49 protein-coding genes and 1 pseudogene (1 of these 50 only partly in view) are annotated in these 57,671 nt (G+C 38.5%); 36 read left to right on the top strand and 14 right to left on the bottom strand.

Features of this window, described 5'->3' with window-relative positions; all coding sequences use genetic code 11:
• Positions 1-878, top strand: partial view of an isoleucine--tRNA ligase gene (gene ileS / locus AEA09_RS13895; protein ID WP_053584431.1) — the 3' end only. The gene continues 1,879 nt to the left of window position 1, outside the view; only the last 878 of its 2,757 coding nucleotides appear in the window; its start codon lies off the left edge, out of view; the stop codon is at positions 876-878.
• Between the two features lie 49 nt (positions 879-927).
• Here the strand turns inward: ileS and AEA09_RS13890 are convergent, their stop codons facing one another.
• Positions 928-2,160, bottom strand: coding sequence for a helix-turn-helix transcriptional regulator (locus tag AEA09_RS13890; RefSeq protein ID WP_245622844.1), 1,233 nt, complete (start codon positions 2,158-2,160; stop codon positions 928-930).
• A gap of 372 nt (positions 2,161-2,532) precedes the next feature.
• Between AEA09_RS13890 and AEA09_RS13885 the strand changes: the two genes are divergently transcribed.
• From AEA09_RS13885 to pyrE, 14 genes are all read left to right on the top strand, one after another.
• Positions 2,533-3,669 carry an FIST signal transduction protein gene (locus tag AEA09_RS13885; RefSeq protein WP_053584430.1) on the top strand — a complete coding sequence of 379 codons (1,137 nt, stop codon included), beginning with the start codon at positions 2,533-2,535 and terminating at the stop codon, positions 3,667-3,669.
• Between the two features lie 10 nt (positions 3,670-3,679).
• A complete protein-coding gene (locus AEA09_RS13880) occupies positions 3,680-4,669 on the top strand; it encodes a methyl-accepting chemotaxis protein (RefSeq protein WP_053584429.1) in 990 nt (329 codons plus the stop codon).
• A gap of 206 nt (positions 4,670-4,875) precedes the next feature.
• The gene (gene lspA / locus AEA09_RS13875) at positions 4,876-5,355 is read left to right on the top strand and encodes a signal peptidase II (RefSeq protein ID WP_053584428.1); all 480 of its coding nucleotides are present in this window, start codon (positions 4,876-4,878) and stop codon (positions 5,353-5,355) included.
• Positions 5,352-6,257, top strand: a complete 906-nt coding sequence (locus AEA09_RS13870; RefSeq protein WP_053584427.1) for an RluA family pseudouridine synthase — start codon at positions 5,352-5,354, stop codon at positions 6,255-6,257. The genes lspA and AEA09_RS13870 overlap by 4 nt, the downstream gene beginning before the upstream one ends.
• Positions 6,258-6,502: 245 nt before the next feature.
• Positions 6,503-7,045 carry a bifunctional pyr operon transcriptional regulator/uracil phosphoribosyltransferase PyrR gene (gene pyrR / locus AEA09_RS13865; protein WP_053584426.1) on the top strand — a complete coding sequence of 181 codons (543 nt, stop codon included), beginning with the start codon at positions 6,503-6,505 and terminating at the stop codon, positions 7,043-7,045.
• 20 nt (positions 7,046-7,065) lie between these two features.
• The gene (locus AEA09_RS13860; RefSeq protein ID WP_053584425.1) at positions 7,066-8,355 is read left to right on the top strand and encodes a uracil-xanthine permease family protein; all 1,290 of its coding nucleotides are present in this window, start codon (positions 7,066-7,068) and stop codon (positions 8,353-8,355) included.
• Positions 8,356-8,657: 302 nt separating this feature from the next.
• Positions 8,658-9,536, top strand: a complete 879-nt coding sequence (locus AEA09_RS13855) for an aspartate carbamoyltransferase catalytic subunit (RefSeq protein WP_053584424.1) — start codon at positions 8,658-8,660, stop codon at positions 9,534-9,536.
• A gap of 1 nt (position 9,537) precedes the next feature.
• Positions 9,538-10,815: a dihydroorotase gene (locus AEA09_RS13850; RefSeq protein ID WP_053584423.1), complete on the top strand. Its 1,278-nt coding sequence runs from the start codon at positions 9,538-9,540 to the stop codon at positions 10,813-10,815.
• The gene (gene carA / locus AEA09_RS13845; RefSeq protein WP_053584422.1) at positions 10,815-11,915 is read left to right on the top strand and encodes a glutamine-hydrolyzing carbamoyl-phosphate synthase small subunit; all 1,101 of its coding nucleotides are present in this window, start codon (positions 10,815-10,817) and stop codon (positions 11,913-11,915) included. The genes AEA09_RS13850 and carA overlap by 1 nt, the downstream gene beginning before the upstream one ends.
• Positions 11,908-15,105, top strand: coding sequence for a carbamoyl-phosphate synthase large subunit (gene carB, locus AEA09_RS13840; RefSeq protein WP_053584421.1), 3,198 nt, complete (start codon positions 11,908-11,910; stop codon positions 15,103-15,105). The genes carA and carB overlap by 8 nt, the downstream gene beginning before the upstream one ends.
• A 1-nt stretch (position 15,106) precedes the next feature.
• Complete coding sequence (locus AEA09_RS13835; protein WP_053584420.1) at positions 15,107-15,880, top strand: dihydroorotate dehydrogenase electron transfer subunit; 774 nt, start codon at positions 15,107-15,109, stop codon at positions 15,878-15,880.
• On the top strand, positions 15,877-16,788 hold the full coding sequence (locus AEA09_RS13830) for a dihydroorotate dehydrogenase (RefSeq protein WP_053584419.1): 912 nt from the start codon (positions 15,877-15,879) through the stop codon (positions 16,786-16,788). The genes AEA09_RS13835 and AEA09_RS13830 overlap by 4 nt, the downstream gene beginning before the upstream one ends.
• Positions 16,788-17,492 carry an orotidine-5'-phosphate decarboxylase gene (pyrF, locus tag AEA09_RS13825; RefSeq protein WP_053584418.1) on the top strand — a complete coding sequence of 235 codons (705 nt, stop codon included), beginning with the start codon at positions 16,788-16,790 and terminating at the stop codon, positions 17,490-17,492. Before AEA09_RS13830 ends, pyrF begins: the two co-directional genes overlap by 1 nt.
• A gap of 2 nt (positions 17,493-17,494) precedes the next feature.
• A complete protein-coding gene (gene pyrE / locus AEA09_RS13820) occupies positions 17,495-18,124 on the top strand; it encodes an orotate phosphoribosyltransferase (RefSeq protein ID WP_053584417.1) in 630 nt (209 codons plus the stop codon).
• Between the two features lie 119 nt (positions 18,125-18,243).
• Here pyrE and AEA09_RS13815 read toward each other — a convergent pair whose 3' ends face one another.
• A complete protein-coding gene (locus AEA09_RS13815) occupies positions 18,244-19,596 on the bottom strand; it encodes an IS1182 family transposase (protein ID WP_053584416.1) in 1,353 nt (450 codons plus the stop codon).
• Positions 19,597-20,623: 1,027 nt separating this feature from the next.
• Between AEA09_RS13815 and AEA09_RS13810 the strand changes: the two genes are divergently transcribed.
• From AEA09_RS13810 to opp4C, 5 genes are all read left to right on the top strand, one after another.
• Positions 20,624-21,619: an ABC transporter ATP-binding protein gene (locus tag AEA09_RS13810; protein WP_053584415.1), complete on the top strand. Its 996-nt coding sequence runs from the start codon at positions 20,624-20,626 to the stop codon at positions 21,617-21,619.
• 4 nt (positions 21,620-21,623) lie between these two features.
• Positions 21,624-22,613 (top strand): ABC transporter ATP-binding protein, encoded by a 990-nt coding sequence (locus AEA09_RS13805; RefSeq protein WP_053584414.1) that lies wholly within the window; start codon positions 21,624-21,626, stop codon positions 22,611-22,613.
• Positions 22,614-22,676: 63 nt separating this feature from the next.
• Positions 22,677-24,401: an oligopeptide ABC transporter substrate-binding protein gene (gene opp4A, locus AEA09_RS13800; RefSeq protein ID WP_082332654.1), complete on the top strand. Its 1,725-nt coding sequence runs from the start codon at positions 22,677-22,679 to the stop codon at positions 24,399-24,401.
• Positions 24,402-24,544: 143 nt separating this feature from the next.
• Positions 24,545-25,510, top strand: a complete 966-nt coding sequence (gene opp4B / locus AEA09_RS13795) for an oligopeptide ABC transporter permease (protein ID WP_053584412.1) — start codon at positions 24,545-24,547, stop codon at positions 25,508-25,510.
• 13 nt (positions 25,511-25,523) lie between these two features.
• Positions 25,524-26,423, top strand: a complete 900-nt coding sequence (gene opp4C, locus AEA09_RS13790) for an oligopeptide ABC transporter permease (protein WP_053584411.1) — start codon at positions 25,524-25,526, stop codon at positions 26,421-26,423.
• 296 nt (positions 26,424-26,719) lie between these two features.
• Here the strand turns inward: opp4C and AEA09_RS13785 are convergent, their stop codons facing one another.
• The 11 genes from AEA09_RS13785 to AEA09_RS13735 form a co-directional block, all read right to left on the bottom strand.
• Positions 26,720-27,643 carry an ABC transporter ATP-binding protein gene (locus tag AEA09_RS13785; RefSeq protein ID WP_053584410.1) on the bottom strand — a complete coding sequence of 308 codons (924 nt, stop codon included), beginning with the start codon at positions 27,641-27,643 and terminating at the stop codon, positions 26,720-26,722.
• Entirely contained in the window at positions 27,636-28,691 is a 1,056-nt protein-coding gene (locus tag AEA09_RS13780) for an ABC transporter ATP-binding protein (protein WP_053584409.1), read from the bottom strand. Before AEA09_RS13780 ends, AEA09_RS13785 begins: the two co-directional genes overlap by 8 nt.
• Before the next feature lie 13 nt (positions 28,692-28,704).
• Positions 28,705-29,625 (bottom strand): ABC transporter permease, encoded by a 921-nt coding sequence (locus tag AEA09_RS13775; protein ID WP_053584408.1) that lies wholly within the window; start codon positions 29,623-29,625, stop codon positions 28,705-28,707.
• Positions 29,625-30,554 carry an ABC transporter permease gene (locus AEA09_RS13770; RefSeq protein ID WP_053584407.1) on the bottom strand — a complete coding sequence of 310 codons (930 nt, stop codon included), beginning with the start codon at positions 30,552-30,554 and terminating at the stop codon, positions 29,625-29,627. Before AEA09_RS13770 ends, AEA09_RS13775 begins: the two co-directional genes overlap by 1 nt.
• 149 nt (positions 30,555-30,703) lie before the next feature.
• On the bottom strand, positions 30,704-32,344 hold the full coding sequence (locus AEA09_RS13765; protein WP_053584406.1) for a peptide ABC transporter substrate-binding protein: 1,641 nt from the start codon (positions 32,342-32,344) through the stop codon (positions 30,704-30,706).
• 1,031 nt (positions 32,345-33,375) lie between these two features.
• Positions 33,376-34,299, bottom strand: coding sequence for an ABC transporter ATP-binding protein (locus tag AEA09_RS13760; RefSeq protein ID WP_053584405.1), 924 nt, complete (start codon positions 34,297-34,299; stop codon positions 33,376-33,378).
• Positions 34,292-35,347, bottom strand: coding sequence for an ABC transporter ATP-binding protein (locus tag AEA09_RS13755; RefSeq protein ID WP_053584404.1), 1,056 nt, complete (start codon positions 35,345-35,347; stop codon positions 34,292-34,294). Before AEA09_RS13755 ends, AEA09_RS13760 begins: the two co-directional genes overlap by 8 nt.
• A gap of 14 nt (positions 35,348-35,361) precedes the next feature.
• Positions 35,362-36,282 carry an ABC transporter permease gene (locus AEA09_RS13750; protein WP_053584403.1) on the bottom strand — a complete coding sequence of 307 codons (921 nt, stop codon included), beginning with the start codon at positions 36,280-36,282 and terminating at the stop codon, positions 35,362-35,364.
• On the bottom strand, positions 36,279-37,211 hold the full coding sequence (locus AEA09_RS13745) for an ABC transporter permease (RefSeq protein WP_053584402.1): 933 nt from the start codon (positions 37,209-37,211) through the stop codon (positions 36,279-36,281). The genes AEA09_RS13750 and AEA09_RS13745 overlap by 4 nt, the downstream gene beginning before the upstream one ends.
• A gap of 178 nt (positions 37,212-37,389) precedes the next feature.
• Positions 37,390-39,075: a peptide ABC transporter substrate-binding protein gene (locus tag AEA09_RS13740; protein WP_053584401.1), complete on the bottom strand. Its 1,686-nt coding sequence runs from the start codon at positions 39,073-39,075 to the stop codon at positions 37,390-37,392.
• A gap of 710 nt (positions 39,076-39,785) precedes the next feature.
• On the bottom strand, positions 39,786-41,480 hold the full coding sequence (locus AEA09_RS13735; protein ID WP_053584400.1) for an Rqc2 family fibronectin-binding protein: 1,695 nt from the start codon (positions 41,478-41,480) through the stop codon (positions 39,786-39,788).
• Between the two features lie 206 nt (positions 41,481-41,686).
• On the opposite strand from AEA09_RS13735, the gene AEA09_RS13730 reads away from it, so the two are divergent.
• The 16 genes and pseudogenes from AEA09_RS13730 (at position 41,687) to AEA09_RS13660 (ending at position 57,305) form a co-directional block, all read left to right on the top strand.
• Positions 41,687-42,562, top strand: coding sequence for a YicC/YloC family endoribonuclease (locus AEA09_RS13730; RefSeq protein WP_053584399.1), 876 nt, complete (start codon positions 41,687-41,689; stop codon positions 42,560-42,562).
• A gap of 42 nt (positions 42,563-42,604) precedes the next feature.
• A complete protein-coding gene (gene gmk / locus AEA09_RS13725; RefSeq protein WP_053584398.1) occupies positions 42,605-43,222 on the top strand; it encodes a guanylate kinase in 618 nt (205 codons plus the stop codon).
• A 4-nt stretch (positions 43,223-43,226) separates the two neighbouring features.
• The gene (gene rpoZ / locus AEA09_RS13720; RefSeq protein WP_053584397.1) at positions 43,227-43,454 is read left to right on the top strand and encodes a DNA-directed RNA polymerase subunit omega; all 228 of its coding nucleotides are present in this window, start codon (positions 43,227-43,229) and stop codon (positions 43,452-43,454) included.
• 199 nt (positions 43,455-43,653) lie between these two features.
• Positions 43,654-44,664, top strand: a complete 1,011-nt coding sequence (gene coaBC / locus AEA09_RS13715; protein WP_053584396.1) for a bifunctional phosphopantothenoylcysteine decarboxylase/phosphopantothenate--cysteine ligase CoaBC — start codon at positions 43,654-43,656, stop codon at positions 44,662-44,664.
• The gene (gene priA, locus AEA09_RS13710) at positions 44,664-47,078 is read left to right on the top strand and encodes a primosomal protein N' (RefSeq protein ID WP_053584395.1); all 2,415 of its coding nucleotides are present in this window, start codon (positions 44,664-44,666) and stop codon (positions 47,076-47,078) included. Before coaBC ends, priA begins: the two co-directional genes overlap by 1 nt.
• Positions 47,079-47,214: 136 nt before the next feature.
• Positions 47,215-47,709 (top strand): peptide deformylase, encoded by a 495-nt coding sequence (gene def / locus AEA09_RS13705; protein ID WP_053584394.1) that lies wholly within the window; start codon positions 47,215-47,217, stop codon positions 47,707-47,709.
• A 1-nt stretch (position 47,710) separates the two neighbouring features.
• The gene (gene fmt / locus AEA09_RS13700) at positions 47,711-48,652 is read left to right on the top strand and encodes a methionyl-tRNA formyltransferase (protein ID WP_053584393.1); all 942 of its coding nucleotides are present in this window, start codon (positions 47,711-47,713) and stop codon (positions 48,650-48,652) included.
• Positions 48,649-50,010, top strand: a complete 1,362-nt coding sequence (gene rsmB, locus AEA09_RS13695) for a 16S rRNA (cytosine(967)-C(5))-methyltransferase RsmB (RefSeq protein WP_053584392.1) — start codon at positions 48,649-48,651, stop codon at positions 50,008-50,010. Before fmt ends, rsmB begins: the two co-directional genes overlap by 4 nt.
• The gene (gene rlmN, locus AEA09_RS13690) at positions 50,010-51,152 is read left to right on the top strand and encodes a dual-specificity RNA methyltransferase RlmN (RefSeq protein ID WP_053584391.1); all 1,143 of its coding nucleotides are present in this window, start codon (positions 50,010-50,012) and stop codon (positions 51,150-51,152) included. The genes rsmB and rlmN overlap by 1 nt, the downstream gene beginning before the upstream one ends.
• 6 nt (positions 51,153-51,158) lie before the next feature.
• Positions 51,159-51,908, top strand: a complete 750-nt coding sequence (locus tag AEA09_RS13685; RefSeq protein ID WP_053584390.1) for a Stp1/IreP family PP2C-type Ser/Thr phosphatase — start codon at positions 51,159-51,161, stop codon at positions 51,906-51,908.
• 2 nt (positions 51,909-51,910) lie between these two features.
• Positions 51,911-53,914 (top strand): Stk1 family PASTA domain-containing Ser/Thr kinase, encoded by a 2,004-nt coding sequence (gene pknB / locus AEA09_RS13680; protein WP_053584389.1) that lies wholly within the window; start codon positions 51,911-51,913, stop codon positions 53,912-53,914.
• Positions 53,914-54,798, top strand: a complete 885-nt coding sequence (gene rsgA / locus AEA09_RS13675; protein WP_053584388.1) for a ribosome small subunit-dependent GTPase A — start codon at positions 53,914-53,916, stop codon at positions 54,796-54,798. Before pknB ends, rsgA begins: the two co-directional genes overlap by 1 nt.
• A 2-nt stretch (positions 54,799-54,800) precedes the next feature.
• Positions 54,801-55,469 carry a ribulose-phosphate 3-epimerase gene (gene rpe / locus AEA09_RS13670; protein WP_053584387.1) on the top strand — a complete coding sequence of 223 codons (669 nt, stop codon included), beginning with the start codon at positions 54,801-54,803 and terminating at the stop codon, positions 55,467-55,469.
• Positions 55,466-56,119, top strand: a complete 654-nt coding sequence (locus AEA09_RS13665; protein WP_053584386.1) for a thiamine diphosphokinase — start codon at positions 55,466-55,468, stop codon at positions 56,117-56,119. Before rpe ends, AEA09_RS13665 begins: the two co-directional genes overlap by 4 nt.
• A gap of 15 nt (positions 56,120-56,134) precedes the next feature.
• Positions 56,135-56,245 carry a stage V sporulation protein SpoVM gene (gene spoVM, locus AEA09_RS20665; protein ID WP_425412007.1) on the top strand — a complete coding sequence of 37 codons (111 nt, stop codon included), beginning with the start codon at positions 56,135-56,137 and terminating at the stop codon, positions 56,243-56,245.
• A gap of 124 nt (positions 56,246-56,369) precedes the next feature.
• Positions 56,370-57,305: pseudogene (locus tag AEA09_RS13660) on the top strand (IS30 family transposase).
• 119 nt (positions 57,306-57,424) lie between these two features.
• On the opposite strand, the gene rpmB reads toward AEA09_RS13660, so the two are convergent.
• Positions 57,425-57,613, bottom strand: coding sequence for a 50S ribosomal protein L28 (gene rpmB, locus AEA09_RS13655; RefSeq protein WP_053584385.1), 189 nt, complete (start codon positions 57,611-57,613; stop codon positions 57,425-57,427).
• Positions 57,614-57,671: the final 58 nt, after the last annotated feature.

Raw genomic sequence — 57,671 nt, 5'->3', positions numbered from 1 at the left:
CTGACGTGCGTATCTCAATGGATATGTTAAAACAAGTGTCTGAAGTATACCGTAAAATCCGTAATACATTCCGTTTCTTACACGGAAACGTTTCAGATTTCAACCCAGAGACGGATCGTGTAACGTACGATGATTTACGTGAAATGGACCAATATGTATACATGCGCTTACAAGATGTGCTTAAAACAGTGCGTACTGCATATGATCGTTATGATTTCGCTGCAGTATATCATGCAATCAATAACTTTGTGTCTCTTGAATTATCTTCATTCTACTTAGACATCGCAAAAGATGTTGTGTATATCGAAGGCCATGACAATAAAGACCGTCGTGCAATGCAAACAGTGATGTATGATACATTAATGACATTATTAAAAGTTATGACCCCAATCATCCCACATACAACGGATGAAATGTGGTCTTACTTAGATGTAGAAGAAGCTTCTATTCAGTTAACGGACTTCCCAGAAGTAGTTGAACAGGCAAACTTCGAAAGCCTACGTTCGAAATGGGACAACATCATCGCTGTCCGTAATGATATCTTAAAGGCGCTTGAAGAAGCTCGTAATGCAAAAACAATCGGTAAATCTTTAGAAGCAAAAATTACAGTTTATGCGAAAGAAGATATTGTGGCACTTTTAAGTGATGCAAACATTGACTTTGCACAACTTTCAATCGTGTCTGCATTTGAAGTAGCACCACTTGACGCAGCTCCTGCTGAAGCATTAGCACTTGAGCATGTTTCAATTGTTGTTGAAAAAGCAACAGGTGAGAAATGTGAACGCTGCTGGTCAATTTCTGAAACAGTTGGCTCACATGCAGAACACCCAACGGTTTGTGCGCGTTGTGCTGAAGTAGTAGAGAAATATTACGTTTAATTACTTGAATTGAAATGAGCAGCTGATGATCACATCGGCTGCTCATTTTTTATTTAAATAGAATTTCCTTTGTGTTACGGTACTCACTTGGGGAAATACCAACATGTTTTTTAAAGGTTAAACTGTAATAATTAGATGTGTTAAAGCCAGAACTTGTAGAGATTTTATCAATGGTATAATCGTATTTTCGTAAAAATGGAAGAGTTTTAAGAATGCGTGTAAACGCAACATAATCAACGAAATTACGACCTGTCTCTTTTTTAAACAAGCGGCTAAAATGTGCAGGGCTAAAGTTAATATAGTTTGCTACATCGCATAAAACAAGTTGTTCATCGTAATGCTCTTCGATATAAGCCAATGCTTTTTGTAGGTGCTCATTTTTTGTTAAATCAGCATAATAACGCACGTGAAGATTATCGACTGATGGTTTTTTTCGTGCCTTTCTCGCCTGACTGTAAGAATGATAGACTTGCATAGGTTGTTGGTAAACATCACCGATACCCATAAATAGATGGATGTTGTAATCTCTCTTTAAGACTGCGATGACCTCTAATAAACAAGCTACCCCCTCCGACCAATGCTTAAATGATGTGTAATTAGAAGGAATGCGCATAAGTAGCAATAAGTAACGTTCGAAATTTAAAAATGATATGGATGCTTTATTAGTGAAGTGTTTTCGAAAAATACTTGTAATGGTGCGATTGGCATCAATGACCTTGGGATGATTCTCGTCAATAATCATATAGCCTTGAATTAAAAATACAATATTCGGAATGTGGTCAACCGATAAGAAAGAAGCTGCTTGAATAATTTCTTGTTCATTTTCGATTTCGCCACGAATCAGTCGTCTTAAAAAGGCTTCTCGGAATGGTGATGTATGATCTTGAGGAATCTGTTGAGACAATTCTAACATTGTGAGCTTATGAGCCTGTTTTTCAGTAAGAGATGAATAAAGTTTTTTTACGATACGTAAAAATTTGCTCTTATGTAGTGGCTTAATTAAAAGTGCTTGTAAATTAAGTTCGATCGCAATGCTAGTAGAATAGGTTAAGTGTTCTGCAACAATAGGAACGATAATGTTATTAGGATAATTTTTGCGCAAACGATTTACCTTAACCCAGTCAAATAGGTGATTTATCTCATATACGAAAATTGTAGTTTCATTTATTGGAGTGTTTTCACATTCAACAAAAGTGTTCGGAAGAAACTCCTCTAACCATGCCGTCATACATTGTTTATCAACTGAATTTTCAATTTTCCACGTAATTACTAAAATGATCAACAGCCCCTTCCTTACTTAAATATATGAAAATAACTTATAGAAATATTTTAACTTAAAATAGTGTTATTTTGTACTAATACAGCAATATTTTGTAACTTTATTATTATTTTACATGAAATAGAATAGAAGTATTGAATAATAACAGTGAATTTCAATTAATTATATATATATAACAAAGAGTGGTAGGTGTTTGTCAGTATTCGGTTGTAGGGTATTAGTGCAAGTATTTCAAAGAATAAAAAGCACTTTTGCCATTTTTAGTGTACAAGAAACAATAGAAATCGTTTTTTAGATATTAGGCAAATCGTATTTTATGTTATAATTTGGTAGGATATTAGTAATTCAATTTTGGGAAATGGGTAGGTGAAACTTATGCCACATATTCAATCAGCTTTATCGACGATACGTGATACAACACAGGCATTTCGAGAAGTCAGTGTGCAGCTGCATGCGGATCCTGCGCTTATTCTCTTTTTTGCCAGTACCGTACATTCTTTTGAACAATTGACTATATTATTTCGAGAAACATATCCAAATTGCGAGGTTGTTGGTGTAACCACAACTGGTGAAATTGGACCACAAGGATTTTCGGACCAAAGTTTAAGTGTACAAAGTTTTGCGCAGGAATTTGGACAAATCGAAGCTTTACTTATTGATAATATCGAAAAATATCCTATATTTGACCGAAATAAGCTGATGCACAGTGCGGGGAAATTAGGAATCCGTGTAGAGAGCGAACAGATCAACAAGGAAGGGCTAGCGCTTATTTTTCCAACAGGCCTAGTAGCTGGTGAGGAAAAGATGCTATCCATTGTAAATTCAATTTTCCATCACGATGGTTTTCCTATTTTTGGTGGAACTGCAGGTGATGATGCTAAATTTGTGCAAACAACCGTAAGTTTAAATGGCTGGCAATCTTCTAAGGGTGGTGTAGTCGTTTTCATTAAGCCTAATCTAGATTTTTACATACAAAAAGAAAATATTTTTACAAGTACTGGAATAACACTGAAAATTACAAAGGCAGACGCTGAAAAAAGAATTGTTTATGAAATAAATCATGAGCCTGCTACGAAAGCGTATGCAAGAGCATTGGGTATAAGTGAGCAACAATTGCCACAATATTTTATGACAAACCCACTAGGACGACGCTTTAATGAAGAGTTATTAATTGCGTCCCCATTCCAAGTCGAAGCAAACGGAGCACTAGCATTCTATTGCCAAGTATTTCAGGATGCAGTAGTTGAGCTGTTAGAGCCTAAGGACCCTGTCCAAACCTTGCAAAACACACTTGTTGAATTCACATCGAAATTTGACAAACTAGAGGGCGTACTCGCGTGTAATTGTATTTTACGGAAATTGCAGTTTCAGGAGCAACGTTTATTCCCAGCGTTAAATAATCAGCTAAGCCAATTGCCGAATCTAGCTGGATTTAGTAGCTACGGAGAACAGTTAAACAAATCTTTAATTAACCAAACCTTATTATTAATTGGCTTTGGCAAACGAGGATAGGAGAACGAGCATGCTTAAACAATTATTTATGCGTACGAAAGATGAACAGAGTGAAGAGATACTAAGACAAGAAATTGAAGCCTTAACTTCTGAAGAACAGGGCATGATTTTAACGGGTATGTTTGATTTAATTACGCTGTTAACGACTGCAAATGAAAAAAATGCGAAGGGCGACAGTTTTTTTATCGAACGTATTACAGATATTAAGGAATCGCTTGCATTACAGCACCAGGATTTATATCACTCCAATGAAGGTGCGATGAGAATTGTGAGTGAAGCAGAACGTGTTCATGAAATAACCAATGCTGTAGAAGTACAGAGTAAAGATAATATCCGCTTAGTCGTTGAGGGCAATGACAATATGAACAAACTGTTTGCTCAAATGGAGAAAGTGATGGATGTGTTCAAAGGCTTTGAACATTCGATGCAGGAAGTACAAACGGAAACGAGTAATATTATGGCATTTACTAAAATGATTAGTGATATTGCCGACCAAACGAATCTTCTAGCGCTGAATGCTTCAATTGAAGCGGCACGTGCTGGTGAGCACGGTAAGGGCTTTGCTGTAGTAGCAAACGAGGTACGTAAACTAGCAGAACAAAGTAAAGATGCGCTCGTTCATATTCGCTCTAAAGTAACGGAAATTGTTGACCGAATGGAACAATTATCGACAACGATGAAGCAAGAAGCGCTGATTGTAGGCGAAACACAGGATATGACGACATATACGAAGGCCTTCTTCGAGAAAATTGAGCAATCCGAACAAGCACTTTTTTCGAATATGGCAGCTATTCAACAAGCAACGGATCAAACGATGACAGAAGTGGTTTCCTTCCATCAGCAACTTACAGCAATTATTGAAACAACAAAAGTGTCTATCGAAGGGATAAATGAGTTATACACTTTTTCTCAAGATAAGTTTTATAATGCTAATGATATTACATCGTATATTTCGCAACTGTACTATTTAGCAGAAGCACTACGTCAACAGCGCCTATAACTTCATTCAGTATTTTTTATACCAATAGCAGTGCGTTAAATTCGCAGAGGGAAATATGATTCAAGTAGGACGCCTTCAACGTCAAGTTATAGACGATGAAGGCGTCCTATTAGCGTTTTCATCATATTTTCATGTACTATTAGTTATTCTCGTATGCACTCTTATGGTAGAATAGATAAGATATCGTGCAAACGGAGGAATGGCTTGTGTATAAATACTATGGATTGGCCGCTTTTGCTATACTTTTAGATCAATGGACAAAATGGCTAATTATGAAAAATATGGATTACGGGGAAAGAATTTCAGTGTGGGACCCGTGGTTAGGTATCTTGTCTCATCGTAATAGAGGGGCTGCGTGGGGCATGTTAGAAGGTCAAATGTGGTTGTTTACGATTGTGACAGTTGGCGTGATTATTGCCATCATTTACTTCTATCATAAAGAGGCAAAGGGGAAACCGATTTTCCAAGTAGGATTAATGCTGCTATTGGGTGGTGCAATTGGGAACTTTATCGATCGATTGTTTAGAGGTGAAGTAGTCGACTTTGTGGACGTATTAATCCCGGTTATAGATTATCATTTTCCTATCTTTAATGTTGCAGATGCGGCATTAACGATTGCGGTGGTCGTATTAATGATTGGTTTAATTATTGAGGATAAAAAAGAAAAGAAACAGGTGGAACAATGACAGTAGTAACATATATAATGGAAGAACAACAACAGGGAGAGCGCATTGATAAGGCGGTCTCGAGTGTGCAAACAGAATGGTCACGTACTCAAATTGGCAACTGGACTACAGAAGGTATTGTCAAAGTGAATGGTGAAATAGTAAAAGCTAAATATAAAGTAAAAGCAGGCGATGTGGTAGAAATCACTGTGCCAGAAGCAGAACCATTAGACGTTATTGCAGAAAACTTAGACCTTGATATTGTTTATGAAGATGCAGATGTTTTAGTTGTCAACAAACCAAAAGGTATGGTTGTACATCCTGCACCGGGTCACTTGACAGGTACACTCGTAAACGGCTTAATGTACCACTGCAAAGATTTATCAGGCATTAACGGCATTTTGCGCCCAGGAATTGTCCACCGTATCGACAAAGATACATCGGGCTTATTAATGGTAGCAAAAAATGATGTGGCGCACGTATCATTAGTCGATCAACTTGTGAAAAAGACGGTAACACGCAAATATACAGCACTTGTACACGGGCATATTGCACATGATAAAGGCACTATTGAAGCGCCAATCGGTCGTGATCAAAAAGATCGTCAAAAGCAAGCTGTAGTCGATAACGGCAAGCATGCTGTGACACACTTCCAAGTCATCGAGCGTTTCGGAGATTATACGTTAGTAGAATGCCGTTTAGAAACAGGTCGTACACACCAAATTCGCGTGCATATGAAGTATATTGGCTTCCCACTTGTAGGAGATCCAAAATATGGTCCGAAAAAGACAATTGATTTTGGTGGACAAGTGTTACATGCAGGAGTTTTAGGATTTGTTCATCCTGTTTCAGGCGAGTATTTGGAGTTTGAAGCACCACTTCCTGCTGATTTTGTTCAATTAGTAGACGAATTACGAAATTAGTATTGACAGATCTAAATAGAAATTCTATAATAGCCAAAGTGAATGAACATCTAAACTAAATATTCACCTTTAATGGCAGTCCAGAGAGGCTGAGAAGGTACATGTGATAGTGTTGTGAAAATTTGTGATGCAAATTTTACAACGCCCTATTAAAACACGTATATAACCCTCTCGAGCCATGCGCTTTGAGAGGTTTTTTTTATGGCTTATATGAGCAAACTAAGATTAGAGAGGGGGAGTTAAACATGACAAAAAACGAGTTATTAGATGGACAAGCTATGACGAGAGCATTGACTCGCATTGCACATGAAATCATAGAACGTAACAAAGGAATTGACGAATGTATATTAGTTGGAATTAAGACACGCGGTGATTACTTAGCAAGGCGACTAGCAGAGCGTATCGAAAAAATCGAAGGTAAACCGATCCGTACAGGTGAGCTAGACATTACGTTATACCGCGATGATTTGTCGACGAAGCACGATAATGAACAAGCACATGTTGAACAAGTAGCTATCGACTACGTAGTCACAAATCAGAAAATTATTTTAGTAGATGATGTTTTATTTACGGGACGTACAGTCCGTGCTGCTTTAGACGCAGTAATGGATTTAGGTAGACCTTCGCAAATTCAATTAGCGGTTTTAATCGACAGAGGTCACCGTGAATTACCGATTCGTGCAGATTACGTAGGAAAGAATGTTCCAACATCGGGTACTGAACGAATCGTTGTACATCTACAAGAAGTAGACGGAGAAGATTGCGTCACAATTTACAAAGAAGATTAAACATGAGGAGAGGAAGCCAAATGTCCAAGGCAGTTTTAGACATCAATGAAAAACCAACGCCGGTCCAATGGGTAACATTGAGTTTCCAACATATGTTCGCCATGTTTGGTTCCACAATATTAGTACCACAACTTGTTGGGTTAAGCCCAGCGATAGCCCTGCTCACAAGCGGGATTGCAACAATTATTTTCTTATTAGTTACACAGTTTAAAGTACCTGCTTACCTAGGCTCATCATTTGCATTCATTGCACCTATGTTAGTTGCCTCAAACGGTTTAACAGAGGATGGTGCAAGTGTAAGTCCAGGAAATGCGATGATCGGCGCAATGGCAGTTGGCTTAGTATACGGGATTGTTTCCTTATTAATTTGGAAAACGGGTTATAAGTGGTTGATGCGCTTACTACCACCAATCGTAGTAGCGCCAGTTATTATCGTAATTGGTTTAGGTTTATCAGGCACTGCAGTAAATATGGCAATGAACGTAGATGGTGTATATAACGGCTGGCATTTCTCAGCAGCTTTAGTCACATTATTCTCAGCTATTATTTTCACAGTTTACTTTAAAAATATTTTAAGTGCGATGCCGATTCTTATGGGGCTAATCATAGGATATATTTATTCAGTTTTCATCGGAATTGTTGATTTTACACCGGTAAAGGAAGCGGCATTCTTCGCTTTACCAGACTTCTTAATTCCAGGTGTAGATTATGAAATTAATATAACAGCTAAAATCTTACTAGCGATGGTACCGATCGTTATTGTAACGATTTCAGAACATATTGGTCACCAATTAGTTCTAGGGAAAGTTGTTAATCGAAATTATATAAAAGATCCGGGTCTTCACCGCTCAATTTTAGGGGATGGCTTAGGGACAATAGTGAGTGCCTTTATCGGTGGTCCGCCAAAAACGACTTACGGTGAAAATATCGGAGTGTTAGCAATCACACGTATCTATTCAGTGTATGTCATCATGGGCGCAGCAATTATTGCGATTGTCGTGTCATTCTTCGGGAAAGCAATGGCATTAATCGCAACAATTCCAACAGCGGTTCTCGGCGGTATTTCAATCTTACTATTTGGTATCATCGCTTCTAGTGGACTACGTATGCTTGTTGAAAATAACATAGACTTCGGAAATAACCGTAACATGGTCATTGCATCTGTTATTCTAGTAGTAGGAATCGGTGGTGCGGTGCTTCGATTTACTGAATCATTTGCCATAGAAGGCATGGCGTTAGCTGCCATTATCGGTGTATTATTAAACTTAGTATTACCAGGACGTGACAAAGAAGTTGCAGATTACGATTAATTAAATAAGTAGTACCTTTTAAAGAATTGTCCAGAGAGGCAGAAAAGGGGAAGATGTAGACAAGTAGAAAGGAAGAATGAAGTTCTTTCTTCAACTTGTCACGCCTCCTTATGCCTCGTTGATGACATCAACGAGGCTTTTACTTTATTCAACTTGCTGAACAAAGTAAGCCTTTGGCGGATGCCACAGTTGTTTTTTACGCGAAAGCGTAGCGGCACTCGCAAATGCGCCAAGGCGAATTTGATTTAAGTAGGGGCGTCATACATAGGCGTTCATGACACACAATCTTATGGGGGTACATGATGAAAAACTTATTATCGATGGAACATTTAACAAACGAAGAAATTAACCACATCTTAGATCGTGCGCAGGCTTTTGAAAATGGAGAAGCATCATCATTATCTCGCACATACAACGTCGCAAACCTTTTTTTTGAACCGAGTACACGTACGAAAACGAGCTTTGAAATGGCAGAGCGCAAAGTTGGTTGTACGGTCATCCCTTTTGATGCAGGTTTCTCTAGCATGACAAAGGGTGAAACAATGTATGACACAGTAAAGACTTTAGAAATGATTGGTATGGATGCAGTAGTTATTCGAGCAAAAGAAGATGAATTTTACAACGAACTTTTAGAAGGCATAAACGTTGCTATCATTAACGCAGGAGATGGCGCTGGCCAACATCCGTCACAATCACTACTAGATCTTTACACAATCAAAAAAGAATTCGGTTCCTTTGAAGGGTTAAATGTTACAATCGCAGGAGATGTCTCGCATAGTCGAGTTGCTAAATCTAACGCAACAGCATTACAGCGTTTAGGTGCAAATGTACGATTCCTTTGCCCGGAAGATTGGGCAGGCGAGTTTGAAGCACATCACTCTTGGGATGGTTTGATTGATACGAGCGATGTCATTATGTTACTACGTGTGCAGCATGAACGTCATAAGGTGAATAAAAGCTTTTCAAAAGAAAGTTACCACGAAGAATTCGGTTTAACAATTGAACGTGAAAAGCAAATGAAGGAAACGGCAATTATTATGCATCCTGCACCAGTTAATAGGGATGTTGAAATTGCGTCAGAGTTAGTAGAGTGCGAACGTTCTAGAATTTTTGATCAAGTACGCAATGGTGTATTCGCGCGTATGGCGATTGTTGAAACGATTTTAAAGGAGAGAGACTAACATGAAAAAAGTACTTCAAAATGTTCAAGTAGTAAATGAACAGAGCGAATTAGAAACAGTAAATGTAGCCATCGAAAATGGAAAAATCACAGCAATTGGCGCAGATGTAACACTAGACGGCGCAGCAATAATTGAAGGTAATGGACACTTATTATCACCAGGTTTTGTTGATGTACATACGCATCTACGCGAGCCAGGCTTTGAGCATAAAGAAACAATTGCAACAGGTACAGCTTCGGCAGCTAAGGGCGGCTTTACAACAATTTGTGCAATGCCAAATACAAAACCAGTACCAGATTCAGTAGAAAACATGGAGCTCATCAACGGCCTTATTAAAGAAAGTGCAGTTATACGTGTGCTACCATACGGTTCACTTACAAAAGATATTTCTGGTGAGGTTCGCACAAGTATCGAGGAGTTAAAGGCGCAGGGCGCGGTTGCATTCTCGGATGACGGTGTTGGTATCCAACTTGCATCAACAATGTATGAGCAAATGAAGGAAGCAGCGAAGCATGATGTTGTTGTTGTTGCACACTGTGAAGATAATTCGCTAATTTACGACGGTGTAATGCACGAAGGGACACGAAATGTAGAGCTTGGCTTGCCGGGTATTCCGTCAATTTGTGAGTCTGTCCAAATTGCACGTGATGTACTGCTTGCAGAAGCAGCAGGTGCTCGCTATCACGTATGCCACGTATCAACGAAAGAATCTGTACGTGCAGTGCGTGACGCAAAAGCAGCGGGTATCCGTGTAACTGCAGAAGTTTGCCCACATCATCTTCTATTAGAAGAAATGGATATTCCATCAGATGATGCAAACTGGAAAATGAACCCACCATTACGCGCAAAAGATGATAAAGATTCATTACATGCGGCGCTACTTGATGGCACAATCGACTGCATCGCAACAGACCACGCACCACATACAGTTGAAGAAAAATGCTGTGGTATGGTTGGAGCACCGTTCGGTATTGTAGGATTTGAGACAGCATTTCCACTGCTTTACACGCAATTTGTGGAAACAGGTAAGTGGACATTAAAGCAATTAATCGATTGGATGTCTGTCAAAGCGGCACAAATTTTCGATTTACCATACGGAACATTGGAAGTTGGCGCATCAGCAGATATGATTCTGATTGATTTAAACAAAGAACAAACAATTAATGCAGAAGGTTTTGTATCAAAAGGCCGTAACACACCATTTAATGGCTGGGTAGCAAAAGGTTGGCCAGTAGTAACGATTTTCGAAGGCAATATCGTATACCAGGAGGCAGAATAATGAAAAAACGTTTACTTATTTTAGAGGATGGCACAGTATTTACAGGCATAGCGTTCGGTAGCGAGCGAGCTTCACAAGGTGAGGTTGTATTTACAACAGGCATGACAGGATATCAAGAAACGATTTCAGATCCATCATTTTATGGACAAATCGTCACGTTAACATATCCACTAATCGGTAACTACGGTATTAACCGTGATGACTTCGAATCTATCACACCAGCAATTCGTGGTTTCGTAGTACGTGAACTTGCAAAAACACCGTCAAACTTCCGTTGTGATTTAACGCTAGATGCATATCTTACATCAAAAGACATCCCTGGGATTGAAGGGATCGACACTCGTAAATTAACACGCATCATCCGTAACAAAGGGTCAGTAAAAGCAATCCTTACAGCAGCTGATGAAGAAGTAAACGTAGATGAAATCGTTGCTAAATTACAAGCAACTCCAGCAATTACACACCATGTACGTGAAGTATCACCAAAAGCAGCATACCCATCACCAGGACGTGGAAAACGTGTTGTGGTAATTGACTATGGTATGAAGCACGGGATTTTACGTGAATTAAATAAACGTGATTGTGACGTACTTGTTGTACCTTACAATACACCAGCAGAAGAAATTTTAGCGTGGCATCCAGATGGCGTTATGCTATCAAACGGCCCGGGTAACCCTGAGGACGTAGAAGAAGGCATTGATACAGTGCGTAATTTAATCGGAAAAGTGCCAATGTTCGGGATTTGCTTAGGTCACCAAATTTTCTCACTAGCAAGTGGTGCGCGAAGCTTTAAATTACCATTCGGTCACCGTGGAGGTAATCACCCAGTAAAAGATTTACGTACAGGTCGTACAGATATAACATCTCAAAATCACGGCTATACAATCGACATTGAGTCATTAAAAGATACAGATTTAGAACTAACACATGTCGCTCTAAATGATGGTACTTGTGAAGGGGTTCGCCATAAGAAATACCCAATCTTCACTGTGCAATATCACCCAGAAGCATCACCAGGTCCAGAAGATTCAAATCACTTGTTTGACGAGTTTATCGAAATGATGGAAGTAGAAGCAGGGAAGGGGAAACAACATGCCTAAACGTACAGATATAGAAACTATTTTAGTAATCGGGTCAGGCCCAATCGTAATCGGACAAGCAGCAGAATTTGACTACGCAGGAACACAAGCTTGTCTTTCATTAAAAGAAGAAGGCTACCGCGTTATTTTAATTAACTCAAACCCTGCAACAATTATGACAGATACAGAGATTGCCGACAAAGTATATATCGAGCCAATTACGCTTGAATTCGTATCACGTATTTTACGTAAAGAACGTCCAGATGCCATCCTACCAACACTTGGTGGACAAACAGGTCTAAACATGGCGATCGAGTTAGACGAATCAGGTATTTTAAACGAATTGAACATTGAAATTTTAGGGACAAAATTAGATGCTATCCATAAAGCGGAAGACCGTGACTTATTCCGTAACTTAATGTATGAGCTAGGTGCACCAGTTCCTGAATCAGATATTATTCATAACATGACAGAAGCTTATGCACTTGTTGCTCGTATAGGTTACCCAGTAATCGTACGCCCTGCATTCACACTTGGTGGTACAGGCGGCGGAATTTGCTATAATGACCAAGATCTAGAGGAAACTGTAACATCAGGTTTAAAATATTCTCCAGTGACACAATGTTTACTTGAAAAATCAATTGCTGGCTATAAAGAAATTGAATATGAAGTAATGCGTGATGCAGCGGATAACGCCATCGTTGTATGTAACATGGAAAACTTTGACCCAGTAGGTATTCATACAGGTGACTCAATCGTAGTTGCACCGACACAAACACTTTCAGACCGTGAAAACCAAATGCTACGTAATATCTCATTAGACATTATTCGCGCCCTTAAAATTGAAGGTGGCTGTAACGTACAGTTAGCATTAGATCCATATAGCTTTAACTACTATGTAATCGAAGTAAACCCACGTGTATCACGTTCATCAGCGTTAGCATCAAAAGCAACGGGTTACCCAATCGCGAAACTTGCTGCCAAAATTGCTGTAGGTCTTACACTGGATGAAATCAAAAACCCAGTAACAGGTTCAACATACGCTTGTTTCGAACCGGCACTTGACTACATTGTCGCTAAAATCCCACGTTGGCCATTCGATAAATTCGAATCAGCTAAACGTAACTTGGGTACACAAATGAAAGCTACTGGTGAAGTTATGGCACTTGGGCGTACGTTTGAGGAAGCAATACTTAAAGCGGTACGTTCTCTAGAAACGGGTCATGTACACATAGAGCTAAAACATGCAGAAGAAAACACGGATTCTTGGATTGAAAAACGTATCCGTAAAGCAGGAGATGAGCGCTTATTCTTCATCGGAGAAGCACTTCGTCGCGGTGTGACAGTCGAGCAAATCCATGAATGGTCGGCAATTGACTTATTCTTCTTAAATAAACTAAAAAACATCGTGGATATGGAGCAAATACTTGCGGACAATAAAAACGATAAAGATATTTTACGCACAGCAAAACGTTTAGGCTTCGCAGATAAAAAAATCGCAGAGCTATGGGAAACGACGCCAGAAGCAGTATATGCTTACCGTAAAGAGACTGGTATTATTCCAGTGTACAAAATGGTAGATACTTGTGCAGCAGAATTCGAATCAGAAACACCATACTTCTACGGCACATATGAGGAAGAAAACGAATCAATTCGTTCTGAAAAACCTTCAGTTGTCGTACTTGGATCAGGTCCAATCCGAATCGGTCAAGGGGTAGAATTCGACTATGCAACAGTACACTCTGTATGGGCAATTCAAGAAGCGGGTTACGAAGCAATCATCATCAACTCAAACCCTGAAACAGTGTCAACAGACTTCTCAATCTCAGATAAATTATACTTCGAGCCATTAACAATCGAAGACGTAATGCATATCATCGACCTTGAGCAACCAATCGGTGTTGTCGTACAGTTCGGTGGTCAAACTGCGATTAACCTGGCAGATAAGTTAGAAGCATACGGCGTGAAAATTCTAGGTACAACGCTAGAAGATATCGACCGTGCAGAAAACCGTGATAAATTCGAGCGAGCATTACACGAAATCGGTATTCCACAGCCACTTGGTAAAACTGCTATTTCTGCTGAAGAAGCGATTGTAATCGGTAAAGAAATTGGTTTCCCAGTACTTGTTCGTCCTTCTTACGTACTTGGTGGACGTGCGATGGAAATCGTTTATAACGAAGAAGAACTACAACATTATATGGAACATGCGGTAGATGCATCTCCAGATCATCCAGTACTTGTAGACCGTTACTTAACGGGTAATGAAATTGAAGTAGACGCAATTTGCGACGGCGAAAATGTGTTAATCCCAGGTATTATGGAACATATTGAACGCGCAGGGGTTCACTCTGGTGACTCAATCTCTGTCTACCCACCACAAAAGTTAACACAAGAACAAAAAGATACACTAGTTGACTATACAACTCGTCTAGCAAGAGGTCTTGGTATCGTAGGTCTAATGAACATCCAGTATGTCATTTCACAAGGTGAAGTATTCGTGATTGAAGTAAACCCACGTTCTTCACGTACAGTACCATTCTTAAGTAAAATTACGAACATCCCAATGGCTAACATTGCGACTAAAGCGATTCTAGGCACATCAATCGTAGAACAAGGCTACCCAACTGGTTTAGCGAAAGAGCAAACTGGCGTATTCGTTAAAGTCCCAGTCTTCTCATTTGCGAAATTACGTCGTGTTGACATTACACTCGGCCCTGAAATGAAATCTACAGGGGAAGTAATGGGTAAAGATTCGACGCTTGAGAAAGCCTTATACAAAGGTTTAGTAGCAGCGGGCATGGAAGTTCGCACTGAAGGAACAGTATTATTCACGGTATCTGATAAAGATAAAGAAGAAGCAATTTCATTAGCAAAACGCTTCTCAACAGTAGGCTACCGCATCGTAGCAACAGAAGGTACTGCAAAAGTATTCGAGGATGCTGGCGTACGTACAGATGTAGTGGGCAAAATCGGTGCAAAAGGGCAAACATTATTAGACTTGATCCAAAACGGTGAAGCACAGCTTGTTGTCAACACACTAACAAAAGGTAAGCAACCAGCACGTGATGGCTTCCGTATCCGCCGTGAATCAGTAGAAAACGGCGTACCTTGCTTAACTTCACTTGATACAGCTGAAGCAATGCTACGTGTTATTGAATCAATGACATTCACAGCAGAACAAATGCCAAAAGCGGAGGTAGTACACTAATATGATTCGTCAAGAGAAAATGACGGTCGTCTCTCAAAAGCAAATCGCGACAAACATTTTCGAATTGACACTTCGTGGAGAACTGGTTCAGGACATGACGCCTGGCCAGTTTGTCCATGTAAAAGTGTCGGATTCATTGGAGCCGCTTTTACGTCGACCAATCAGTATTGCTAACATAGACAAAGACAACAATGAATTTACAATGATTTATCGCGCAGAAGGTCGTGGAACAAAAGTTTTAGCGACAAACCGTGAAGGACAACTAGTGAATGTACTTGGCCCAATCGGTAACGGTTTCCCTGTGGATGCAGTGAAAGAGGGCGGAACAGCACTACTTGTTGGTGGTGGGATCGGTGTACCACCACTGCATGAATTATCAAAACAACTGAATTCGCGCGGTGTGAAAACAATCCACGTACTAGGTTTCCAAACAGAAGACGTATGCTTCTACGAGGAAGAGTTTAACAAGCTTGGTGAGACACACTATGTCACAGTAGACGGTTCAAAAGGTACAAAAGGCTTTGTCACAAATGTATTAGAAGACCGTGCACCTGAATTTGATGTGTTTTATTCTTGTGGACCACTACCCATGTTAAAAGCATTAGAAAACTATTATCCGGAAAAAGAAGGCTATTTATCGTTTGAAGAACGTATGGGTTGTGGCATTGGTGCGTGCTTTGCATGCGTATGTAAAACAACAGATCAAATTGAAAAAGACTATGTCAAAGTATGCTCTGACGGTCCAGTATTCCCGAAAGGTACGGTGGCATTATGAGTCGTTTAAATATTGTATTACCTGGTTTAGATTTGAAAAACCCGATTATGCCAGCATCTGGCTGCTTCGGCTTTGGTCGCGAATACGCACAACTTTATGATTTATCAAAACTTGGTGCGATTATGATTAAAGCAACGACGGTAGAAACTCGTCCAGGGAATCCAACACCGCGCGTAGCAGAAACAGCTGCAGGCATGTTGAATGCAATCGGCTTACAAAATCCAGGACTTGAAAAAGTAATGAATGAGGAATTACCATTCTTAGCAGCATATGATGTACCGATTATTGCAAACGTTGCAGGAACTGGTACGGAGGACTACGTTGAAGTGGCTCGCCGTATTTCAACTGCACCAAACGTCAAAGCGTTGGAACTTAATATTTCTTGCCCGAACGTAAAGTGCGGTGGGATTCAATTTGGTACAGACCCAGCTACAGCGCGTGAGCTAGTAGCAGCTGTAAAGGCAGTGTCTGCAGTACCGGTTTATGTAAAACTATCGCCTAACGTAACAAACATCGTTGATATTGCAAAAGCAGTGGAAGCTGGCGGAGCAGACGGCATTACAATGATTAATACATTAATCGGCATGCGTTTAGATGAACGTACTGGTAAACCAGTGATTGCAAATGGAACTGGCGGTTTATCAGGTCCTGCGGTTAAACCAGTTGCTATTCGTATGGTTTATGAAGTATATAAAGCCGTAAATATTCCGATTATCGGTATGGGCGGTGTGACAGAAGCACAAGATGTCATTGACTTTATGTCAGCCGGAGCAACTGCAGTTGCAGTTGGCACAGCTAACTTTGTCGACCATTTTGTATGTCCAACTATTATTGAAGAATTACCCGAGAAACTAGACGCATTAGGCGTACAACATATTTCAGAAATCATCGGAAGGAGCCACCGCTAATGAATACAAAGCCAATACTTGCACTCGATTTCCCAGGAGAAGAGGAAGTTTTCAAGTTTTTAAACCATTTTAATGAGCCTCTTTTTGTTAAAATTGGTATGGAGTTATACATGCAGGAAGGTCCAGATATCGTGCGTAAAGTAAAAGAGCAAGGCCATGATATTTTCCTAGATTTAAAGTTGCATGATATTCCAAACACAGTTGGGTCTGCGATGAAGGGCTTAGCAAAATTAGGTGTGGACTTAGTAAATGTTCACGCAGCAGGTGGACGCCCGATGATGGAAGCGGCACTAGAAGGCTTAGAAGCGGGAACACCAACAGGCCGCGAACGTGCAGCACTTATAGCAGTAACACAGTTAACTTCTACGACAGAAGAACAAATGCAAGCAGAACAAAAAATTGCGTTATCATTACAAGATTCTGTATTACATTATGCAAGCTTAACGAAACAAGCTGGTTTAAACGGTGTGGTTTGTTCGGTACATGAGGCAAAAGCAATTGCTGAATTATGTGGCGAAGATTTCTTACGTGTGACACCAGGTATTCGTTTAGCAGGCGGAGAATCACATGACCAAAAGCGAATTGCAACGCCAAATGGTGCAAAACGTGACGGTTCTTCATTGATTGTAGTAGGACGCGCTGTTACAGGTGCACAAGATCCAGTAGCAGCATATAAAATCGTAAGCGAATTATGGGAGGCATAAACATGACATTACAAAACGAAATCGCACACGCTATGTTAAAAGTAGGTGCAGTAGAATTAAATCCAACAGACCTATTTACTTGGGCATCAGGCATCAAATCACCTATCTATTGTGATACACGTTTAACAATCTCTGATCCTGTCATTCGTAAACAATTAGCAAATGGTTTAGCTTCAGTTATTAAAGAAAACTTTGCAGCAACAGAAGTCGTTGCAGGTACAGCAACAGCTGGTATCCCACACGCAGCATGGGTAAGTGATATCTTAGATTTACCAATGGTGTACGTGCGTTCAAAAGCAAAAGAACATGGCCGTGGAAACCAAATTGAAGGTAAATACGCAGCGGGCCAAAAAGTAATCGTAGTAGAAGATATTGTGTCTACAGGCGGTTCTTCAATCACAGCAGTAGAAGCATTACGCGCAGCTGGTTGTGAAGTACTAGGTGTAGTTTGTGTGTACACATATAACTTACCACGTGCAGAGCAAGCCTTTGAAGAAGCGGGCATCAAGTATGTATCATTAACAAATTTCGATTACTTAATCGAAGCGGCTAATGAATCAGGTGCGATTAAAGAAGAGGATATTCCTTTCTTGAAGGATTGGCACAAAAAGTTAAAAGCAGGCGAGTTATAAACCTTAAACATTAACCGAAAGTAAAAAGACTAAATTTAAATTTAATATGAATCAATTTCATAATTCATCTTTTTCAAAAGCTTAGACTGCTCCTAATTCAAAACTTACGTTTTTAAAATTTAAGCTGCTTGGTTTTGATCTTGTAAGATGGCATTGATTCTATCTGTTGCTAATTTGCAGGCATTATAAATAAACGTCACAAGGTCGAAATGTAGTTTTGCCTTTCTTCCTGTTCGATGACGGACATTTTTCAATTGAAAATATTGTTTTAAATAAGCGTTTACTCGCTCAACCGCTGTTCGTTCTTTGTAAAGATTTTTCCACAGTTCAGAGCCACGTGCTGGATACGTATATTTCCGAATGTCTGTATCACACTTGATTTTGAACACCTTTTGACACAAGGAATCCTTGCGTAAAGGACAGGTCGTACATTCTTTTGGGCGTGTGAATTTTAGCGTGCGATATTGCTCGTCAAAACTATCGTAACAGTAGCTATGTTCACGTACACAAGTGGGACGGAAATATTCATCGAACCCGATGTATTCACCTTCACGACGGGGATTATATGGAATCACTATACGCATATTTTGTGCAGCTGCTTGCGTATAAATCGGTTCATAATCATAACCCGCATCGAATAAAGCCGTTGTAAAATGACTTGGTATCAGGTGTTCCACCTTTTTTAGTAAGGGAATCGCTGCTTTACTATCATGTAAATTGCCAGATGTCATGAGACGACTCACGATATATTGGCTTTTTGATGAAATAGCTAAATTCCCTTTAAAGCCATACCAAAACGTATTTTTACCGTCGCTATTTTTCTTGATGCCCCATTGTGGGGCAATCGGTGCATCTGCCCAAAGTGTTTCGAGTGGTATATCTAATTGGTGCTCAATTTTCTTTTCATAAGTCGTACGATTCGCTTCAGCCTCTGCCTGTTCAGCGAGCCAAGCAGCATGTTCTTCTTTTGTTTTTCTCCCACGTTTTTTCGTTGGTGCTTCTTTCTTTTCAGAAGGTTTCGAAGCGTCACGTGATTCGAAGTGTGTTGCGTCAATCGCAAGATGTTCATCACAAAGAAAACCTTCTAGAAACGCTTGTTGAATCAGGGTATCTTGCATTTCATCAAGAATTGTCGATTGACTGATGACATTGATAATCCTCGAATAGGAAGCTTCCGAAGGGACTGGGTCTGACACAAGAAACCCACAATCAAAACGAAATAAAGGATCATTTACCAAACGTTTTACCAAATCTTTTATTGTTGGGATACGTTCAACTATTCGAATGATGAGCGATTGAATCATGGCACCATAATTTAATTCACGTGGTGCGCCACGCAAAGTCTTTTTTGTGAATAAGTGAAAAATCGGCTGTACGTCAAATGTAGAAAAAACAGCGTCAAAACGACGAGAACTTTCCAAATTCAATAATTCTTGGATGTCAAAAAGACTTATTTGTTTTACAATAGTCATAGGGCATTCACCTCTTGGTTAATTTGGTTTCGTCGCTTAAATTATACCAAAATGGGGAGGTGCCCTTTTTTTATTGTTTGAAAGCCCCTGATACCGAAGGGATCGGAATTATGAAATCAACTCATATATGTAAATTTTATAAAAACACGACCACGGCTATTTATCCGATGGTCGTGTTTTTTGATATTTTAGGGACTTTACAGAGAAAAAATATATAATTAGATAATTTTAGAGATAGAGGATGTTCGTAAATTTATGGCGAATAAATAGTTAACTATAATAGTTTACTAATGTAGTAAAAAAAGCTTTTAGTTACTAATGCTTGAATAGGTAAAACTATATATTAATAACAATAAACTTAGAAAGTGAATTACCTGAATAAAAAGAAGGCGAAGATAAAAGTTCAGTAATAACCATTTTTTCATAATGAAAGGATGTCTTTGATAGATTAGAAAAGAGGCACAATGCATTTACTTGTTATGTAAATATAATAAAAATATAACAAATTGTAAAAAGGAAACCAAAAATGAATAAGAATTCAGTTAAAGACCGTGGTAAAACTAACAGTTTTTTGTAATAGATGTATGGTTTGTTTAATATATAATATTATAATAATTACGAAAAATCACTTGATTAAATGTATTATTTCTAGATAAAATAGTATTATCATTACATGTCAGACTATTCTGAAATTTATTAGGTGTAATAATCCTAGTCACGAATGTAAAAAAGTTATTAATTTGTTTGCAAATTCTATTTTTTGAAAAGTAATAATTAATTGTGCAGTTATGTTTCTAAAATAAGTTTTAGGTTATCTGTAATTATTTTTCGCAATATTAAGTAAACTGACAAATGTATTTAAATAATAAGTGGTTAAATAATAATCCAATGATGAAAACATGTTCATTATCTATTGTTCTGTACTAAGTTGAAAAATAATATATTCAGTATCTAAATGAAAGGTTTAATTAAATTAAAAAGTTAGATTTTATGAAATTATATAAAAATTAAAGGTGTGATATTAAATATGAATTTAATGCTTGAAGTGAAAAATCTTAAAACAGGCTTTGATATAGAAGGAGAAATATATCACGCTGTAGATGATGTTTCATTCTCAGTTAAAAAGCGGCAAATAGTTGGTGTGGTTGGCGAATCCGGTTGTGGAAAAAGTGTTATGTCACTTTCAATTATGCAACTTCTTCCTAAAGGTATCGGGCAAATTACAGGTGGTGAAATAAAATTCCGAGGGGAAAATATTGAAGGTCATACTAATGATGAGATGAATAAAATTAGAGGCAAAGAAATCAGTATGATCTTCCAAGAACCTATGACATCATTAAATCCCGTTTTTACAATTGGATTTCAAATAGTAGAGATTTTGCTTAATCATAGCAACATCACAAAGCCAGAAGCTAGAAATAAAGCGATAGAGTTATTAAAAAATGTTGGTATTCCAAGACCAGAAAAAATTGTTGATGAATATCCTCATCAATTGTCAGGTGGAATGAGGCAACGGGTGATGATCGCCATTTCAATTGCTTGTCAGCCAAAGCTTTTAATCGCTGATGAACCTACTACTGCATTAGATGTGACAGTACAAGCCCAAATTCTAGAATTGCTTAAGAGTATTCAGAAAAAAAATGACATGTCCGTTTTATTGATTACACATGATTTAGGCGTAGTTGCAGAAATGTGTGATGAAGTAATCATCATGTATGCAGGTAAAATTGTAGAAAAAACAAGTGTGGACAACTTGTTCTATAATCCACAGCATCCTTATACGAAACTATTAATGGCATCAATTCCAAGGATAGATGTGGAAGTTAATGAACTAACTACAATTCAAGGTATAGTGCCATCATTAAAAAACATGCCTAAATCAGGCTGCCGATTTGTTGAAAGATGCCCATCTGCTAAGCCAGAATGCAGCACCGTAACACCTCTGCTTGCAAATGTAGGCTATGAACATGAGGTTTCGTGTTTACTTTATGAGGGGTGCTATCCTAGAGAAGGTATGAGGTAACAACATGAACGATACAACAATTAAATATGAGAAAGAAAATTTATTAGAAGTTAAAAATCTAAAAACCTATTATCCTATTAAAGGCGGATTTCTAAGAAAAACAGTTGGACATGTAAAAGCGGTTGATAATGTTTCATTTTCAATTAAAAACGGTGAAACACTGGGTTTAGTAGGGGAATCTGGCTGTGGAAAGTCCACAACAGGACGTACTATTTTAAGATTATTAGATTCTACTGAGGGACAAATATTATTTAAGGGTCAGGATATTACAAAATTACAAGGGAAATCTTTAAGAGAAATAAGAAAAGATATTCAAATGATATTCCAAGATCCATACGCGTCATTGAATCCAATGCAGATGGTTGGAAGCGTCGTATCTGAACCGATTATGAACTTCCAAAAAAAATCATTAGCATCATTGAAAAATGAAGTCATTGAATTATTGAGGAAAGTAGGATTACCTGAAGATGCATATTACAAATACGCGCATGAATTTTCTGGAGGTCAGCGTCAAAGGATAGGTATTGCTAGAGCTTTGGCCCTTAGACCAAAACTAATCGTTGCTGATGAACCAGTCTCTGCATTGGATGTTTCCGTTCAATCTCAAGTTCTAAATTTATTAAAAGAGTTGCAAGATGAATTTAACTTAACATTTTTATTTATTGCTCATGATTTAAGTGTTGTGAAACATATGAGTGATCGAATTGCCGTTATGTATTTGGGAAATATTGTTGAAATTGCTGAGAAAGAAAGTATTTATGAGGAACCAAAGCATCCTTATACACAGGCTTTGATCTCAGCAATCCCAATACCTGATCCGAGAAAGAAAAGTAATCGTATTATTTTAAAGGGAGATGTCCCAAGTCCTGCTAATCCTCCACAAGGGTGCCCATTCCATCCTAGATGTCCACAGGCAATGGCGGAGTGTTCATTGTCTAAACCATTATTAAAGGAGGTGAAATCAGGTCATAGGGTTGCTTGCCACTTATATTAAAAGCTGGCAATAAGAAAAAGTGAGGATATGAATTTCAAAATAAAAAATCACGGGGGGAAACTAATGAAAAAATCATCATTATGGGCGTTCATGCTTATGCTGGTAATGGCATTATTCCTAGCAGCATGTAATGGCGACTCAACTACAACTGAAAAAGAGGGCGAGAAAGAAAAGGATACACCAGCATCAACTACTGAGTCAAAAGAAGGCGGAATCGTTACATTTGGAACAGACCAAGCTCCTGAAGGCGTATTTGAACCTGCCTATGCAGGAAGTATTGTCGATAGTTATATACAAGAGTTTATACGGGACGAAATCTATCAAGTAAATGATGATTTAGAATATGTGCCTGAACTAGCAACATGGGAAATTAGTGATGATAAACTAACGTATACGTTTAATTTAGAAAAGGGTGTAAAATGGCATAATGGTGAGGAATTAACGGTGGACGATTGGGTATTTGCATTAGAAACGTTAGCAGACCCAGCTTATGATGGAGAGCGTTACAACTATGTTGAAAATGTTAAAGGGGCAAAGGCAAAAAAAGAGGGGAAAGCTGATTCAATTGAAGGAATAGAAGTTGTTGACCCTTATACTGTAAAAATTACTTTTGAGGCTGTGAAAATTAATAACCTAGAAAATCTTTGGTCTCATCCAATGCCGAAGAAGCATTATGAAGGCATTGCGATTAAAGACTTAGGTGAATCAAAACAAGTTCGTGAAACGCCTGTAGGCTTAGGGGCATTTAAAGTGAAGAAAGTTGTCGACGGCGAATATTCTGAATTAGAGCGTTTTGATGATTACTGGAAAGGAAAACCAACTCTTGATGGAGTAATTGTAAAGGTGATCGATCCATCATTAGCAGCTGGTGCGTTCCAAAACGGTGAGATTGACATTATGTCTATTAGACCACAATCAGTAAAAGAACTTTCGGCATTAGATAATGTGCGAATCGAAGAAACAAAGGGTGTAGGTTATTCTTATATTGGGCTTCGATTTGGTCACCGTGATAAAGCTACGCTTACAAATGTAGCTGATTTTGATAAATTTAAATCGAAAGAATTACGACAAGCATTATTATATGCGATTAACCGTCCAGCAATGATCGATGCTTTCTTAGAAGGAAAAGCTGAAGTTGCGAATACTGTTATTCCGAGTACTTTCTGGATAGCTGCTGAGGAATCTGAATTAAATCAATATGAATTTAATCAGGATAAGGCTAAAGAACTTCTAAAATCGGCAGGTTACGTAGATAAAGATGGAGATGGCTTTGTAGAAGATCCAAAAGGAAAGCCATTCAAAATTTCATTTGGTCACTATGCTGGTCCTGCTGCTTTTGAAGGCCGTTCGCAAGCAATTATTCAAGCTTGGAATGACATTGGTGTGAAAACCGAATTAGCAACGGGTACTTTAATTGAGTTCAACTTATATAACGAAATGAAAAATAATGATGATGCGGTACTAGAAGCATTCTTCGGTTCTTGGAGTACAGGTGCTGACCCTGACCCATCAGGACTTTGGGCAAATAATGCGGAGTGGAACTTTGGTCGTTGGGTAGATGCTGAAAACCAAAAACTTTTAGATGAAGGCTTAAGTGAAGCTGCATTTGACACAGACTATCGTAAAAATGTTTATGTTGAATGGCAAAAACATATCAATGAAGAACTGCCTGCAATTCCGTTATGGGAAAACTTAGATTTATATGGTATTAATAATCGTCTACAAGGTGTTCATATCAACGCTGTTGGTTTCCAAACAGATGTTTACAAATGGAGTGTTGTTGAGTAAGGGCACGATATAATTCTGTTAGCTTGTTAGTACCCGATAAGTAAGCTGTGTACAAAAAAGCTTTATAATTACTGCTGGTATCTGAGGTCCCATTTTAAATGGGGCCAGATATTAGTAAAACTTTATTGATAAGGAGATGTCACATGCTTCAATACACACTACGAAGACTACTCGGCATGATTCCATTGTTACTCCTTATTTCGCTAGTGGTGTTCTTCTTAGCAAAAATGATGCCGGGAGATCCGTTTGCGGGAGAAATTGATCCTTCAAATACGAACCCACAATACATTGAAGAAATGAGAGAAAAATTAGGCTATAATGATCCAATTATCGTGCAATATGGTAGATGGATTTCAGATTTTATACAAGGAGATTTTGGGAAATCTACTGTCTATAAAAAACCGGTCTCGGAAGTTATTGCACAACGGATTCCTAATACAATATTTTTAGCAGTAACTTCTTTATTTTTTACGTATATTTTTGCATTTATAATGGGTATGTATGCGGGGAGAAAACCTTATACACTAGGTGATAATCTAATTGCCTCGTACAATTATTTAGCATTAGCAATCCCGTCATTTGTCGCGGGAATTGTTGCAATTTACTTTTTCTCCTTTAAATTAGGTTGGTTCCCGTTCAACGGCTCAGTCGCTGTTGGATTAGACGAGGGAACATGGGCTTACTATCAAAGTAGGTTTCATCATGTGTTATTGCCTGCACTTGTATTAGGATTAATGGGAACAGCTTCTTATACGCAATTTTTACGAAATGATATTATTGATAACAGTAGAAAAGATTTTGTTAGGACAGCAAGAGCGAAGGGGACGAAAGAGTCCACAATTTATAATAAACATATTTTAAGAAATTCGATTATTCCGATAGTTACTTTTCTTGGTTTTGATATCGCTACATTAATCAGTGGTGCGGTCATAACAGAAACCATTTTTACCTATCCGGGAATAGGCGCACTCTTCTTATCCTCTGTTGGTAGTAGAGATTATGCGGTAATGATGTCGATAACTATGTTACTTTCGTTCTTAACGCTTTTTGGAAATTTAGTGGCCGATTTATTATATGGTGTAGTAGATCCGCGTATTAGACTGGATTGAGGAGGGGAAACGATTGGAAATAGTAACGAATGATAAAATATCAGCACCAATAAAAAGCCCCTCTCCATGGGTGATAGCGAGAAGAAAGTTCGTTAAAAATAAATTAGCGATGATTAGTCTTATTTTTTTAGTAATTGTCATCATTTTGTCGTTTTTAGCACCGTATATAACAACTAAAGACATTGTTCGAATAGATTTTATGAAAATTAGTAAACCGCCATCTAGTGAGCATTGGCTTGGAACGGATACAAATGGGCGCGACGTTTTTACTAGAATGCTCTATGCTGGAAGATCTTCATTAACAGTTGGATTAGGATGTATGTTTTTTATTGTTTTCATAGGGACAACTGTAGGGGCTATTTCTGGGTATTTTGGGGGCAAGATAGATAAAATTTTAATGCGTTTTACAGATTTTGTTTTAATGTTCCCGTTTTTGGTATTTGTTATTGTTTTAAATACGATTCTTTCGGGGAAAGTTTCAGGCTTATGGACATTGATCTTTGTTATTTCCGTTTTAACCTGGGGAGGAGTTGCCCGGATTGTAAGGAGTAGAGTTCTTGCTGAAAAAGAAAATGAATATATTTTAGCTGCTAAATCGATCGGTTGTAAATCATCAAAAATAATCATTAAACATTTATTGCCTAATGTTGCTTCAACTATTATTGTACAGGCTACCTTATTGGTGGCAGTGACAATAGTTGCAGAGTCTGCTTTAAGTTTCTTAGGTTTTGGGGTCCCAGCAGATACGCCAAGCTGGGGAAATATGTTAGCGGAGGCTAGGAATTCTGACGTCCTTAGGGATAAAACATGGATCTGGATGCCACCGGCAATAGCTATTACATTAGTCATTTTGTCAATAAACTTCATTGGTGAAGGACTGAAAGACGCTATGAATCCTAAATCGAAAAGGTAAACAATTTTGATGCTAGGATTGAATCATTCAATAAATATAGTGTCTCGATGTTGCGTTCAATATGATAATAAACGAGATATACGCACTTTTAAAAGTAAGGAGTAACTACTTTTAAAGGTGCTATATTATTTTCAATGAACTAACTATTAGTAAAAAACTATACACTTCGCAATATAACAGGGGGATTCTCCTATCAATGCATCTACTGCTTAATTAATGTAAATATTAGAAATGTAAAAGAAGATAGAAAAAATCCACCCAACGAAATTTCGATGGATGGATAGAATGAAAAGTTATTAGTGTTTAGCAAGCCATTTTTTCACTAAATCAGCTGTACCGTACACATAATGTTGTTCTCCAACCTCGTGATATGTTGCACTATCATCAACTTCTGTATGCTCATAAGGAATACGTTGACGACGCTTCTCTGACATAGGATCTGGGAGTGGAATAGCTGATAATAAAGATTTTGTATAAGGGTGAACAGGATGATTGTAAATATCATCAGCTTTCCCAATCTCCATAATTTTACCACGATACATAACAGCGATACGATCACTGATATATTTCACCATCGATAAGTCATGGGCGATGAAAAGATACGTGAGACCACGTTCTTTTTGCAATTGTTTTAAAAGGTTAACAACTTGTGCTTGAATGGATACGTCAAGTGCTGAGATGGGTTCATCGGCAATGATGAACTTAGGATTTAAGCTCAGTGCACGTGCGATACCAATACGTTGACGTTGACCTCCTGAAAATTCGTGGGCATAACGGTTTGCGTGTTCTTTATTTAAACCGACAGCTTCAAGAAGTTGATTTACTTTTTCACGACGCTCATTTTTGTTTTTATACAGACCGTGAATTTGAAAAGCCTCACTAATGATTTCTCCAGCAGTCATACGAGGGTTTAAAGAAGCGTACGGATCTTGGAAAATCATTTGCATTTGACTGTTAAATTTCTTTAGCTCGTCTTTTGATTTTTTACCATGTACATTTTCACCATCGAAAATAATTTCGCCGCCTGTAATATCATAAAGACGAATAATGGAGCGACCAGTTGTCGATTTCCCACAACCAGATTCACCTACAAGGCCAAGTGTTTCGCCTTCATAAACGTCGAAACTAATGCCGTCTATTGCTTTAATTGGGTTATTAGAAGGACCAAAATATTGTCTTAAGTTTTTAATCTCTAGAATTTTTTTTGCAGTATTAACCATGGAATTGGGCCTCCTTTTCTAAAAACCCTTCGATGCGTTTTGCAACAGCATCTGGTAGTGGAACTTTTGGCGCGTCGGGATGCAGTAACCAAGTTTTTGCGAAATGTGTATCACTTACTTGGAACATCGGTGGCTCTTGTTCATAATCGATGGCCATCGCAAATTCATTGCGCGCTGCAAATGCATCACCTTTTGGCGGATGAATGAGATCGGGCGGCGAACCAGGAATCGTACGTAATAGCTCGTCTGAATTATTATCTAAGTCTGGCATTGAGCCAAGTAAACCCCAAGTATATGGATGTTTAGGATTATAGAAAATATCATTAACAGTACCGTACTCGACAATTTGGCCTGCATACATAACCGCAACACGGTCTGCAACGTTTGCCACAACGCCTAAGTCATGGGTAATGAAGATAATCGATGTTTTCGACGTTTTTTGAATTTCTTTCATTAACTCTAAAATTTGTGCTTGGATTGTTACGTCAAGGGCAGTTGTCGGTTCATCGGCAATCAGTAGCTTTGGATCGGCTGCAAGGGCAATAGCAATTACAACACGCTGACGCATCCCACCTGAAAACTCGTGTGGATATTGCTTATAACGTTTTTCAGGGAATGGAATCCCAACTTGCGTTAATAATTCAATCGCACGCTTCTTTGCATCTTCTTTTGACACTTTTTTATGCTGTAGAATAACTTCAGTTATTTGACGACCGACCTTCATTGTCGGATTAAGGCTTGTCATTGGATCTTGGAAAATCATAGCAATCTCATTGCCGCGTACTTTAGACATTTCTTTGTCAGATAGAGGAATTAAATCACGACCATTAAACAAAATTTGTCCTGACTCATAAATACCAGGTGGCTGTGGAATTAATTTCATTAGTGCATTACTTGTCACACTTTTTCCAGATCCAGACTCACCAACGATTGCAAGAGTTTCTCCTTCTTTTAAATCAAAGCTTACTCCGCGTACTGCATGGACAAGCCCTGCATATGTTTTAAAATTTACTTTTAAATCTTTCACTTCTAAAATTGTTTGACTCATGTCGGCCACCTCCTTATTTACGTAGTTTTGGATCAAGTGCATCACGTAAGCCGTCACCAATAGCGTTAAATGCGAAAATTGTTAGTGAAATGAATACTGCTGGGAAAATCAAACGCCAAGGCGCATTGGCAATTGCTTTATTACCTTCAGATGCCATTGTTCCCCAACTTGCATCAGGAGCAGGAACCCCAAGACCCAGGTAGCTAAGGAATGATTCTGTGAAAATAGCAGATGGAATGGTTAACGTCATTGTGACTAAAATCGCACCAAGTGCATTTGGAATTAAATGTTTTAATATTAAGTGCCACGTGTTCGCACCTAATGTACGTGCAGCAAGTACGTATTCTTGATTTTTAATGGATAATACTTCCCCACGGACGATTCGAGCCATATTAATCCAGCCAGTAATTGAAAGGGCGATAATCATTGGAATTATACCTGGTTCCATTACCACTAAAAGTACTATAACAACTAAAAGGTAAGGGACCGCTGTTAATACATCTGCGATACGCATCATAATATTATCAACACGACCGCCAGCTAAACCAGAAATACTACCCCATAGAACGCCGATTATTAAGTCAATGATAGCTGCTGCAATCCCGATGAATAGGGAAATACGCGCGCCATCCCAAACTCGAACAAAAATATCACGACCTAAATCATCTGTTCCAAACCAGAACTGTGCAGAGGGGGGAGCATTATAGACACCAAGCTGATCACTTGCTTTGTATGGTGACAACATTGGAACAAAGGTAGCCATTAAGACAATAATAATTAACACAATAACACCGAGTATTGCCATTTTATTGTGTGTAAATCGAAGCGATACTTCCTTCCAGAAGGAAACAGATGTATCTGCGAGTTTTTCAGTAGCTTCATGGTTGCCACCGACAATTTTAAACATTTCTTTGTCTACCTGTTTTTGTAACATTATTTTTTCGCTCCCTTCAACTTAATTCGCGGATCAATAACGCTGTATAAAATATCGACAATTAATACCGCAAATAAAAGGATGATTGAGTAGAACACCGTTGTTCCCATAATTACAGTGTAGTCACGGTTTGTAATACTTTGAACAAAGTGTTTACCAAGACCTGGGATTGCGAAAATTTGTTCTACGATAAAACTCCCTGTTACCACACCCGCTGTTAGTGGACCTAAGTATGTAACAACTGGTAGTAGTGCGTTACGTAATGTATGACGGAAAACGACTGTCCATTTACCTAGACCTTTGGCACGCGCCATTTTGACGTAATCACTATTGTTTTGTTCAAGCATACTTGAACGTGTTAATTTTGCGATAAAGCCCATATGTGTGAAGGCAATAGCTGTTGCTGGCAGTATACTATATACAAATCCTTTCCACCCGCTAATCGGGAACCAACCAAGTTTATATGCTAAAAAGTACTGCATTAAGCCGGCCAAAATGAACGATGGAACAGAAATACCGAGTACCGCAAAGGACGTTGCCAAATAATCTGGGAACCTATTATGATAAAGCGCGGAAAATACGCCTATTAACACACCGAATCCAACTGCCAAAAGCATAGCTTGAATCCCTAGTGTTAAAGAAACTGGGAAACTTTCAGAAATCATATCATTTGTAGAGCGCGCTTTATACTTCATTGATTCACCGAAATTGAAAGTGGCCGTATCGATTAAATAATCTTTATATTGAATGTACCAAGGGTTATTTAATCCATACGTTTCGTTTAACTTTTCCTCAATTTGTGGCGGGAAATTACGTTCACTCGCAAAGGGGCTACCTGGAGCAAGACGCATTAAGAAAAACGTAACCGTTACGATGACGAAAAGCGCGAGAAGTATATACATCAGCCTTTTCAAAATATATTTAATCACCTAAAACTCCTCCTTCTATTTGTCAATTTTCAGACAAATATATGCCTTCGTATTTTAAAAAGAGCTGACTCGAGCCGAAGTCGACTACGAGGCAGCTCCTAGATCTAGAGCCTAAAACAAAATTTTCGAAAAATTAATTATGAAAAGAATTATTTTACATCAACATGTTTAAGCTGGATGTTACCAAGACGATCTGGATCCATGTTAGACACTTTCTCGTTTACTACTGAAAGGTTCGTGTAGTAATAGATAGGCGCAATTGGGAATTCAGTCATTGCAATTTCTTCAGCTTGTTTTAAGATGTCTAAACGTTTTGCTGAATCTGTTTCAACAAGAGATTGTTGCATTAATTTTTTGTACTCAGCATTTTCCCAACCAGTATCATTGTTACCGTTGTCAGCTGTAATGTATTGTTCTAAGAATGAGTAAGCATCGTTGTAGTCAGCAGTCCAACCCATACGACCAACTTGATAATCTAACTGGTTAAGTTTTTCTAAGTAAACTTGCCATTCAGAGTTATCAAGACCTACAGTAATTCCAAGGTTTTTACTCCAACCTTCTTGGATGAATTGAGCGATAGCAGCATGTGCTTCACTTGTATTCATAGAGATGTTTACTTTGATATCTTTTGGATCAGTAATACCAAGTTCTTTCATACCAGCTTCAAGTGCAGCCTTTGCACCCTCGATATCGTTGTCTTTAAAGTACCCACGGTCTTCTTCAAAGCTAGAAATTGCATTTGGTACCATACCTAAAGCAGGTGTTTGTTCACCTTTAGTAACATTGTCAATTAAACTTTGACGATCGATTGCTAGAGTAAGTGCTTTTCGGATGTTAGCATTTCCAGTAATTTCGTCAGTAGTATTAAATTTGTACCAGTAGATTGAAGCAAAGTCATTGATGCGTAAAGCATCATTCTTTTTAAATTCATCGATAGAGTCAAGAGCTACTGTTTGATATGGAGCCCCTAAGTAGTCGATTTCTCCACCTTTAAACATTGTTGCAGCAGTAGCTTCATTTTCAACCATACCAATGTTTACTGTTTCAAGAGCTACGTTAGCAGCATCCCAATAATCTGCGTTTTTCTTAAGAACCATTGAATCACTATGTTTCCAATCAGCTAATGTGAATGGACCGTTTGTTACGAAATTTTCACCAGCATCTGCATACCAATCTTTATTGCCGTCAACGACTTTTTGATTGATAGGTAAGAAAGTTTTGAATGCTGTTAACTCTAGGAAATATTCTGTTGGATTTGCTAGAGTAACGACTAATGTTTTGTCGTCTTCAGCTTTAATGCCAACTTCTTCTACAGAACCTTCTCCTAAGTTGTAAGCTTCAGCGCCTTTAATTGAGTAGAATACAGAAGCATACTCAGAAAGATTTTCTGGGTTTAATGCCCATTTCCAAGCATATTCAAAGTCGCCAGCTACAACTGAATCTCCGTTAGACCATTTTGCATCACGTAAATTAAACGTGTAAGTTAATTTATCATCGCTAATTTCAACAGATTCAGCCATAGCTGGTTCTGGTGTACCTTCAGCATTTAAACGGTATAAACCTTCAAACACGTTAATTAGTACTGCACTTGATGTAGAATCAGTTGCAAGTTGTGGGTGTAAAGATGGTGGTTCAGAAGGTATTACTAAATTTAACTCTTTAGATGAACCAGATTCTTTTTTATCGTCTGATGATTTTTCAGCCGAATCTCCACCAAAGCCACATGCAGCTAATACTAATGAAAGTGCTGCAAGTACTGTTAGTAATAAAAACTTTTTGTTCTTATTCATATAAATCCCCCATATACAATTTTTAAGCCCACTATGAAGCTTGTATTTAATATATCAAAAAATCTTTGTATACAAAATAAAAAAGATTCTAATTAATTTAGTATTATCTGACAATACGAAAAATAATAACTATTTATAATTTAGTATGGTAAATTATGAAAGTGAAAAAATGATAAAAAAATGATTAAATTCTATTTTTAATAACAAAAAAACAATAAAGATAAAAAAATGCTAAAATTAATAGAAAAGTCATATTTTTCAGATAATACAAGATGTTTGTCAAAAATGATTCAAAAGACCTAGTTGTAATACCTTAAGGTATTTATTGTATTTTGTAGAAAAACGTTGAAATTAATAGGGTAATAATTGGTAATTACGAAAAATGTCGATTACCATTGTTCTAAAATGTTTAATTAATGTGATTTAAAAATAATGTTTATGTGACGTGTTCTACACGTATTTAGTCCTATGTAATTGAAAATCAAAAAGAGGAAATATGAAGAGATAGAAAGAGGGGGAGTTGATTTTTATTAAACCAGCTGAAGGAAACCTCGTTTTAAGCCTTGTATAAAAATTTTACTAATATAATTTATTTAGTCATTGCGGATACAAAAAGATACATTAAAAACATAAATTGTATAATTTGGTTCTATCAATCTAATGAATTTTAACTTAGCTTAATAGCAACAGCCTATATTTGTTACATTGTTGCTGTGTTTCTTCGACAGCTGTGGAAATCATTTCAGTATTTATGGCACTTGCGGGAGCTCCATTTAATATCTCAGTAATTGATGCGTTAGCATGGACGGTCGAGCTAGGGATTGACCGCTTTTTAAGTCTGGCTAATCCATATTTAGGTGATGATTTTTAAAAGCTAAACAACTGGGTTGAACTACTAATTGATTATAAGTCGCACTATAGAAAGTGCGTTCTCTTAGGGGAACACGATCCTAATACTCTTATTTCAGCTTATAGGATATACAAAAAATATCCTTCCACCAGAAAACTCCAATGGAAGGATAGTAAAGTTATTATTTTTTGTCGCCCCAGTTTTTTACTAAATCAGCTGTACCGTATACGTAATGTTGTTCGCCAACTTCATGATACGTAGCACTGTCATCAACTTCTGCATGCTTGTACGGAATACGTTGGCGCCGTTTCTCTGACATAGGGTCTGGAAGTGGGATTGCTGAAAGTAATGATTTTGTATATGGATGAACAGGATGATTATAAATATCATCTGCCTTGCCAATTTCTACAATTTTACCACGATACATAACAGCGATACGATCGCTTATATATTTCACCATCGATAAATCATGAGCGATGAAAAGATAAGTGAGACCAAGCTCTTTTTGAAGTTGTTTTAATAGGTTAACAACCTGTGCTTGAATCGATACGTCTAGCGCTGAAATAGGTTCGTCCGCAATGATGAATTTAGGATTTAAGCTCAGTGCACGCGCGATACCAATACGTTGACGTTGACCCCCAGAGAACTCGTGGGCATAACGGTTGGCGTGTTCTTTGTTTAAACCGACTGCTTCAAGGAGTTGATTTACTTTTTCGCGTCGTTCTTTTTTGTCTTTATATAGACCATGAATTTGAAAACCTTCACTAATGATTTCCCCAGCGGTCATACGAGGGTTTAATGAAGCGTAAGGATCTTGGAAAATCATTTGCATTTGACGGTTAAAATTTTTTAACTCATCTTTAGATTTTTGCCCATGCACATTTTCGCCATCGAAAGTGATTTCTCCTTCTGTAATATCGTACAGACGAATGATAGAGCGACCTGTTGTCGATTTACCGCAACCAGATTCACCTACCAGTCCAAGTGTTTCCCCTTCATAAATGTCGAAGCTAATGCCATCTACTGCTTTTATGGGATTATTAGCTGGACCAAAATATTGTTTTAAGTTTTTAATTTCGAGAATTTTTTTCGCCGTATTAACCATTGAACTCCGCCTCCTTTGCTAAAAAGCCTTCGATACGTTTTGCAACAGCATCGGGAATTGGGATTTTTGGCGCATCGGGATGGAGTAGCCAAGATTTTGCGAAATGCGTGTCGCTCACTTGGAACATAGGTGGCTCTTTTTCATAGTCAATGGCCATTGCAAACTCATTACGCGCTGCAAATGCATCACCTTTTGGTGGGTGAATTAAATCCGGCGGTGAACCAGGTATCGTACGTAATAATTCGTTTGAGTCATTATCTAAGTATGGCATTGAGCCGAGTAAACCCCAAGTGTAAGGGTGTTTAGGATTATAGAAAATATCATTAGCAGTACCGTACTCGACGATTTGGCCCGCATACATAACGGCAACACGGTCTGCAACGTTCGCTACAACACCTAAGTCATGGGTAATGAAGATGATCGATGTTTTCGACGTTTTTTGGATTTCCTTCATTAACTCTAAAATTTGTGCTTGGATTGTTACGTCAAGAGCAGTTGTTGGTTCATCAGCGATCAGTAGCTTTGGATCGGCTGCAAGGGCAATGGCTATCACAACACGCTGACGCATACCACCTGAAAACTCGTGCGGGTATTGCTTATAACGTTTTTCAGGGAATGGAATCCCAACTTGCGTTAATAATTCAATCGCACGCTTCTTTGCATCAGTACTCGACACTTTTTTATGCTGAAGAATAACTTCAGTTATTTGACGTCCGACCTTCATAGTTGGATTAAGGCTTGTCATAGGGTCCTGAAAGATCATAGCAATATCATTGCCGCGAATTTTTGACATTTCTTTTTCGGATAACGGAATTAGATCGCGACCGTTAAACAAAATTTGTCCTGACTCATAAATACCAGGTGGCTGGGGAATTAATTTCATGAGTGCGTTACTTGTAACACTTTTACCCGAACCTGATTCACCAACGATTGCGAGTGTTTCTCCTTCTTTTAAATCGAAGGTAACGCCACGGACTGCATGAACAATACCTGCATATGTTTTGAAGTTCACTTTTAAATCTTTCACTTCCAAAATTGTTTTACTCATTTTTTGCCACCTCCTTATTTACGTAGTTTTGGATCGAGTGCATCACGTAAGCCGTCACCGACAGCATTAAATGCAAAAATAGTTAGTGAGATAAATACTGCAGGGAAAATCAATCGCCAAGGTGCATTTGCAATTGCTTTATTTCCTTCAGATGCCATTGTTCCCCAAGAAGCTTTAGGAGCAGGAACCCCCAGGCCAAGGTAGCTAAGGAATGATTCTGTGAATATAGCGGTTGGAATTGTCAATGTCATCGTTACTAAAATCGCACCCAGCGCATTTGGAATTAAATGTTTTAATATTAAATGCCATGTGTTTGCACCTAGTGTACGTGCAGCAAGTACATATTCTTGGTTTTTAATTGATAATACTTCCCCACGGACGATTCGAGCCATATTAATCCATCCGGTGATTGATAGGGCGATAATCATTGGAATGATACCGGCCTCCATCACTACTAATAAAACAATTACGACTAAGAGATAAGGTACGGCTGTTAAAACATCGGCTATACGCATCATAATATTATCAACACGACCACCAGCTAAACCAGAAATACTTCCCCAAAGAACACCAATGATTAAGTCAATGACAGCGGCAGAAATTCCAATTAATAGAGAAATACGTGCACCTGCCCAAACACGAACGAAAATATCACGACCTAAATCGTCAGTTCCAAACCAAAACTGTGCAGATGGTGGGGCATTATAAACACCTAGTTGATCACTGGCTTTATATGGAGAGAACCACGGTACGAATGTTGCCATTAAAATGATGATAACTAAAGCGATTATGCCTATAATAGCTATTTTATTATGTGTAAAGCGGATAGATACTTCTTTCCAAAACGAGACAGATTTTTCAGCTAGCTTTTCAGTTGCTTCATGATTACCACCGACGATTTTAAATCTATCTTTTTCGAGCTGTTGTAGTGTCATGATTTTTTCGCTCCCTTCAATTTAATCCGCGGATCAATAAAACTGTATAAAATATCAACAATTAATACCGCAAATAAAAGGATAATTGAATAGAACACGGTTGTTCCCATGATTACCGTATAGTCACGGTTTGTAATGCTTTGAACAAAGTGTTTACCAAGACCGGGGATTGCAAAAATATGTTCTACGATGAAACTACCTGTTACCACACCCGCTGTGAGTGGGCCTAAGTAAGTGACTACTGGTAAAAGGGCATTACGTAATGTATGGCGGTAGACAATCGTCCATTTACCAAGCCCTTTGGCACGTGCCATTTTTACGTAATCACTATTGTTTTGCTCAAGCATGCTGGAACGTGTTAATTTGGCGATAAAGCCCATATGCGTAAAGGCGATCGCTAATGCTGGTAGGACACTATAGCTGAAGCCTTTCCAACCGCTGATGGGAAATAATTTTAGTTCATACGCTAAGAAATATTGCATTAATCCTGCCAAAATGAAAGAGGGTACAGAAATACCAAGTACCGCAAAGGATGTTGCTAAATAATCTGGGAACTTATTATGGTATAGCGCTGAAAATGCGCCTATTAATACACCAAAACCCACTGCTAGTAACATAGCTTCTATTCCAAGCGTTAAGGATACAGGAAAGCTTTCCGAAATCATATCATTTGTAGAACGTGCCTTATACTTCATGGACTCACCGAAATTGAACGTAGCAGAATCCACTAAATAATCTTTATATTGAATGTACCAAGGGTTATCTAATCCGTAGGTTTTGTTTAAATTTTCCTCAATTTGAGGAGGGAAATTGCGTTCACTTGCAAAGGGACTACCGGGAGCAAGACGCATTAAGAAAAACGTAATTGTTATGATGACGAATAGTGCAAGAAGTATATACATTAGTCTTCTCAAAATGTAATTAATCACATAAACTCCTCCTTCCTCCAATCAATTTTCTGACAAATAAATGCCTTCATATTTTATTAATTACGCATTAGCGTAATATATGTTCAAATTTAAAATTAAAAAGAGCTGACTCGTGCCGAAGTCGACTACGAGTCAGCTCTTCGTTGTAGAGCTTTATAAAAAACTTAAAATTTCTGAATTATTTAACGTCAACTGATTTAAGTTGAATATCTCCGAGAGCATTAGGGAACATATTAGACACCTTTTCATTTTTAACATAAAGGTTTGTGTAGTAGTAGATAGGTGCTACTGGGAATTCCGCTACGGCGATTGATTCTGCTTTTTTCATGATTTCTAAACGTTTTGCAGGATCAGTTTCAGAAACTGATTGTTTCATTAAGGCAGTGTATTCTGCATTTTCCCAACCAGTATCATTGTTACCGTTGTCAGCTGTATTGTACATTTCTAGGAATGTATAAGCGTCGTTGTAGTCAGCGATCCAACCAAGACGACCTGCTTGGTAATCAAGAACGTTAAGTTTCTCTAGGTAAACTTGCCATTCAGCATTGTCAAGACCAACAGTAATTCCTAGGTTTTTGTTCCAACCCTCTTGGATATATTGAGCGATAGCGGCATGTGCTTCAGATGTATTGAAAGAAATAGTAATTGAAATTTCGCTTGGATCGGTAATACCAAGTTCTTTCATACCAGCTTCAAGTGCTGCTTTAGCACCTTCCATGTCATTATCTTTGAAGTAACCACGATCTTCTTCAAAACCTGCAATTGCAGTTGGGACCATACCTAAAGCAGGTTTTTGTTCACCTTTAGTAATGTTGTCTATTAAAGTTTTACGGTCGATTGCTAGCGTTAATGCTTTACGAATATTCGCGTTACCAGTGAATTTATCTGTTGTGTTTAATTTGTAGTTGTATATACCCGCATAATCGACAATTTGTAAAGAACCGTCAGCTTTGAAGCCATCGATTGCATCGAGTGCTACTGTTTGATATGGAGAACCTAAGTAGTCAATTTCTCCAGCTTTAAACATTGTTGCAGCAGTTCCTTCATTTTCAACCATACCAATGTTTACTGTTTCAAGTGCTACGCTTGCAGCATCCCAATAGTCAGTATTTTTTTTCAATACGATTGATTCGTCATGTTTCCAAGTGTCCAGATTAAATGGACCATTCGTTACGTAATTTTCGTCTGCATTTGTGTACCACTTGTCGTTACCTTCAACAACTTTTTGGTTAATAGGCAGGTAAGTTTTGAAAGCTACTAATTCCAAGAAGTAGGGTGTTGGATTTTCTAACGTAACTACTAATGTTTTTTCATCCTGAGCTTTAACACCTAATTCAGTAGCTAATTTAGCAAATTCTTCTTCAGATCCTTTTTCAGTGTCGTACAGGTTGTAAGCTTCGCCGCCTTTAATCGCATAAAGTAACGAAGAGTACTCAGATAAATTTTTAGGGTTTAGTGCCCATTTCCAAGCGTATTCGAAGTCCCCAGCCACAACTGGGTCACCGTTAGACCATTGTGCATCACGTAGTTTAAAGGTATAGGTTAATTGGTCATCACTAATTTCCCAAGATTCAGCAATAGCTGCTTCTGGTTTAGAGTCGTCGTTTAAACGAATCAAACCTTCGAACACGTTCATCAAGATTGCGCCAGATGTAGTATCTGTTGCAAGCTGTGGGTGAAGAGATGGTGGCTCAGAAGGTATTATTAGGTTAAGTTCTTTTGAAGAAGTAGTTTCTGTTGAGTCAGAATCATTACCTTCGTCTTTTGGTTTTTCAGTTGTTTCTCCACCGAAGCCACAAGCAGCTAATACAAGTGAAAAGACTGCAAGGATTGTGAGTAATAAAAACTTTTTATTCTTAGTCATGTGAATCCCCCTTATACAAAATTTAAGCCCTTTGTGAAGCTTATACTTAATATACCAAAAAAGTCATTTCGCACAAAATATAAAAGATTCAAATAAATATAGAGTTATATGGTAATTAGTGAAATAGTAATTTTATGTGATTTATCGCTCTGAATTGCAAAAGTGATATTGTATTAATAATCTGATTTAAAATGACTGAAAATATTGAAAAAACAATAAAAATAAAAATGTGTTATATTTAATAGAAAATTATTGTTTGTCGGACGATACAAAAGTGTTTTAAAAAATGATTCGTAAGTCATAGTTATTGTTATTTGAGTAAATAATCTTATTTTTGTAGAAAAAAGGTGCATTAATTAGATTTTTTTTGTAATATTTATTATGCTATTGTGGGTTTTTATAATGAAAACACAGAGTGAATCACATTAGTTTATAATATCTAAGTGACTTGGTGTGCACTTTCGTTATAAAAATGATTTACGAAGATTAAGTAGAGAAAACATGAGGATAGAGAGCTTGGGGTAGTAGGATTTTTATTAAAATAGGAACAAAAAATAACGCGAGGGTTTGGCACTATAGTTTTACTTATATAATTTAATTGGTAATACTTTAAAAGCTCGTTTATAAAAAACTGCCCATTTCTAAATATGAGAAATGGGCAGTTTTTTGCATTGATAATTTAATTACTATAGCTATTTCTATTGTAGCTGTTAAGACTGTTTTTTTAACTGTAAAATGACAGTTTCATCAGGGTCGATGAAGATTGTCTTTTGTTCAAAATAAATAACGAAGCCTGGTTTAGATCCATTCGGTTTTTTCACCTGGCGAATTTCTGTATAGTCTACAGGAACAGAAGATGAATCACGAGCTTTTGAGAAGTAAGCTGCGAGAGTTGCTGCTTCCCGTAACGTTGTATCGTCGGGCTCTGTAGTGTGAATGACTACATGAGAACCTGGGATATCTTTAGTATGCAGCCAAATATCTGAGCGTTTTGCGATTTTAAAAGTCAGCATGTCGTTTTGTTTGTTATTTTTGCCGACAGAAATGGGAATGCCAGTTGAAGAAGTGAAACGCTCTGGCTCAGGCTTTGTCGGTTTTTTCTTTTTCTTCGCATGGCGCATTTTCAAATAGCCTTGCTCTGCTAATTCCTCGCGAATTTCTTCAATATCACGTGGAGAAGCTTGTTGTACTTGTTGTGCGAGCATTTCAAGATAAGCAATTTCTTCTTCCGTTTTTTCAAGTTGCTCTTTGACCATGATTAGTGCATTCTTCGCTTTTGTATATTTTGTGTAATAGCTTTGTGCGTTTTCTATAGGTGTTTTGCGTTCGCTCACAGGGATTGTGATTTGTTCGCTAGATTCGGTGTAATAGTTTATGACTGTTACTTCCTTTACACCTTTTTCAAATGCGTAAATATTCGCCATTAGTAATTCACCATATAATTGAAACTGGTCAAGCTTTGAGGCACGGTCGTAATCTTTGCGTAGTTTTTTCGTTTTTAATTTTAGTTTGTCAACTTCATTTTGCAACCAACGTTCTAAATCACCAGCTTGTTGTTTCACGCGATCCCGTTCGGCACGTGCAAAGAAGACACGGTCTAATAATACATGAACATTGGGATATGTAGTGATTTCGCCTTGTAAATGCTTAAGTGAGATTGGTGAAAAATACGTTTTGTTATTAGCAAATATGAATGTTGGTTGCGCGCCACCATCTTTAAACTCATGTATAAATTGCTTGAAGCAAGAGACAGCATCAGTCGCATTTGCTAAACGGAACACTAATTCTTCGGCATGTAGTGGAGAGAAGCCGGAAAATTGAGCAACTATTTCTTTTGGTGTTTTGTCTTCGCTAAAAAACTCCTTTACCTGCTCATCTGAAACTGTTAAAGGGTGCCATTTATCTTGTGCGGGTGGTGCAATATACGGCTGACCAGGTAACACAGTTCTAAAGCTATTTACTGAAGGTGATAAATGTTTTAAACTATCGACAATTTTAGATTGCTCTTTGTCAATTAAAAGTAAGTTACTATGGCGTCCCATTATTTCTGCATGGAGCTGACGAACAATCGGGTCACCAATTTCATTTTTACTCTCAATTTCTAAAATAATGATGCGGTCAAAATCGTGCTGTTTAATAGAAGATATAAATCCGCCTTCTATGTGTTTACGTAGAAGCATACAAAACATAGGAGGTTCTGCTGGGTTTTCAATCGTTTGTTCAGTTAAGTGAACACGTGCATAAGAAGAATGAATTGAAAACAGTAATTTATGATTGCTACCATTGGCACGAATTTGCAGCACTACTTCCTGTGCATTAGGTTGATGTATTTTTGTAATACGGCCATTTACAAGTTGTTGTAAGTTGGCTGTCATTGAATATGTGAATAAGCCGTCGAATGCCATATGAATTCCTCTTTCAAACGATGTAAGCATCGTTGTTTTTTCTATTTAATACGTTTATCATAGCATTTTTAAGGTGAATATTAAATTATAGCTTCGATTGTGGTAGAATTACGTTTTGCTCTGTCTAATTTTTTGTGGAGAGACGCCATAAATGATAGAGCTTATGTTATAATAATTTCAGTATGCAAAGAAAGGTGTGACTAACCTTGGTGCGTAGTATGACTGGTTTTGGCAGAGGTGTCACAACAACAAGAGACTTTCAATTAACAGTAGAAATACGCTCAGTCAACCATCGATTTTTGGAAATTCATTCGAAATTCCCTAAAGAATGGCTTGAAGCGGAAATTTCCACGAAAAAGTTGATTACACAGGCGTTATCACGTGGGAAAATTGACGTGATGATTTATGTGAAGGACTTAGAAAATGTTGAGCAAACGTTTGATATTAACTGGTCATTAATCGAAGCGTATCGTAAGGCGAAAGAACAACTAGCGAGTAAAGTACCACTCGAAGAAAAATGGACGATGCAAGAACTGTTATCACTAGATCAGGCGCTTGTGCAAGAAAAGCCTCAACTATCACCACAAGATTTACTGGATGCTGTTGAAAATGCAGTGACAGAGGGGATAGGTCAGTTAATTCAAATGCGTGAGCGAGAAGGTCAAGAGTTACATGAAGTTGTCGTTCAATATAAAGAGCAATTCATGGAGCAAGTCGAGCAGATTCGCCCGTTTTCATCGTTAGCTGTTGAAAAATATCGTACACGTTTACTAAATCGGATTGCTGAAATAGCGGAGATTGCGGTTTTAGAAGATCGTTTACTTGCTGAAGTAGGGATTTTTGCAGAACGTGTAGATATTACAGAAGAGTTGGATAGACTTGAAAGTCATATCGGCCAATTCGAAGAAACTTTACAAGAAACGGTATCAATCGGTCGTAAATTAGACTTTTTAATGCAAGAGATGCACCGTGAAATTAATACGATTGGTTCCAAAAATCAATCAAAAGAGGCTTCCATTGCGGTAGTCCAAGCAAAAACGATTTTAGAAAAGATGCGTGAACAAGTTCAAAATATCGAATAAAAGTAAGCATCTGCTATTATTTAAGGGAGACTTAGAGAATAAATGATAAAAGAACGTGGATTATTAATTGTCCTATCTGGCCCGTCTGGTGTCGGTAAGGGGACAGTACGTAAAGAATTATTTTCTCAGCCAAATACGAATTATGAGTACTCCATCTCGATGACAACACGAAATCCTCGCGAAGGTGAAGTAGATGGTGTAGACTATTTCTTTAAGACACGTGATGAATTTGAAGCATTAATTGAACAAGGCGGCTTACTAGAGCATGCTGAGTTTGTAGGCAACTATTACGGTACACCGATTGCGTATGTCAATGAAACACTTGATGCAGGACGAGATGTGTTTTTAGAAATCGAAGTGCAAGGTGCAGCACAAATTCGTGAAAAAGCACCAGATGCACTATTTATTTTCTTAGCACCACCAAGTTTAACGGAATTAAAAGACCGTTTAGTTGGCCGTGGGACAGAAACAGCGGACGTTATTTCAAAACGGATCGCGACAGCAAGTGAAGAACTTGAAATGATGAGTTTGTACGATTACGTTGTAGAAAACGATGAAGTAACAAATGCTTGTGATCGCATTAATGCTATAATTAAAGCAGAACATTGTCGTAGAGAACGTGTCGAAAAAAGATATTTGTCAATGTTGAGAGGAGAATAAACCTATGTTATACCCATCAGTAGATGCTTTAAAAAAAGAAATCGATTCAAAATATTCTTTAGTGAGCTTAGCTTCTAAGCGTGCTCGTCAAATGCAAGAGGAACAAAATACTGAACGCTTACACAAATATGTTTCTCATAAATCTGTTGGTCGCGCACTTGAAGAAGTGGCAGCAGGTGTATTAACAAAAGTAACACAAGATGAGTCAGCTATTTACGAAGACGAAATTTAACATTATTTTGCAAATGTATTTTTGCTAAATAGCGTTAAAGCCTCGAGTGTTTAGTTATTGGTATCGTGCTTGCATGTTACTAAATCTTTAAGTAATTACGCAAAAGACATAATTGGTTTAAAGCCATTTATAATGAACGCTTAAAGCTCCCGAGGAAACATCCTTTGGGAGCTTATCATTTGAAAGGAAGACATTAGACATGAATAAAAACATTTTACTTTGTGTGTCGGGTGGTATTGCTGTTTATAAAGCTGTAGCACTTGTTAGTAAATTATCGCAAGCAGGTGCAACTGTAAAAGTCATCATGACAGAATCAGCAAGACAATTTGTTAATCCATTAAGCTTTCAAGTGATGTCTAAAAATGATGTTTATTTCGATACTTTCGATGAAAAAGATTCGAGCGTGATCGCACATATAGATTTGGCGGACTGGGCTGATTTAATTCTTGTTGCCCCTGCTACGGCAAATGTCATTGGTAAATTAGCAAATGGGATTGCAGATGATATGGTTACAACTACGCTTCTTGCTGCAACAGCGCCGGTGTGGATTGCCCCTGCGATGAATGTGCATATGTACGACCACCCCGCAGTAAAACGCAATTTAGCACGATTAGCAGAAGATGGCTATCGATTTATCGAGCCATCAGAGGGCTTTTTAGCATGTGGCTATATCGGCAAAGGAAGATTAGAAGAGCCGGAAAAAATTACGGCACTTGTTCTTGATTATTTTTCACCAAAAGTAAAACCGTTAGCTGGTAAGACAGTACTTGTTACAAAGGGTGCATGCAGTGTGACACTTGATGACAAGCATGTGATTAGTACCAAAGCAAATGGTGAGTTGGGTAAAGCAATCGCTACTAAAGCTAGTAGTCTTGGGGCGCATGTACAAGTAATAGGAGAAGGCATTCATGATGCCTATGCATTGGTAGAAGAAGTCGAAAGCTATAAACAGCAATATCCGAATCCAATTCTTATTCATGTAGCCAATATGCCATCAGTCGAGCATACGCCTAAAGTTTCTGTCGAACAGACCGCACTAGCAGTTACATTTGGTCAACAAATAATAGGTGAGGCATCTTTTAATGTGGAATCGACAGGCTGGATTGAGATGAGTAATGAAGCGATTATAAATGGACAAGTAGTTGATCCAAAAGATGGTGCGCAATTTGCTGAAGCACTTTGGTCATACCTTCTAGAAGGTGGAATATAATGGGTTTTTCAGTAGCTGAGGTCATTGTTGACGTAGCTACATACCATGTAGACCGTCCGTTTGACTATGCTGTTCCACAAGAGTGGCGTGAAATCATCGAAGCGGGCTGTCGCGTGAAAGTACCGTTTGGACCAAGAAATGTACTAGGCTTTATCGTGGGCTTAAAAAATGAAACTGAAGTACCTCCTAATAAAATCAAGCCTATTGCTCAAATTCTCGATATAGAGCCAGTACTAACAGAAGAAATGCTGAAAATGGCAAAATGGCTAAAGAACGAAACCATTTGCTATGAAATCGATGCTTTGCAAGTCATGTTACCATCTGCTTTACGTGCTAAATACGAAAAAATTGCCGTTTTACAAGTGGAGTTAGCCAAACTGCCACAAGAAGTACAGACACTGTTTGGAAAGAGGCAAAAGGCAAACTTCAAAGAGTTTGAAAAAGCGGAGTTATTGCCTGTATTAAAAGAACTAATAGCAAGTGGATGTGTGACAATTGAAAACATCGTCAAACAGCAAGGAAGTGTCAAGGAAGTACGCATGGTTGAAATTACTAGCGATATGCAGGTCCTTGAAAAGGCATTAGAATCAGCGTCTAGAGCAGCCAAACAACGTCAACTTATTATCTGGATGCAGGCACATTTAGGTGAGATTATTGCACCACACCATTTGTATGAAGAAACGGGTGCAACTGCGACTGTATTACAGGGAGTTATCGAAAAAGGGGCGGCTCGATTTGTGCAAGAAGAGGTATACCGTGACCCGTTTACGAAAGGTGTTACACGTACGCAATCGTTACAATTAACACAAGAGCAAAATGTTGCATTGCAGGCTATTTCAAAATCGATGGATGCAGCAGATGCTACGACCTTTTTACTCCGAGGGGTGACAGGGAGTGGCAAGACGGAAGTTTATCTACAGGCAATTCAAAAGGTGTTAGATGAAGGTAAGGAAGCAATTATGCTCGTGCCGGAAATTTCATTGACACCCCAAATGACAGAGCGCTTTCGTAGCCGCTTCGGTGAGTTGGTCGCTGTAATGCATAGTGGGCTATCGGTCGGGGAGAAGTATGATGAATGGCGTAAAATTCAACAGGGTAAAGTAAGTGTTGTTGTAGGTGCGAGGTCCGCCATTTTTGCACCGTTTACGAATATAGGACTCATTATATTAGATGAAGAGCATGAATCAACATATAAACAAGAGGACTCGCCTCGTTATCATGCGCGAGATGTAGCCATTTGGCGTAGTCAGTTTTATCAGTGTCCGGTTATTTTAGGGAGTGCGACACCAGCCCTTGAGTCTTTCGCACGTGCGAAAAAAGGTGTATATACGCTGCTGTCTTTGAAACAGCGTGCGATGAATCAAGCGATGCCAACTGTCTATGTTGCGGATATGCGAGAAGAACTTCAAAATGGAAACCGTTCGATGTTTTCAGAACAACTGATTGAAGGGATACGGTTGCGACTAGAACGCAGGGAGCAAATGGTACTGTTTTTAAATCGTCGTGGCTATTCATCATTTGTGTTATGTAGGGACTGTGGAACGGTTGTACAATGTCCAAACTGTGATATTTCACTAACCTATCACCGTACGCAAGAAAAGTTGAAATGTCACTATTGTGGGTACGAGGAGCATGTCCCGCAAATATGTCCGCAATGTCAAAGTGAACATATTCGTTATTTTGGTACAGGTACCCAAAAAGTTGAGGAAGAAATTTATAAGCTATTTCCTGAAGCAAGGGTACTTCGAATGGACGTCGATACGACAAAGCATAAGGGCGCACATGAAGAGATTTTACAAGCATTTGGTGAAGGGCGAGCGGATATTTTACTCGGTACGCAAATGATCGCAAAAGGGTTAGACTTCCCAAATATTACGCTTGTTGGTGTACTTAGTGCAGATACGTCGTTGCATTTACCCGATTATCGCGCCGCAGAACGTACTTTCCAACTACTGACGCAAGTGAGTGGTCGCGCTGGACGCCATGATAAACCCGGTGAAGTAGTTATTCAGACGTATACGCCAGAGCACTATGCAATTGAATTATCAAAAATGCAAGACTATGAACCGTTTTATGAGCGTGAAATGTTTTTACGTAGACGCTCAGGCTATCCGCCATATTACTATGTTGCACTTGTACAAGTGTCGCATGAGGATGTCATGATGGCTGCAGAATATGCAGGGCGAGCAGCTGACTGGCTTCGTGCGAATTTATCGGAGAAAGTAGCGATTATCGGGCCAACGACAGCAAGTATAAGTCGTCTCCAAAATAGATATCGCTATCAATGTTTGATAAAATATAAAATTGAGCCAAATCTGATTCCAGTGCTTCAACGGTTACTTGCAATGTACCGCGCAGACTGGATAAAACAAGGCATTTTAATGACGGTCGACTTAGACCCGTCTACTATATAAAAAAGGTTAAAGTGTCACGTGTATGCAAAACGCTTCGTTTATGCGACACCTGCTTTTTGCGTGAAAGCGAAGCGGCATAGGGATGTTCGACATTGTGGCGCTTTAGCCTAGATACGAGAAGAAATGAGGAAATAAAATGGCTATTAAAGAGGTCGTAAAACACCCAGCGAAAGTATTAACAACACCTTGTGCAGAAGTAACTGAAATTAACGAAGAAATCATCGCACTTTTAGATGATTTATATGACACAATGGTGGAACATGATGGGGTAGGAATTGCTGCACCGCAAATCAATGTACCATTACGAGTGGCAATCGTAGAACTTGGCGAAGAACGTGACATTTTAGAAATGATTAATCCTACCGTAATTACAACAGATGGTGCTGAGGTTGATGTTGAGGGATGCTTAAGTTTCCCTAATCTATATGGTGAAGTGGAACGTCCTGAATATGTAAAAATCGAAGCGTGTGACCGTGAAGGTCGTGTGTATGAACTTGAAGCAGGTGGCTTTGATGCGCGTGCTATTTTGCATGAAATCGACCATTTAGATGGTATTTTATTTGATTCAAAAATCCAACGCGTATTGACAGAGGAAGAGCTAGAAGTGATGTACGCTGAAGAGGAGGAATAAGATGACGTCTATCGTTTTTATGGGGACGCCGGATTTTTCCGCACCAATCCTACGTATGCTTTATGAAGAAGGCTATGACATTAAAGCTGTTGTTACGCAGCCAGACCGTCCAGTAGGTCGTAAGCGTGTGTTAACGCCACCTCCAGTAAAGGCTGAGGCGCTAGCGCTTGGCTTACCTGTTATTCAACCGGAAAAGCTCCGTGGTTCTGAAGAGCTACAACAAATAATTGACCTGCAACCTGACATTGTAATAACAGCAGCTTTCGGACAAATTTTACCGAAAGAATTACTAGATGCACCGCCGCTTGGTTGTATAAATGTTCATGCTTCGCTGTTACCGAAATATCGTGGAGGCGCTCCTATCCACCAAGCAATTATCGATGGTGAAAAAGAGACGGGCGTAACGATTATGTATATGGCAGTGAAGCTTGATGCCGGTGATATTATTTCACAAAAGGCCATTGCTATTGGTGAACAGGACCATACAGGTAGCATGTTTGACAAATTAAGTGTCGTTGGTCGTGAGTTATTAAAAGAAACACTTCCATCTATTATCAATGGCTCGAATACACGTACAGTGCAGGATGAGTCACAAGTAACATTTGCGAGCAATATTTCACGTGAACAGGAGCGTATTGATTGGACAAATGATGCGTCAACTTTATACAATCAAGTACGTGGCCTTCATCCGTGGCCTGTTGCGTATACAACGTTTGAAGAAGGTAACTTCAAAATTTGGTGGGCGCAAGTTGGCAAAACGAAGCACAATGTGACTCCAGGTACAGTGGTGGCAATTGAAAAAGAATACTTTGAAATTGCAACAGGTAACGGCGAATCACTTGCTATATATGATTTACAACCGGCTGGTAAAAAACGCATGACTGCAGAAGAGTATCTGCGTGGTACCGGTTCGAAATTACAGATCGGGGACCAGTTTAAATGAGTAAAAAAAGTGTAGTTATTTGGGACGGAAATGTGCGTGATGCAGCACTGTCAATCCTGTTAGCAATAGATAAAAACCAAGCATACAGTAATTTATTATTACACGAAACGATTAAACGTCATAAAATTGAGACGAAAGACCGTGCCTTACTGACAGAAATCACGTATGGTACGTTGCAATATAAAATGACGCTTGATTATTATTTAGAGCCTTTCGTTCGTGGGAAAATCGATCATTGGGTACGTTGGTTGTTACGATTATCTCTATACCAAATGCATTATTTAACACGTATTCCACCGCATGCAGCAGTAAACGAAGCGGTTGAAATTGCAAAACGTCGTGGACATCAAGGGATCGCTTCAACAGTGAATGGCATTTTACGATCAATCTTACGTCAAGGAGTGCCTTCATTAGAGGACATTAAAGATCCTATTGAACGTCTTGCGATTGAAACGAGTCATCCAAACTGGCTAGTAGAGCGCTTTGTGAACAACTATGGGGTGGATGTTGCAACAGAAATGTTGAATGAAAATAATATGCCACCTGTACAAACCGTTCGTGTCAATTCAGTAAAAGCTACAGTAGCTGAAGCTATTGCTAGTTTAGAGGCAGAAGGTTTATCGGCGAAGCAAAGTGATATGATGCCAGAATGCTTACATGTAACGAATGGTCAGCCAGCACGTACACAAGCATTTAAAGACGGATTGATTACAATTCAAGATGAAAGCTCGATGATTCCTGCAAATGTTTTAAATCCAACTCCGGGTATGCGTGTTTTAGATATGTGTGCAGCACCAGGTGGAAAAACGACACATTTAGCCGAAAAAATGAATAATGAAGGCTCGATTTTAGCAACAGACCTCCATCCACATAAATTAGACTTAATCGACCATAATACTGAGCGTCTAGGACTTGAAATTGTGCAAACAGCGCCAATTGATGGTCGTAAAGCGCCTGAGTTTTTACAAGTAGAATCTTTTGATGCAGTGCTTGTTGATGCACCTTGTAGCGGTTTAGGCGTGATACGTCGTAAGCCTGACATTAAGTACACTAAACGCGAAGAAGATTTAGAAAACCTGCAAAAAATTCAATTAGCTTTACTTGATGCTGGAGCAAAAGTATTAAAACAAGATGGCAAACTTGTTTACAGTACATGTACGGTCGATCAACAAGAAAATGAAGGCACTGTACAAGCCTTTTTAACCGAGCACCCAGAAATGGAAGCTATACAACTAGAATCTTTACCAACAAAATTAGCGGAAAAGCAAGCTAATGGCATGCTTCAAGTCTTCCCTCAAGACTTTGGTAGTGACGGTTTCTTCGTCGCAGCATTTCGTAAAAAAGGAGAATCCAACTAATGGTGGATCAAGAAAAATTCAATGAACGTATAAGTGACTTAGTCGAGGAAGTAGGAGACAAGCCTGTACGTCGTAAGAAAAAAGAAAAACCAAATTTAAAAGAATCTATTTACTCTTTACAACCTCATCACTTAGAAGAGTGGTTAAAGGAAAATGGTGAAAAACCTTTCCGTGCTTTACAAATTTTTGATTGGTTGTACAATAAGCGTGTAAAAACATTTGAAGAAATGTCGAACCTTCCAAAAGGATTGCGTGAAAAACTAGAAGAAAGCTTTGCGCTAACAACACTTTCAACAATTATTCAACAGGAATCTAAAGATGGTACGATTAAGTTTTTATTCCAACTTCAAGATGGCTATTCTATTGAAACAGTGCTAATGCGTCATGAATATGGAAACTCTGTTTGTGTAACAACACAAGTAGGTTGCCGTATTGGTTGTACATTCTGTGCATCCACGCTAGGTGGCTTAAAACGTCATTTACTAGCAGGAGAAATAGTTGAGCAAGTCGTTAAAGTACAACAAACGTTGGATGAAATCGGTGAACGTGTAAGTCATATCGTCATAATGGGTATCGGTGAACCATTCGATAACTACGATGCTATGATGAACTTCTTAAAAGTCATCAATCATGAAAAGGGTTTAAATATTGGTGCTCGACACATTACAGTATCGACATCAGGAATTGTGCCTAAAATTTATGAATTTGCGGATGAGCAATTGCAAATTAACTTTGCGGTATCGCTACACGCACCAAACCAAGAGGCACGCCAAAAGTTAATGCCAATTGCACGTGCTTATAAATTGGACGAATTGATGGAAGCTGTTCGTTACTATACAAATAAAACAGGTCGACGTGTTAGTTTTGAGTACGGTTTAATGTCTGGTGAAAATGATTCAGTTGAAATTGCAGAAGAATTATCTGCACTTATAAAAGGAATTAAATGCCACGTGAACTTAATTCCTGTAAACTATGTACCAGAACGTGATTATGTTCGTACGTCTCGTAGTCAAATTTTTGCTTTTGAAAAAACATTGAAGAAGAATGGTATTAACGTAACAATCCGCCGAGAGCAAGGTTCTGATATCGCAGCTGCGTGTGGACAATTACGTGCGCAAGAGAGATCTGAAGAGACGAGGTGACCTGTGATGAAATACACAGTCGAAAGTGATATTGGGTTAAAAAGAGCGATAAATGAAGATCGTGCTGCATTTTTCAAACGTCTAGATGGCTATGAACTCGCATTAGTTGCAGATGGCATGGGTGGTCATAACGCTGGAGATGTAGCGAGTGATATGGCAATGAAGCAGATGGAAACCGTATTTTTTCAAGCAGAAGCGCATCATTTTGAGTCGACAACATCAAAAAAAGAATGGTTATTACAAGCAGTAGAACAACTAAATACTACTATATATGACTACTCTTTATCACACGAAGACTGTAAAGGAATGGGTACAACGTTTATTGCCGTGTTAATTGAACAAAATCATTGTTTAATTTCACACGTTGGCGATAGTCGCGTGTATTATTTCTTTGACGAAGGTGCAAAACAAATAACAAAGGATCACTCTTATGTGAATGTACTTGTTGAAAATGGTGAAATTAGTGAAGAGGAAGCTTTAACGCATCCGAAGAAAAATTTTATCTTAAAAGCAGTTGGTACAGAAGAGATAATAGAGCCGGACTTTTATGAAGTTGAGTTAGCACCTCAGTCGTATTTACTTGTATGCTCAGACGGTTTAAGTAATAAACTATCAATACCTGAAATGGCATCGATTATCACATTTCCAGATTCAATAGAAGAAAAAGGACAGAAACTTGTGAAACTAGCCAATGCTAGTGGGGGCGAGGATAATATTTCCCTCGTCCTACTCACATGGCAACATGAGGAGGTGTAAGTATGCTTGTAGGAAAAAGAATTAGTGATCGCTATAAAATTATAGAGCTCATTGGTGGTGGCGGCATGTCCAATGTGTATTTGGCGCATGATGTCATTTTAAATCGTGATGTCGCAATAAAAATTTTACGCTATGATTTTACAAATGAAGATGAATTGCATCGTCGTTTCCAGCGAGAGGCGTTATCCGTAACAAGCCTTACACATCCGAATATTGTTAGTATTTATGATGTAGGTGATGATGGGGACTTACATTATATTGTGATGGAATATGTAAAAGGGAAAACGTTAAAGCAATACATACAGGAATTCGCACCGATTTCCCCTGCGCGTAGCGTGCTTATTATGAGGCAGCTCACGTCAGCTATTGCGGATGCACATGCAAATCATATTATTCACCGTGACATTAAACCCCAGAACATTTTAATGGACGGCGAAGGAAATGTGAAAATCACAGATTTCGGTATTGCGATTACATTAAGTTCAACTTCTTTTACGCAAACGAATTCAGTACTTGGGACTGTTCACTATTTATCGCCTGAGCAGGCACGTGGTGGGACAGCGACTAGTCAATCTGACATATATGCGCTCGGCATTGTCCTGTACGAATTATTAACGGGTGAATTACCGTTTTCTGGTGAGTCAGCGGTATCTATTGCATTAAAACATTTACAAACAGAAACACCCTCTATACGTGCATTTGATGCTACGATTCCTCAAAGTCTAGAGAATGTTGTATTAAAAGCAACGGCGAAAGATCCTGCTCATCGTTATGCGACTGTAGAAGCGTTGCAGGCCGACTTAGATACAGTGCTATCTCCAACGCGTATTAATGAAAAGAAGTTTGCTGTACCCATCGATAACAATGCAACAAGAGTGATGCCGATTATTAAGGAACAGCCTAGCCAAGAGGAAGAAGATTTAACTGAGACTAGGGCGATGGAACCCATTTTGCAATCAGCTCCTAATAAATCTGTTAAAAAACCTGTAAAAAAGCCTGTAAAAAAATCAGCGCCAGACAAAAAGAAGAAAAAATGGCCGAAAATTGTAGCGGGCGTTTTAGCCGCTATTGTGATTGTGTTCTTATATTTATTCTTGGCGACGGATGTATTTAGTCCGAAAAAAATTACTGTGCCGGATGTAACTGGTGAAACGATAGAAGCGGCTACAGAGAAATTAGAGGCATTAGGCTTTATTGTTGGAAAAACGATTGAACAGCATTCAGAGGAAATAGAGGAAGGGAAAGTCATCGAAACGGACCCCGAAAAAGATACAGAGCGTGTCAAAGGAACGGAAATCGATTTAATTGTCAGTCTTGGGATCGAAAAGTATAAGATGCTTAATCACAAAGGGCAACAACTTGATCAAGTGAAAGCTTTGTTAGCGGACAAGGAATTTTTAGCTATTGAAGAAGAATATGAGCATTCAGATGAACCGGCAGGCACGATTATCGGTCAAATTCCGGCGGTGGATGAGGAAATTGTGCCAAAGGAAACGACGATTGTCTTTACGGTTAGTTCAGGTAAAAATTATATTACGGTTAAGGATGTTCGGGGCTACACGGAGGCACAGGTAGTAAGCTATGTAAATTCTGTAGGCTTAAAATATGTTGTAGAACGGGAGGACCATTCTTCAACAGTTTCCGCAGGCAGTGTGATTTCGCAAACACCAACTGGGGGTAATAAGTTAGAGGCAGGTGACACAATATCGGTTGTGTTAAGTAAAGGACCTGCTAAGAAACCAGATAAGACTTATAGTATATTCGTGACTATTCCATATGAGCCGTCTGAGGAAGGTATGGAGCAATTAATACGAATTGAAGTTCGAGATAAGACTCATACGATGGCAAAACCTTATGATGAATTTAAAATTTCAAAAGATACTCCATATGAGATCTCGTTTGTTGTTGGTGAAGGTGAAGAAGCGGCTTATATAATTTATCGTGATTCGGAAATTATCGAACAAGGCACAAAACATTATGATGAGATTAAACAAGGAGGAATTTGATGGCGCAAGGCCAGATTCGTAAAGCATTAAGTGGTTATTATTATGTATATGATGGAAAACAACTGATTCAATGTCGTGGGCGTGGTGTTTTTCGTAACCGTGGTGAATCTCCACTCGTTGGTGATTTAGTTGATTATACGGTTGAAACAGCAGGTTCTGATGGTACAATTCAAAAAATACATGAACGTAAAAATGAGCTTGTCCGTCCACCGATTGCCAATATAGACCAAGGAATTTTAGTGTTTTCTGTAAAGGAACCAAATTTTAATACGATTTTATTAGACCGTTTTCTTGTTGTGTTAGAGTCATTCCGCGTGCATCCAATTATTTGTTTAACAAAGATGGATCTATTAGCGGAAGATGAACGTGAGGAATTACAGGGCTACATCGATGATTACGAAAAAATGGGTTACACTGTTTTACAAACGTATAAAGATGAGGTAGAGCTAGTAGAGCGTTTACAGCCTATTTTAAAGGGCAAAACGTCTGTATTAGCAGGGCAATCAGGTGTTGGTAAATCAACACTATTGAATACGCTCATTCCTGCTTTGAATTTAAAAACGGGTATTATTTCACAGAGTTTAGGTCGAGGAAAACATACGACACGACATGTTGAATTAATTGAAGTGTGTGATGGATTATTAGCAGATACACCTGGATTTAGCTCTTTTGATTTTGATGAAATTGAAAAAGAAGAGCTCGGAGCATGTTTCCCAGAAATGGAACGTGTTTCAGCTAATTGTAAGTTTAGAGAATGCCTACATTTGAAGGAACCGAAGTGTGCAGTTAAGGCAGCGGTAGAGAAGGGTGAAATTCGCGACTATCGCTACAAGCATTATGGACAATTTATGCAAGAAATTATGGATAGAAAGCCGAGGTATTAAGAATGATAAAAATAGCACCATCGATTTTAGCAGCAAACTTCGCAAAATTAGGCGAAGAAGTGAAAGAAGTAGAGCAAGCCGGAGCAAAGCTTATTCATATTGATGTGATGGATGGTCATTTTGTACCAAATATTTCATTTGGTGCTATCGTATTAGATGCTATTCGTCCATTAACCGATTTACCATTAGATGTTCACTTAATGATTGAAAATCCAGATCAGTATATCGAACAATTCGCAAAAGCAGGTGCAGATTATATTACGGTACATGTGGAAGCGTGCCGTCATTTACATCGTACAATTCAGTTGATTCGATCATATGGCGTGAAACCTGGTGTTGTGTTAAATCCACATACGCCAATTGAGTCAATTCAACATGTTCTAGAGGATATCGATATGGTGTTATTTATGACGGTGAACCCGGGCTTTGGCGGACAAAAATTCATCCATTCGGTTATCCCGAAAGTAGAAGCTCTATCAACGATCATTAAAGAACGTGGCTTAAATATCGATATCGAGATTGATGGTGGTATTAATGCAGAAACAATCGTGCCGTGCGCAAAAGCAGGGGCAACCATTTTTGTAGCGGGTTCAGCCATCTATAGTAAAGAAGATCGTACAGTGGCTTTACAGGAAATTTTAGCTGCTGGTGAGGCTGCAATTCAAGGATGACAACCATCGTTGTTTGTGCAGGTGGCCCACAAGCAGAACTTTGCTCTTTTATGCCTTATAAGGAGCGAGATGATGTGTTTTATATTGGGGCGGACCGTGGTGCCTTGTATTTAATCGAACAGGGTATTACACCTCATGCCATTGTAGGTGATTTTGACTCGTTATCACAAGCGGAGTATGAGCGTGTCATGGAACATGCCCATGATGCACAGCGCTTTAAAGAAGAGAAGAATGAAACAGATACGGATTTAGCATTGTTGAAGGCGCTTACGTATGCACCCAAGGAAATTGTCTTAACGGGTGTAACGGGGGGGCGCCTGGATCACTATGAGGCGGCTGTTCGATCAATTTACCGTCTGCAAAAGGAAAATCCTTTGATTACGCTGAAAATTATCAACAATGCGAATACCTTGCAATTTTTACTACCGGGTACACATATAATCGAAGCTGATCATCAGTACCGCTATTTGTCATTTTTCGCATATGAACAGCCAATTGAAGGTGTAACATTGCGTAACGTCAAGTATGAAACGACGAATGAATATATATCACTTGGTTCATCTCGTTTTACGAGCAATGAAATTATTGGAGTGTCAGGGTCTATATTTTTCTCACATGGCATATGTTTAATGATAAGAAGCATAGATTAGTGTGAGGGGGAGAGGATCCTGAAAGTATATACATTTCAATTACCGAAATTTGTGAGTAGTATTACGCGTACATGTATCCAGCTTTTCCGAAAAGATAAGAAAGAAAAAAAACCCGACAAGCTTTAGTCGGGTTTTTTTATTAGATGAATTGTAATATTAAGCGCAACACCTTTAAGACAAAATAAAAGAAGCCCATAACGACCTCGTATAAAATGTAGTTACCACACCAACATTTAGAGGAGGAATCGTTATGAGCTATACTCATCTTACCATATCTGAACGCGCTAAAATAGAAGTCTATCTTGAATTAGGTTATTCCAAACGAGAAATTGCGAAGCAGCTAAAACGCAGCCCCTCGACCATTTCAAGAGAGCTGAATCGCCATACAAATTGGTCAGCCGAAGTAGCACACAATCACTATCAAACGAATAAATCGAACTGTGGTGCGAAGCTAAAACTAACATCAGATTTAAAAGAAGCTGTTCAAGAAAAGTTGGGCGAAACGTGGTCACCTGAACAGATTGTCGGCCGCTTGTATAAAGGAAAGCTGAGCTTTAAAAGCATCTACCGCTGGATTTATAACGGCTTATTAGAAATGCCTTTATCGGTTCTTCGTCAAAAAGGAAAGCGCCAGAAACCTCGTGAAACAAGGTGGCGTTTCAACATTGGCACGCCCATTTCAAAACGTCCAAAAGAAGTCCGTAAACGGGAAACATTTGGACATTGGGAGTTAGATACAGTCGTTTCTGGACGTGGACAAGCTAAGGGTTGCGTCGCTACATTTATTGAGCGTAAAACCCGCTGGTACACAGGCATTTTGATTCAAGACCGTTCCGCAAACTCAATGGAAACAGCCGTCAAACAGTTACACCAACAATTGCCCAAAGGTGCAATTCAAACAGCGACAACCGATCGTGGAAAAGAATTTAGCTGTTACAACGTGCTTGAGAAAGAACTAAACATCCAAGTCTATTTTGCGGATGCTTATTCTTCCTGGCAACGCGGCAGTAATGAAAACGGAAACGGCTTACTGCGCGAGTTTTTCCCTTAGAAAACGAATTTCGATCACGTAACACTAGATGATATGAATCAAGCACTCCATCTCATTAACAATCGGCCAAGGAAATGCCTTGGTTGGAAAACTGCATACGAAACGTTTCGGGAAGAACTGTTGCACTTAATTTGACAAACCGTCATTATGAAATGTTGAGTGAATGGAAATATGCAAAAATGCAGATAATATTTAGTAGAAAGAAAAAAATCGATTTGCGCTGGAAGCGAAATCGATTTTTTTATAAGCGACGATTAAACGCGCTCAACTTTACCTGATTTTAATGCACGAGCAGAAACCCATACACGTTTTGGTTTACCGTCTACTAAGATACGAACTTTTTGAAGGTTAGCGCCCCAAGTACGTTTAGAAGAGTTCATAGCGTGGGAACGGTTGTTACCAGTACGAGTTTTACGACCAGTGATTACACATTGTTTTGGCATGTTGTATTCCCTCCTTACTGTTGATGCTGAAAGATTATTATTTCAGTTCGGTATTTCA

The organism is Lysinibacillus contaminans, from assembly GCF_001278945.1.
GTDB lineage: Bacteria > Bacillota > Bacilli > Bacillales_A > Planococcaceae > Lysinibacillus > Lysinibacillus contaminans.
The sequence above is the reverse complement of the archived record's forward strand: the minus strand, read 5'-3'. Positions and strand labels throughout refer to the sequence as shown.

Excerpts from the sequence above, each read along its gene's own strand:
- AEA09_RS13885 (WP_053584430.1), top strand. The coding sequence starts at position 2,533 with ATGCCACATATTCAATCAGCTTTATCGACGATACGTGATACAACACAG.
- AEA09_RS13880 (WP_053584429.1), top strand. The coding sequence starts at position 3,680 with ATGCTTAAACAATTATTTATGCGTACGAAAGATGAACAGAGTGAAGAG.
- AEA09_RS13870 (WP_053584427.1), top strand. The coding sequence starts at position 5,352 with ATGACAGTAGTAACATATATAATGGAAGAACAACAACAGGGAGAGCGC.
- pyrR (WP_053584426.1), top strand. The coding sequence starts at position 6,503 with ATGACAAAAAACGAGTTATTAGATGGACAAGCTATGACGAGAGCATTG.
- AEA09_RS13860 (WP_053584425.1), top strand. The coding sequence starts at position 7,066 with ATGTCCAAGGCAGTTTTAGACATCAATGAAAAACCAACGCCGGTCCAA.
- AEA09_RS13855 (WP_053584424.1), top strand. The coding sequence starts at position 8,658 with ATGAAAAACTTATTATCGATGGAACATTTAACAAACGAAGAAATTAAC.
- AEA09_RS13850 (WP_053584423.1), top strand. The coding sequence starts at position 9,538 with ATGAAAAAAGTACTTCAAAATGTTCAAGTAGTAAATGAACAGAGCGAA.
- carA (WP_053584422.1), top strand. The coding sequence starts at position 10,815 with ATGAAAAAACGTTTACTTATTTTAGAGGATGGCACAGTATTTACAGGC.
- carB (WP_053584421.1), top strand. The coding sequence starts at position 11,908 with ATGCCTAAACGTACAGATATAGAAACTATTTTAGTAATCGGGTCAGGC.
- AEA09_RS13835 (WP_053584420.1), top strand. The coding sequence starts at position 15,107 with ATGATTCGTCAAGAGAAAATGACGGTCGTCTCTCAAAAGCAAATCGCG.
- AEA09_RS13830 (WP_053584419.1), top strand. The coding sequence starts at position 15,877 with ATGAGTCGTTTAAATATTGTATTACCTGGTTTAGATTTGAAAAACCCG.
- pyrF (WP_053584418.1), top strand. The coding sequence starts at position 16,788 with ATGAATACAAAGCCAATACTTGCACTCGATTTCCCAGGAGAAGAGGAA.
- pyrE (WP_053584417.1), top strand. The coding sequence starts at position 17,495 with ATGACATTACAAAACGAAATCGCACACGCTATGTTAAAAGTAGGTGCA.
- AEA09_RS13815 (WP_053584416.1), bottom strand. The coding sequence starts at position 19,596 with ATGACTATTGTAAAACAAATAAGTCTTTTTGACATCCAAGAATTATTG.
- AEA09_RS13810 (WP_053584415.1), top strand. The coding sequence starts at position 20,624 with ATGAATTTAATGCTTGAAGTGAAAAATCTTAAAACAGGCTTTGATATA.
- AEA09_RS13805 (WP_053584414.1), top strand. The coding sequence starts at position 21,624 with ATGAACGATACAACAATTAAATATGAGAAAGAAAATTTATTAGAAGTT.
- opp4A (WP_082332654.1), top strand. The coding sequence starts at position 22,677 with ATGAAAAAATCATCATTATGGGCGTTCATGCTTATGCTGGTAATGGCA.
- opp4B (WP_053584412.1), top strand. The coding sequence starts at position 24,545 with ATGCTTCAATACACACTACGAAGACTACTCGGCATGATTCCATTGTTA.
- AEA09_RS13785 (WP_053584410.1), bottom strand. The coding sequence starts at position 27,643 with ATGGTTAATACTGCAAAAAAAATTCTAGAGATTAAAAACTTAAGACAA.
- AEA09_RS13780 (WP_053584409.1), bottom strand. The coding sequence starts at position 28,691 with ATGAGTCAAACAATTTTAGAAGTGAAAGATTTAAAAGTAAATTTTAAA.
- AEA09_RS13775 (WP_053584408.1), bottom strand. The coding sequence starts at position 29,625 with ATGTTACAAAAACAGGTAGACAAAGAAATGTTTAAAATTGTCGGTGGC.
- AEA09_RS13765 (WP_053584406.1), bottom strand. The coding sequence starts at position 32,344 with ATGAATAAGAACAAAAAGTTTTTATTACTAACAGTACTTGCAGCACTT.
- AEA09_RS13760 (WP_053584405.1), bottom strand. The coding sequence starts at position 34,299 with ATGGTTAATACGGCGAAAAAAATTCTCGAAATTAAAAACTTAAAACAA.
- AEA09_RS13755 (WP_053584404.1), bottom strand. The coding sequence starts at position 35,347 with ATGAGTAAAACAATTTTGGAAGTGAAAGATTTAAAAGTGAACTTCAAA.
- AEA09_RS13750 (WP_053584403.1), bottom strand. The coding sequence starts at position 36,282 with ATGACACTACAACAGCTCGAAAAAGATAGATTTAAAATCGTCGGTGGT.
- AEA09_RS13740 (WP_053584401.1), bottom strand. The coding sequence starts at position 39,075 with ATGACTAAGAATAAAAAGTTTTTATTACTCACAATCCTTGCAGTCTTT.
- AEA09_RS13735 (WP_053584400.1), bottom strand. The coding sequence starts at position 41,480 with ATGGCATTCGACGGCTTATTCACATATTCAATGACAGCCAACTTACAA.
- gmk (WP_053584398.1), top strand. The coding sequence starts at position 42,605 with ATGATAAAAGAACGTGGATTATTAATTGTCCTATCTGGCCCGTCTGGT.
- rpoZ (WP_053584397.1), top strand. The coding sequence starts at position 43,227 with ATGTTATACCCATCAGTAGATGCTTTAAAAAAAGAAATCGATTCAAAA.
- coaBC (WP_053584396.1), top strand. The coding sequence starts at position 43,654 with ATGAATAAAAACATTTTACTTTGTGTGTCGGGTGGTATTGCTGTTTAT.
- priA (WP_053584395.1), top strand. The coding sequence starts at position 44,664 with ATGGGTTTTTCAGTAGCTGAGGTCATTGTTGACGTAGCTACATACCAT.
- def (WP_053584394.1), top strand. The coding sequence starts at position 47,215 with ATGGCTATTAAAGAGGTCGTAAAACACCCAGCGAAAGTATTAACAACA.
- fmt (WP_053584393.1), top strand. The coding sequence starts at position 47,711 with ATGACGTCTATCGTTTTTATGGGGACGCCGGATTTTTCCGCACCAATC.
- rsmB (WP_053584392.1), top strand. The coding sequence starts at position 48,649 with ATGAGTAAAAAAAGTGTAGTTATTTGGGACGGAAATGTGCGTGATGCA.
- rlmN (WP_053584391.1), top strand. The coding sequence starts at position 50,010 with ATGGTGGATCAAGAAAAATTCAATGAACGTATAAGTGACTTAGTCGAG.
- AEA09_RS13685 (WP_053584390.1), top strand. The coding sequence starts at position 51,159 with ATGAAATACACAGTCGAAAGTGATATTGGGTTAAAAAGAGCGATAAAT.
- pknB (WP_053584389.1), top strand. The coding sequence starts at position 51,911 with ATGCTTGTAGGAAAAAGAATTAGTGATCGCTATAAAATTATAGAGCTC.
- rsgA (WP_053584388.1), top strand. The coding sequence starts at position 53,914 with ATGGCGCAAGGCCAGATTCGTAAAGCATTAAGTGGTTATTATTATGTA.
- rpe (WP_053584387.1), top strand. The coding sequence starts at position 54,801 with ATGATAAAAATAGCACCATCGATTTTAGCAGCAAACTTCGCAAAATTA.
- AEA09_RS13665 (WP_053584386.1), top strand. The coding sequence starts at position 55,466 with ATGACAACCATCGTTGTTTGTGCAGGTGGCCCACAAGCAGAACTTTGC.
- rpmB (WP_053584385.1), bottom strand. The coding sequence starts at position 57,613 with ATGCCAAAACAATGTGTAATCACTGGTCGTAAAACTCGTACTGGTAAC.